Origin of the sequence: Hymenobacter negativus (genome assembly GCF_016056375.1) — a bacterium.
Classification (GTDB): Bacteria; Bacteroidota; Bacteroidia; order Cytophagales; family Hymenobacteraceae; genus Hymenobacter; species Hymenobacter negativus_A.
Genome location: NZ_JAEDAE010000004.1, coordinates 1 through 57,671, shown reverse-complemented (window position 1 = coordinate 57,671; position 57,671 = coordinate 1). Strand labels below are relative to the sequence as shown.

At 62.6% G+C, this 57,671-nt stretch carries 40 protein-coding genes and 1 tRNA gene (1 of these 41 running past the window's edge); 17 read left to right on the top strand and 24 right to left on the bottom strand.

Annotation, left to right across the window (positions count from 1 at the left end):
• The 4 genes from I7X13_RS10855 to I7X13_RS10840 form a co-directional block, all read right to left on the bottom strand.
• Window positions 1-1,262 carry the 5' portion of a M56 family metallopeptidase gene (locus I7X13_RS10855; RefSeq protein ID WP_198075510.1) on the bottom strand. Its footprint begins 331 nt before the window's first position, so only the first 1,262 of its 1,593 coding nucleotides appear in the window; its start codon is at window positions 1,260-1,262; the stop codon falls past the left edge of the window.
• Window positions 1,263-1,264: 2 nt separating this feature from the next.
• Window positions 1,265-1,645: a BlaI/MecI/CopY family transcriptional regulator gene (locus tag I7X13_RS10850; RefSeq protein WP_198075509.1), complete on the bottom strand. Its 381-nt coding sequence runs from the start codon at window positions 1,643-1,645 to the stop codon at window positions 1,265-1,267.
• Between the two features lie 153 nt (window positions 1,646-1,798).
• Window positions 1,799-2,227, bottom strand: a complete 429-nt coding sequence (locus tag I7X13_RS10845; protein ID WP_198069267.1) for a hypothetical protein — start codon at window positions 2,225-2,227, stop codon at window positions 1,799-1,801.
• 63 nt (window positions 2,228-2,290) lie between these two features.
• Window positions 2,291-3,547 carry a TCR/Tet family MFS transporter gene (locus I7X13_RS10840; RefSeq protein ID WP_198075508.1) on the bottom strand — a complete coding sequence of 419 codons (1,257 nt, stop codon included), beginning with the start codon at window positions 3,545-3,547 and terminating at the stop codon, window positions 2,291-2,293.
• Between the two features lie 120 nt (window positions 3,548-3,667).
• On the opposite strand from I7X13_RS10840, the gene I7X13_RS10835 reads away from it, so the two are divergent.
• Entirely contained in the window at window positions 3,668-4,768 is a 1,101-nt protein-coding gene (locus I7X13_RS10835) for an acyltransferase family protein (RefSeq protein WP_198075507.1), read from the top strand.
• Window positions 4,769-4,916: 148 nt separating this feature from the next.
• Window positions 4,917-4,989 (top strand) — tRNA-Met (locus I7X13_RS10830).
• Window positions 4,990-5,048: 59 nt separating this feature from the next.
• Here the strand turns inward: I7X13_RS10830 and I7X13_RS10825 are convergent.
• The 4 genes from I7X13_RS10825 to I7X13_RS10810 form a co-directional block, all read right to left on the bottom strand.
• Window positions 5,049-6,725, bottom strand: a complete 1,677-nt coding sequence (locus I7X13_RS10825) for a T9SS type A sorting domain-containing protein (RefSeq protein WP_198075506.1) — start codon at window positions 6,723-6,725, stop codon at window positions 5,049-5,051.
• A gap of 78 nt (window positions 6,726-6,803) precedes the next feature.
• On the bottom strand, window positions 6,804-9,329 hold the full coding sequence (uvrA, locus tag I7X13_RS10820) for an excinuclease ABC subunit UvrA (protein ID WP_198075505.1): 2,526 nt from the start codon (window positions 9,327-9,329) through the stop codon (window positions 6,804-6,806).
• A gap of 215 nt (window positions 9,330-9,544) precedes the next feature.
• Window positions 9,545-11,071, bottom strand: coding sequence for an NCS1 family nucleobase:cation symporter-1 (locus tag I7X13_RS10815; RefSeq protein ID WP_198075504.1), 1,527 nt, complete (start codon window positions 11,069-11,071; stop codon window positions 9,545-9,547).
• A 91-nt stretch (window positions 11,072-11,162) separates the two neighbouring features.
• Window positions 11,163-12,761: a glycerol-3-phosphate dehydrogenase/oxidase gene (locus I7X13_RS10810; protein WP_198075503.1), complete on the bottom strand. Its 1,599-nt coding sequence runs from the start codon at window positions 12,759-12,761 to the stop codon at window positions 11,163-11,165.
• Window positions 12,762-12,977: 216 nt separating this feature from the next.
• Here I7X13_RS10810 and I7X13_RS10805 point away from each other — a divergent pair, with 216 nt between their 5' ends.
• The gene (locus tag I7X13_RS10805) at window positions 12,978-15,530 is read left to right on the top strand and encodes a M1 family aminopeptidase (protein WP_317191562.1); all 2,553 of its coding nucleotides are present in this window, start codon (window positions 12,978-12,980) and stop codon (window positions 15,528-15,530) included.
• Between the two features lie 41 nt (window positions 15,531-15,571).
• Window positions 15,572-16,630, top strand: coding sequence for a ferredoxin--NADP reductase (locus I7X13_RS10800; protein WP_198075501.1), 1,059 nt, complete (start codon window positions 15,572-15,574; stop codon window positions 16,628-16,630).
• Between the two features lie 93 nt (window positions 16,631-16,723).
• Here I7X13_RS10800 and I7X13_RS10795 read toward each other — a convergent pair whose 3' ends face one another.
• The 4 genes from I7X13_RS10795 to I7X13_RS10780 form a co-directional block, all read right to left on the bottom strand.
• A complete protein-coding gene (locus I7X13_RS10795; protein WP_198075500.1) occupies window positions 16,724-17,233 on the bottom strand; it encodes a GNAT family N-acetyltransferase in 510 nt (169 codons plus the stop codon).
• A gap of 32 nt (window positions 17,234-17,265) precedes the next feature.
• Window positions 17,266-18,837, bottom strand: a complete 1,572-nt coding sequence (locus I7X13_RS10790; protein WP_198075499.1) for an ABC transporter permease/substrate-binding protein — start codon at window positions 18,835-18,837, stop codon at window positions 17,266-17,268.
• The gene (locus I7X13_RS10785) at window positions 18,825-19,766 is read right to left on the bottom strand and encodes an ABC transporter ATP-binding protein (protein ID WP_198075498.1); all 942 of its coding nucleotides are present in this window, start codon (window positions 19,764-19,766) and stop codon (window positions 18,825-18,827) included. The genes I7X13_RS10790 and I7X13_RS10785 overlap by 13 nt, the downstream gene beginning before the upstream one ends.
• A gap of 167 nt (window positions 19,767-19,933) precedes the next feature.
• Window positions 19,934-20,290 carry an ASCH/PUA domain-containing protein gene (locus I7X13_RS10780; protein ID WP_198075497.1) on the bottom strand — a complete coding sequence of 119 codons (357 nt, stop codon included), beginning with the start codon at window positions 20,288-20,290 and terminating at the stop codon, window positions 19,934-19,936.
• 367 nt (window positions 20,291-20,657) lie between these two features.
• Between I7X13_RS10780 and I7X13_RS10775 the strand changes: the two genes are divergently transcribed.
• Window positions 20,658-22,307 (top strand): M28 family peptidase, encoded by a 1,650-nt coding sequence (locus I7X13_RS10775; protein ID WP_198075496.1) that lies wholly within the window; start codon window positions 20,658-20,660, stop codon window positions 22,305-22,307.
• A gap of 91 nt (window positions 22,308-22,398) precedes the next feature.
• Here I7X13_RS10775 and I7X13_RS10770 read toward each other — a convergent pair whose 3' ends face one another.
• Window positions 22,399-26,385 carry a PKD domain-containing protein gene (locus I7X13_RS10770; protein ID WP_198075495.1) on the bottom strand — a complete coding sequence of 1,329 codons (3,987 nt, stop codon included), beginning with the start codon at window positions 26,383-26,385 and terminating at the stop codon, window positions 22,399-22,401.
• A 234-nt stretch (window positions 26,386-26,619) separates the two neighbouring features.
• Here I7X13_RS10770 and I7X13_RS10765 point away from each other — a divergent pair, with 234 nt between their 5' ends.
• Window positions 26,620-27,042, top strand: coding sequence for a BrxA/BrxB family bacilliredoxin (locus tag I7X13_RS10765; protein ID WP_198069252.1), 423 nt, complete (start codon window positions 26,620-26,622; stop codon window positions 27,040-27,042).
• Window positions 27,043-27,116: 74 nt separating this feature from the next.
• On the opposite strand, the gene I7X13_RS10760 is transcribed toward I7X13_RS10765, so the two are convergent.
• Entirely contained in the window at window positions 27,117-28,265 is a 1,149-nt protein-coding gene (locus tag I7X13_RS10760; RefSeq protein ID WP_198075494.1) for a PepSY-associated TM helix domain-containing protein, read from the bottom strand.
• Between the two features lie 163 nt (window positions 28,266-28,428).
• Window positions 28,429-30,867 carry a TonB-dependent receptor gene (locus I7X13_RS10755; protein ID WP_233454759.1) on the bottom strand — a complete coding sequence of 813 codons (2,439 nt, stop codon included), beginning with the start codon at window positions 30,865-30,867 and terminating at the stop codon, window positions 28,429-28,431.
• A gap of 284 nt (window positions 30,868-31,151) precedes the next feature.
• Between I7X13_RS10755 and I7X13_RS10750 the strand changes: the two genes are divergently transcribed.
• Window positions 31,152-31,475: a hypothetical protein gene (locus I7X13_RS10750; protein ID WP_198069249.1), complete on the top strand. Its 324-nt coding sequence runs from the start codon at window positions 31,152-31,154 to the stop codon at window positions 31,473-31,475.
• Between the two features lie 36 nt (window positions 31,476-31,511).
• On the opposite strand, the gene I7X13_RS10745 is transcribed toward I7X13_RS10750, so the two are convergent.
• A complete protein-coding gene (locus I7X13_RS10745) occupies window positions 31,512-32,015 on the bottom strand; it encodes an EamA family transporter (RefSeq protein ID WP_198069248.1) in 504 nt (167 codons plus the stop codon).
• A 166-nt stretch (window positions 32,016-32,181) separates the two neighbouring features.
• On the bottom strand, window positions 32,182-34,386 hold the full coding sequence (gene recQ, locus I7X13_RS10740; protein ID WP_198075492.1) for a DNA helicase RecQ: 2,205 nt from the start codon (window positions 34,384-34,386) through the stop codon (window positions 32,182-32,184).
• 392 nt (window positions 34,387-34,778) lie between these two features.
• Here recQ and I7X13_RS10735 point away from each other — a divergent pair, with 392 nt between their 5' ends.
• Both I7X13_RS10735 and I7X13_RS10730 read left to right on the top strand, forming a co-directional pair.
• The gene (locus tag I7X13_RS10735; RefSeq protein WP_317191569.1) at window positions 34,779-35,753 is read left to right on the top strand and encodes a KpsF/GutQ family sugar-phosphate isomerase; all 975 of its coding nucleotides are present in this window, start codon (window positions 34,779-34,781) and stop codon (window positions 35,751-35,753) included.
• Between the two features lie 92 nt (window positions 35,754-35,845).
• Window positions 35,846-36,928, top strand: coding sequence for a mannose-1-phosphate guanylyltransferase (locus tag I7X13_RS10730; protein ID WP_198069245.1), 1,083 nt, complete (start codon window positions 35,846-35,848; stop codon window positions 36,926-36,928).
• Window positions 36,929-37,097: 169 nt separating this feature from the next.
• Here the strand turns inward: I7X13_RS10730 and rlmB are convergent, their stop codons facing one another.
• The 5 genes from rlmB to I7X13_RS10705 all read right to left on the bottom strand — a co-directional run bounded on the left by rlmB (window position 37,098) and on the right by I7X13_RS10705 (window position 44,438).
• Entirely contained in the window at window positions 37,098-38,168 is a 1,071-nt protein-coding gene (rlmB, locus tag I7X13_RS10725; RefSeq protein WP_233454758.1) for a 23S rRNA (guanosine(2251)-2'-O)-methyltransferase RlmB, read from the bottom strand.
• Window positions 38,105-39,376, bottom strand: a complete 1,272-nt coding sequence (locus I7X13_RS10720; RefSeq protein WP_198075490.1) for a GWxTD domain-containing protein — start codon at window positions 39,374-39,376, stop codon at window positions 38,105-38,107. Before I7X13_RS10720 ends, rlmB begins: the two co-directional genes overlap by 64 nt.
• Window positions 39,377-39,568: 192 nt before the next feature.
• Window positions 39,569-42,580: a glycosyltransferase family 117 protein gene (locus tag I7X13_RS10715; RefSeq protein WP_198075489.1), complete on the bottom strand. Its 3,012-nt coding sequence runs from the start codon at window positions 42,578-42,580 to the stop codon at window positions 39,569-39,571.
• Between the two features lie 198 nt (window positions 42,581-42,778).
• Window positions 42,779-43,420 (bottom strand): T9SS type A sorting domain-containing protein, encoded by a 642-nt coding sequence (locus I7X13_RS10710; RefSeq protein ID WP_198075488.1) that lies wholly within the window; start codon window positions 43,418-43,420, stop codon window positions 42,779-42,781.
• A 259-nt stretch (window positions 43,421-43,679) separates the two neighbouring features.
• Window positions 43,680-44,438 (bottom strand): biotin--[acetyl-CoA-carboxylase] ligase, encoded by a 759-nt coding sequence (locus I7X13_RS10705; RefSeq protein WP_198075487.1) that lies wholly within the window; start codon window positions 44,436-44,438, stop codon window positions 43,680-43,682.
• A 67-nt stretch (window positions 44,439-44,505) separates the two neighbouring features.
• On the opposite strand from I7X13_RS10705, the gene rsfS reads away from it, so the two are divergent.
• From rsfS to I7X13_RS10670, 7 genes are all read left to right on the top strand, one after another.
• On the top strand, window positions 44,506-44,886 hold the full coding sequence (gene rsfS / locus I7X13_RS10700) for a ribosome silencing factor (RefSeq protein WP_198069240.1): 381 nt from the start codon (window positions 44,506-44,508) through the stop codon (window positions 44,884-44,886).
• A gap of 239 nt (window positions 44,887-45,125) precedes the next feature.
• The gene (gene ftsH / locus I7X13_RS10695) at window positions 45,126-47,246 is read left to right on the top strand and encodes an ATP-dependent zinc metalloprotease FtsH (protein ID WP_198069239.1); all 2,121 of its coding nucleotides are present in this window, start codon (window positions 45,126-45,128) and stop codon (window positions 47,244-47,246) included.
• Between the two features lie 124 nt (window positions 47,247-47,370).
• Window positions 47,371-48,033 (top strand): LutC/YkgG family protein, encoded by a 663-nt coding sequence (locus I7X13_RS10690; protein WP_198075486.1) that lies wholly within the window; start codon window positions 47,371-47,373, stop codon window positions 48,031-48,033.
• The gene (locus I7X13_RS10685) at window positions 48,030-48,812 is read left to right on the top strand and encodes a UDP-2,3-diacylglucosamine diphosphatase (protein ID WP_198069237.1); all 783 of its coding nucleotides are present in this window, start codon (window positions 48,030-48,032) and stop codon (window positions 48,810-48,812) included. Before I7X13_RS10690 ends, I7X13_RS10685 begins: the two co-directional genes overlap by 4 nt.
• A gap of 55 nt (window positions 48,813-48,867) precedes the next feature.
• Entirely contained in the window at window positions 48,868-49,761 is an 894-nt protein-coding gene (locus tag I7X13_RS10680; protein ID WP_198075485.1) for a hypothetical protein, read from the top strand.
• A gap of 114 nt (window positions 49,762-49,875) precedes the next feature.
• A complete protein-coding gene (locus I7X13_RS10675) occupies window positions 49,876-51,042 on the top strand; it encodes a zinc-dependent alcohol dehydrogenase (RefSeq protein WP_198075484.1) in 1,167 nt (388 codons plus the stop codon).
• Window positions 51,043-51,274: 232 nt separating this feature from the next.
• Window positions 51,275-53,845 (top strand): S8 family peptidase, encoded by a 2,571-nt coding sequence (locus tag I7X13_RS10670; protein ID WP_198075483.1) that lies wholly within the window; start codon window positions 51,275-51,277, stop codon window positions 53,843-53,845.
• A gap of 85 nt (window positions 53,846-53,930) precedes the next feature.
• On the opposite strand, the gene I7X13_RS10665 is transcribed toward I7X13_RS10670, so the two are convergent.
• Window positions 53,931-54,695: a M57 family metalloprotease gene (locus tag I7X13_RS10665; protein ID WP_233454757.1), complete on the bottom strand. Its 765-nt coding sequence runs from the start codon at window positions 54,693-54,695 to the stop codon at window positions 53,931-53,933.
• A gap of 201 nt (window positions 54,696-54,896) precedes the next feature.
• The gene (locus I7X13_RS10660; protein ID WP_198069232.1) at window positions 54,897-55,703 is read right to left on the bottom strand and encodes a M57 family metalloprotease; all 807 of its coding nucleotides are present in this window, start codon (window positions 55,701-55,703) and stop codon (window positions 54,897-54,899) included.
• Window positions 55,704-56,182: 479 nt separating this feature from the next.
• Between I7X13_RS10660 and ricT the strand changes: the two genes are divergently transcribed.
• Window positions 56,183-57,671: regulatory iron-sulfur-containing complex subunit RicT (gene ricT, locus I7X13_RS21745; protein ID WP_198075481.1), on the top strand; the 1,489-nt coding region annotated here is incomplete at its 3' end.

The following is a 57,671-nucleotide window of genomic DNA, read 5'->3' as shown; positions in this document are numbered from 1 at the left end:
TAGCGCGGTGCGGCCGTGCCGGCTTTAGCATCGGGGCCAATGAAATTTACCTTGGCGTTGGGGTAGGTCTTTTGCAGATAATCCTGGGCAGCGGCAATGGCGGCTTTTTGCTCAGGCGTGGCCGGCATCAGAGGGGCTACCTTATCCACTTTCTTCTTGAGTGCCAGCACCGCGGCCGAGTTCTGGTTCGCGGTAGTGACAACGATGGCCACCGCCCCACTGGCCGTGCCAAACACCTGGCGGGCCTGCTTTTCGTTCAGCATGTTGATGTAGGCAATGCTTTTGGAGTCTAGAGCATCCACCGTCGCCTTATCGCTCAGCTTGCCATCGAGGTAGTACACGGCCGGGCCGGGCGCGGCCAAGGTTGAGGGCGCAGCAGCAGCGGGCGACAGCGCCGCGCCCACGCCCAGTGCCAGGCCCAATGCCAGCGGTAGGGCCAGCAAATAGCGCCCGGTCTGGGCCAATGCGGAAGCAGGGGAGTTCATCATGATAACACGGTTTTTGAGGGTTGGAAATGTGAAAGAGGTAACAAGGGAAGGGGCTGCAGCGGCATGGCTAAGGCGCAGCAAACTGTACTGGTAGGCTCGGCGGTCGACGAGGCCGGTTTCGAGCACGGCCTCGTCGGCCAGGTATTCGAGGTTGTCGAGCAGGGCGCGGCGCAGCAGCCACGCGGCCGGGTTGCACCAGGCCGCCGCCTGTGCCAGGTGGGCCAGCAGCACGTCCAGGGTGTGCCACTGGCGCACGTGCACCTGCTCGTGGCGCAGCACGGCGGCCAGCTCGAGCGTGGCGTGCTGCTCCGGGTTCAGGTAAATGGTTTGCCAGAAGGAAAACGGGCTAATTGGCTCATCCAAAACCCGCACCGGTAGGCCCTGCACTACTGCCGGCCGCGCCCGCCGCCGCAGCCGCGCCAGTGCCAGCAGCTGCACCAGCAGCCGGGCCAGAAGCGCTGCTGCCCCTGCCGCGTACAAGGCCACTCCCACGGCGGCCCAATCTATCGCTGGGGCCACGGGCACCGCCGGAGCGGCACCGGGAGCGGCCCCCGTAGCTTCGACCATCGCAAAGACTACGGTGGGAGTGGCCTCGGCCGGCAGCAGCGCCGGCATCGGCAGGGCCGGGTACACCGCCGCAAACAGCAGCGCAAACACCAGGTAAGCCCGGTTCAGGGTGAAAAATGTGAGCCGGCGCAGCAGCCCGAAATACGCCGCCGCAAACAGCAGCAGCGCCACGTTAGCCTTCAGCAGATAGAGGAGAATCGGCAGCATGGCTAGTCCTCCTTCTTGCTTTCGATGAGCTTGATAATCTCCTGCAAATCGGCGGCGCTGACCTTGTTTTCCTGCGCGAAAAACGACACCAGGTCCTTGTAGGAGTTCTGGAAATGCTGCTTCACCAGCGTGCCCAGCGAGCGGCGCTGGTAGTCGTCGGCCGTCACCAGTGGCACAAAGCGGTAGGAGTTGCCCAGCTTTTCAGCGCGCACGTAGCCCTTGCGCTCCAGGTTGCGCAGGGTGCTGGCCAGCGTGGTGTAGGGCGGGGGCGGGGCCGGCAGGCCGTCGAGCACATCCTTGACAAAGCCGCCGGCGGGCAGCGGCCAAAGCACGCGCAGGGCGTCTTCTTCGGGTTGGGTGAGGCGTTCGAGCGAGGTGGTCATAAATAGAATTACGATTGTGTCGTAAATCTACGATGTTTTCGTAATAATGGTGCAGTCCGGTTTGAAATAATTTTGTTCGAAAGCAAAAAAGGCCGTTTCCGATGAGAAAACAGCCTTTTGAGAAAGTAAAAAAATGGCAGTGTCCCCCAGGGTTCAGTGCACCTTATCGGTCTGCTGAATTTGCAGCCACCGGATGGCCGCCCCCTCATCGCCAAAAAACGAGATGGCGAAGGGCTTGTCGTCATAGGCTTCGGCCGAGATGTAATTGGGCTGCTGCACGATGGTTTCGTGCAGCGCCGGCCCCACCAAGTAGGCAATGAATAACCGCCCTCCCAGCCGCCGGGCCATGCGCGGAAAGAAGTCGTTGAGCAGCCACTGGGTGGTGTGCGGGTCGTTGAGTGTGCGGCGGCGAATGTCCTGGAGCCAGAACCGGCAGTTTTCCTCCAATGCCACCGCCTCCACGTGCTGGTACACTGCCGGGAGTTCTTGTGGCACAGGCTGATGCGCCCAGCGCCCAACCAGAATATCCAAATCGGGCCGGTGGGCTAGCTGAAGCAAGGACTGCGGAGTTTCAGACGTCATACGCAAAGAAATTGAGCGGCAAAGTAAGGCCCGGGCGGCCGTTGCCGCCGGGCTGCTGCGCCGCTAGTGCGCCGGCACCGCCTCGGCCGGAGCCGTGCTGAGGGCCACGGGCGGGTGCTTGCGGAGCGAGCGCACGGCCAGCGCCACGCTGCCCAAGGCCAGCACCGCCCCCAGAATAAAGGGCGCGCCGGGAAAGTATATCGGAGCGCCTTTGCGGGTGAATTCGCCAAATAAATAGCTCATCATCAGCGGCCCCGCCACGCCCGTCACGCTGATGAGGCTGGTGAGCGCGCCCTGCAGCTCGCCCTGTTCGGTGGGCGGCACCTGCCCCGAAATGGTGCTTTGCAGCGCCGGACCCGAAATGCCGCCCAAGCAGTAGGGCGCCAGGAAAGCCAGCATCAGCCAGCCGTTGGGGGCGAAGGCGAACAGCACAAAGCCCACCGTGTAGCACAGCAGCCCGATGACGATGGCGCGGGCCGCCCCCAGCTTCGGAATGGCCACCCGCACCAGCCCGCCCTGCACCAGCCCCGTGAATAAACCAATGACGGCCAGTGAAATGCCCACCAGCTTTTCGGTCCAGCCAAACTTGAGCATGGTGTAAAACGTCCAGACCGACTGCGTGGCCGAGCCCGCCAGGTACAGCAGCACCAGCGCCGCCACCAGCCCCGACACGGCCGGGTACTTGCCCAGGCGCAGCAATGAGGCCACGGGGTTGGCCCGTCGCCATTCAAACGGCCGGCGTTTGTCGGGGGCCAGCGACTCGGGTAGCACGAAATAGCCGTAGAGTACGTTGCACAGGCTCAGCCCGGCCGCCACCATAAATGGCACGCGCGGGCCAAAATGCGCCAGCAGTCCGCCCAGCGCCGGCCCCACAATAAAGCCAATGCCAAAGGCCGCGCCCACCAGGCCGAAGTTCTGGGCCCGCTTTTCGGGCGTGCTGATGTCGGCAATGTAGGCCGTGGCCGTGGTGAAGCTGGCGCCCGCCACCCCCGCGATTATGCGGCCCACAAACAGCCAGGCCAGCGTGGGGGCAAAGCTCACAAACACATAATCGAGCCCCAGGCCCAGCAGCGAAGTGAGCAGCACCGGCCGCCGCCCCAGCTTGTCGCTGAGGCCGCCCATCACCGGCGCAAAGCAAAACTGCGCGCTGGCATAGGCAAACGTGAGCCAGCCCGAATAAATAGCGGCCCGGCTCAGGCCCTCTCCCGTGAGCTGCTCGATAAGCTTGGGCACCACCGGAATGATGATGCCCAGCCCGATAACATCAATCAGGATGGTGACGAAAATGAAGCCAAGGGCAGGGGAGCGTTTCTCAGACATAAGCAAACGGGCGAATAAGCCGCCGGGCGGCCGCGTGGGAGGGCAAAGGTCCGCACAAAGCCGATTACCCGGTTCCGGCCGGCCCGCTGCCGCGTAATTTCGCGGGCCTTTTATTCGAGAATGTCCACCGCACCGCCTTCCACGCCCCTTGCTTTTCGCCCCGAGCTAAACGGCCTACGCGCCGTGGCCGTGGGCGTAGTGGTGCTGCAGCACTGGGTGCACCCGCCGTTTCCGTTTGGCGAGATGGGCCGGGCACTGTTTTTCGTGCTCAGTGGCTACCTCGTGTCGGGCATTATCTGGAAGTATGGCGCCTACGTGGGCGCGCCGGGCGGCTGGGGCCCGCAGCTGCGCACGTTTTTTATCCGGCGGGTGCTGCGCATCATTCCGCCCTATTACCTGGCCCTGGCCGGCTGCTACCTGCTGCCCCTCGAAACCGTGCAACAGCACCTGAGCTGGTTTCTGCTGCCGGGCGCCAACCTACTGTTCTATAAGATGCGCGGCTGGGGCGACGGCTGCGGCCATTATTGGACCCAGGCCGTGGACGAGCAGTTCTACCTGCTTTGGCCGTTGGTGCTGGGGCTAGTAGGCCGGCGGGTGTGGCCGCTGCTGGGATTAGCAGCGGTGGCGTGGGCGTTCCGGCTGTTCTGGCTGGTGCAGGTGGGTTCGGGCATGATGCACCTGCTGCTGCCCTCCAGCCTCGACCTGTTTGCGCTGGGCACGCTGCTGCGGCTGGGCCAGCGCCAGGCCTGGCTGGCGCGGTGGCGCAGCGGCTGGCTGGTGCTGCTGGCCTGGGGCGCTTGGGCCGTGGGCGTGCGGGCGTTCGATGGCAGCCCGTGGGCACTGGCCTGGCACGGCAGCTTCGGAACGTGCATTGCCGGGGCAGCTTTTCTCACCATCAACTGGCTGCTGGGCAGCCCCAGCGCCGCCCGCCGCCTGGGCCTGCTGCAGCCCGTGGCACAGTGGATGGGTCGGCGCAGCTACGGCTTCTACCTCTATCACCTGCCGCTGTTTGTGTTCTGGCAGCGGCTGGTGTATCATTTTGTGCCCGATGCCGTCGGGCGTACCACTTGGATGGGGCCACTGCCCACGCTGCTGGTGCTAGGCCCAGTGCTGGCCGCAATGGCCGCTGCCTCCTGGCATTTCGTGGAAGAACCGCTTGACCGTTTCAAAAACCGCTTTCAATACCAAAAAGAGAGCGTTACGGTGGCCGAAACGGCATAGACGCCAAAGCGTGCATTACCTGTGTGTTACGCTCATAAATGTTGGCTAACTACAGCTTGTGTTAGAAAAAATGCGAGTCAAAAGGGCGAAATAATAACGGAAAGCTTGTTTTGCCGGAAAGTTTGCTTACCTTTGCAGAACCAAACAGTGCGGGGTGGAGCAGTTGGTAGCTCGTTGGGCTCATAACCCAAAGGTCACTGGTTCGAGTCCAGTCCCCGCTACCTAAAAGGCCGTTTCCAATGTGGAAACGGCCTTTTCTTTTGTGCCAAATTTCGATTAGTTATTCCACGGACACTTTGCCAGCCAGCGTCTGGCCTTGAACGTCAGTCGCGCGCAGGGTGTAGAGGCCAGGTGCCAAGCCCTGCACCGATATGCTGGCATCGGCAGCCACCGGAGTTTCGCGGGCCACGCGGCCCAGGGCATCAAACAGCTGGACGCGGGTGCCCACGGCCAGGGCCGGCAGCTGTAGCCAAGTGGTAGCAGGGTTGGGGTAGGCGGCCAGCTGAGCTAAGGCGGCCGCCCGGGTAGCCAGCCCCACGCTGCCCAGCCGGGCCACGTAGGCTTCGAACGGAGCAGTGGTGCTAAGCACCTGCGCGCCGAAGGGACAGGTGCCACCGAAGCGGCCCCGCACCACCAGGTTCTCATAAGGGTCGAGAGCGAGGTAGGTGCCGATGTCGTTGGCCGGACCTCCGGCCTGCTGCTGCCAGCGGAGCTGTCCCTGAGGAGTGTACGAAGCCACCACCACATCGCCCAGGCCGGCGCTGGTCAGGGCCGCACCGCCAAACTGTGCTGTGCCATTGAAGTTGCCGGTAGTGTACACATTGCCGGCGGCGTCCAGCAGCACGTCATACAGGCCGTCGGAATCGCTGCCGCCCACGGCCTTCACCCACAGCTGGGTGCCCTGGGGCGAGTATTTTACCAGGCAGCCATCAAAGCTGCCAAAGCCAGCCAGGGTGCTGCTGCCAAACGTGGCCGGCCCGCTGAAATAGCCCGCCACGTAAATGTTGCCGGCCGCATCCACGGTGCCGTTGACGGCGCGCTCGATACCGGTGCCGCCAAACTGCTGCGCCCACTCGGGCGTGCCGGTGGTACCGAAACGCGCCACCAGCACGTCGGTGAGACCTCGGCTGCTGAAGCTGCCTACGCCAGCCACGTTGAGGGCCTGCGAAAACTGGGTCAGCAGGTAGAGCTGGCCGGCGGGGGCTACTATCAGTTGCGGGAAATAGTAAGTAGTGGTGCCCCCCGTAGTAGGCGCGTATTCGAGGCCCAGGGTGAGTTGCTGCAGGGCCCCGGTACCCGCCGAAAAGCGGCCAAGAAAGGTGCCCTCCGCATTGCTGGCCGAAGTGGAGACGGTGCTGCTGCCGATGGTGAGGGTGCGGTACATCAGGCCCCCCACGCACACATTGCCGGCGGCATCGAGGCCCACCCCGCTCATCGTGCTGCTGCTGACCACGCTGGGGCTGCTTTGCTGGGCCCACACGGGGGTGCCCTGGGGCGAAAAGCGCACCAGAAAGCCCTTGCTGGAGCCGCCAGTGGTGCCGGCATCAAGCTGCAGGGTACTGCCGTTGCCCAAGGCAATGGTGCCCGTGAACGAACCCACCAGGTAGGCATTACCGCTGGCGTCGACGGCGACTTCAAATGCTGAATCGTAGCCGGCGGAGCCGATTTGGCGCACCCACAGCAACGCCCCACTGGGCGAGAACTTGGCCAGGTACCCATCGGTGCTGCCCTGGCTGGTGAGCGTGACTCCGTCGAGGGTGATGTTGGTGTTGAAGCTGCCGGCTTCGTAGGTATTGCCGGCGGCATCGATGGCCGCCCCGCCCGCGAATTGCGAGCCCGTGCCCAGGCTGCGGGCACTGGTCCAGGCCGGGGCTGGCATCGTCTGGGCCGAAGCCGTCAGCGCGGTGCCGACGGCCAGCCCGGCCAGCGCGGCGCGCAAGCGTAGCATGAATTTCATGGAAATCAGGAAAGGAATTGAGAACTGAGGCGCAATCTAGCACAGTTATCAGCTTTGTACTCAGAATTGTAGTTGGGCTTAGTTACCCAGAAATGCCCTTAAATACGGTGCGGTGCGGCTGGCTTTGGCCTGCGCCACCTCGGCTGGGGGGCCGGCGGCCACTACGCGCCCGCCGTCTTCGCCCGCGCCGGGGCCGACGTCAATAACCCAGTCGGAACCGGCCACTACGCGCATGTCATGTTCCACCACGATGACAGTGTTGCCGGCGGCTACCAGGCCTTCGAGCTGAAGCATCAGCTTCTCGATGTCGGAGGGGTGGAGGCCGGTGGTGGGCTCGTCGAGCACGTAGAGCGTATTACCCCGGCCAATGCGCTGCAGCTCAGTGGCGAGCTTGATGCGCTGGGCCTCGCCGCCCGAAAGCTCGGTGGCGGGCTGGCCGAGGCGCAGGTAGCCCAGGCCCACCTCGCGTAGCACGGTGAGGGCGCGGAAGATGGCGGGCTCGTCGGCGAAGAATTCCCAGGCGTCGTCCACGGTCAGGCCCAGCACTTCGGCGATGTTGCGGCCCTGGTACTGCACTTCGAGGGTTTTGGCGTTGTAGCGCGCGCCGTGGCACACCGGGCAGGGCGCGTACACGCTGGGCAGAAACAGTAACTCGACCATCACAAAGCCCTCGCCCGAGCAGTTTTCGCAGCGCCCCTTGGCTACATTGAAGGAGAAGCGGCCGGCGTCGTAGCGGCGCTTGCGGGCTTCGGGCGTGGCGGCGAACAGCTTGCGCACATGGTCGAACAGGCCGGTATAGGTGGCCATGTTGGAGCGCGGCGTGCGGCCGATGGGCTTCTGGTCGACGCGCACCAGGCGCTTGATTTTGTCCAGTCCGGCGGTGATGTGGCCGCCCAGTGTAGCTGGCGCGGGCGGGGCCAGCGGGTCGGTTTCCTCTTCTTCGGCCTCAATGGCCTGGCCCAGGCTTTCGGCCACCAATTCCACCAGTACCTGGCTCACGAGACTTGATTTGCCCGAGCCCGACACGCCCGTGACCGTGGTGAACACGCCCAATGGAAATTCCACGGACAGATTTTCGAGGTTGTTGCGCGTCACGCCGGCCAGCTTTAGCCAGCCGGTGGGCGTGCGGGGCGGCGTGTCGGGCAGGGCGGGCGCATCGAAGAGAAACTGGCGCGTCTGCGATTCGAGCACGAGGCGCAAGCCCTCCGGCGGGCCGCTGTAGAGGATTTCGCCGCCCTTTTCGCCGGCGGCCGGGCCCACGTCCACCAGCCAGTCGGCCTGGCGAATTACGTCCAAATCGTGCTCCACAACAAACAACGAATTGCCGGCGCTTTTCAGGCCGGCCAGCGCGTCGAGCAGCGCCTCGGTATCGGCCGGGTGCAGGCCGGCGCTGGGCTCATCAAGCACGTACACCACGCCGAATAGGTTGGAATAGAGCTGGGTAGCCAGTCGCAGGCGTTGCAGCTCGCCGGGCGAGAGCGTGGGCGTGCCGCGCTCCAGCGACAAATACCCCAAACCCAAATCGAGCAGCACGGTAAGTCGGGCCGCCAAATCCTCGGCAATGCGCCTCGCCACAATGGCTTGTTCCGGGTGTTCCTTATCGTGCTTCTGCTTCCCAGCCTTGCCCTCCGCAAACGGCGCCAACAGCGCCGCCAGCCGCTTCAGGGGCAGGCGCGACATCTCGGCAATGTCCAGCCCGGCAAATTTCACGCTCAATGACTCGCGGCGCAGGCGCTTGCCGTGGCAGGTGGGGCAGTCAGAGCCCAGCATGTACTGGGCCACGCGCTTCTTCATCAGCGCGCTCTGGGTGGTGGCGAAGGTGTGCAGCACGTACTTCTTCACGCCCATGAAGGTGCCCATATAGTTCGGCGGCTCGCGGCGCTTGATGGCGCGCTGCGTCTGCTCAGGCGAATAGCCGGGGTACACCGGCAGCACGGGCTGCTCCTCGGTGAACAGTATCCAGTCCCGGTCCTTCTGGGGCAAATCTTTCCACGGAGTATCTACATCGTAGCCCATACTCACCAGAATGTCGCGCTGGTTCTGGCCGCCCCAGGCCTGGGGCCAGGCCGCAATGGCCCGCTCCCGAATGGTGAGCGTGGGGTCGGGCACCATGCTTTGCTCCGTCACCTCGTACACGCGTCCCAGGCCGTGGCAGGTGGGGCAGGCCCCCTCGGCGGTGTTGGGCGAAAAGGCCTCGGCGTAGATGATGCCCTGCCCGGCCGGGTAGTCGCCGGCCCGAGAGTACAGCATCCGCAACAGGTTGGAGAGCGTCGTGACCGAGCCCACCGACGAGCGGGTGCTGGGCGCGCCGCGCTGCTGCTGCAAAGCCACGGCCGGCGGCAGTCCGTCGATGGCCGTCACTTCGGGCACGGCCATCTGGTGAAACAGCCGCCGGGCGTAGGGCGACACCGATTCCAGGTACCGGCGCTGAGCCTCGGCGTAGAGCGTGCCAAACGCCAGGCTCGACTTGCCCGAGCCCGATACACCGGTGAATACCACCAGCGCATCGCGCGGAATGTCGACGTCGATGTTTTTGAGGTTGTGCTCGCGGGCGCCGCGCACGCGCACGAAGCCGGAATGGGGGTTAGAGGCCGATTTGTTCATTTTCAGAAGCGGGTTGTACCAGCCGTCATACGGTGATTCGGGCGGCGGTAGCACAAAGTCCATCCATCAGCATTGGTGCATGCTGAACCGTATTCAAACTGCCCCCTTGAAATAGAAAAGCTTACCAGTGCAGTGGCTGCAGCAGGCCGACGGCGGCTTAATGATGCTTTGTTGCGCTGCGCTGGCCTTCCCCACAAGAATGCGGAACTTAGAAACTATTGGGCCAGCGAAGGCATGGTGGCCGCCGAGGCTACCGAAGCCGCCGAAGCAGGCTGAGTGGCCGTTTGCCCACGCATCAGCAGCAAGTAAACCAGCCCCGATACCGCAAAACCCACAAACCAGGCATAGTTATAAACGGCCACCAGGGCCGGCCACACCGTGCCTTTTTCCAGCACGCCGATGGCCGTGAGGAAACCCGGCACGTTGGGCAGCACCCCGATGATGAGGGCAATAATGGCGGCCGGGTTGAAGCCGCCCCGATAAGCGTAGCGGCCGTGGAACTGATACAAATCAGGCACGTCGAGCTGCTGGCGGCGAATGAGGTAGTAGTCCACAATCATGATGCCGCCGATGGGGCCGAGCAGCCCCGAATAGCCCACCAGCCAAGTGAAAATGTAGCCCGACGGGTCGGCAATCAGCTTCCAGGGGAATATCAGCACGCCCAGCACGCCGGTGAGGTAGCCGCCGGTTTTGAAGCTGATGCGCTCGGGCGCGAAGTTGGCAAAGTCGTTGGCCGGGCTCATGATGTTGGCCGCGATGTTGGTGGCCAGCGTGCTCAGGGCCACGGCAATCATGGCGAAGCTCACCAGCAGCTTGCTGTCGAAGCGACCGGCCAGCACCACCGGGTCCCAGATGGTTTTGCCGTAGATGATGAACGTGGCCGAGGTCACGACCACGCCCACAAACGAGAACAGCGTCATGGACGCGGGCAGCGCCAGCGCCTGGCCCAGCTGCTGCGCCCGCTGGCTCACGGCGTAGCGCGTGAAGTCCGGAATATTGAGCGAAAGCGTGGCCCAGAAGCCCACCATGCCCGTGAGTGAGGGGAAGAAAAACGCCCAGAATGCCGCGCTATCCGCGAATTTGCTCGGCTGCGCCAGAATCGGCCCCAGCCCGTGCCCAGCTGATATGGCCCACCACAGCAGCGCCAGCGCCGCCAGCGGCAGGAAAAAAGCCTTGAACACCAGTAGCTTTCGAATGCTGTCGACCCCGAGGTACACCACGTACATATTCAAGGCCCAAAACAGGAGAAACACCAGCGCCGGCCCCGTGGCCAGCGCCCAGCTGGCCGGAAAAATGGCCGGCAGCGTGCCCAGCGAAGGCACCCACAGCACGGCCATTTGATAAAGCGCGTAGCCGCCAATCCAGGTCTGGATGCCGAACCAGCCGCAGGCGATGATGGCCCGCAGCAGGGCCGGCACGTTGGCCCCGCGCACCCCGAAGCTGGCGCGGGCCAGCACCGGAAACGGAATGCCATAGCGCGCCCCGGCCCGGCCATTGAGCAGCATGGGGGCCAGCACAATGGTGTTGCCGAGGAAAATGGTGAGCAGCGCCTGCCGCCAGTTCATGCCGCCCTCGATGAGCGAACTGGCCAGCATGTAGGTCGGGATGCACAGGCTCATGCTAATCCAGAGCGCGGCGTAGTGGCCCGTGCCCCAGGTGCGCTCGGCAAAAGGCACTGGGGCCAAATCGAAGCTGGTAAGCCCGGGAGCGGGCGTGGTGGAAGTTTCCGTAGAGGTGCTCATGCGATTATCCGTAAAAAGGCCGGGCTAATGTAATCACCTAAGCCATAAGTACGTCATGCCGGGCGCAGCCGAGACGTGACGTTCTTTATTCTCAGACTCCTTGACTGTCCACCAACTGGTAGCCCCGCGCCAGCTCCGCAAACAGAGCCACCTGCCGCACCTGCCAGGCGGCACCGTGGCCCAACTCGCGGGCCAGCAGGGCGGCCACGGTAGGAGCCGCGCGCACGGCCGCCGCCGCATCCAGAAACAGCAGGCGCACGCGCCGGGCCAGCACGTCCTCCACGGTGCGGGCCAGCTCGTGGCGGGCGGCCCACACCACTTCGGCTTGCAGGAAATCGAATTGCGCATCCAGCTTTGCGCCCAGAGCTGGCATTTCGGCAATGAGCTGCAAAATAGCCGGCTGGTCGCTGCCGTAAGCGGCCAGATGCGTCGGGGAAGCAGTTTTTTCGGCCAGGGCGCCAGCGCCGTGAATGGCCAGATGTTCTGTTTGGCTGGCGGCGGCCGGCAACTGGCCCAGCTTTATGGCCTGGTCGATGGTGTCCTGGCCCATGCGGCGGTAGGTGGTCCACTTGCCGCCGGTGATGGTGATAAGCCCGCTGGCCGAAGCTACAATTTTGTGGCGGCGCGAAATCTCCTGCGTTTTGGTCGAGCCGGCCGTGGCCGCCGCCAACGGGCGCAGGCCCACGAAAATGCTGCGCACGTCGGCGCGGGTGGGGGCGCGGGTGAGGTACTGGGCCGCGGTGCGCAGCAAAAAGTCGATTTCGGCTTCCTGCGCGCGGGGCTCCAGGCAGGCGGTGGGCACGGGGGTATCGGTGGTGCCCAGCACCACGCGGCCCAGCCACGGCACGGCAAACAACACGCGGCCGTCGTCGGTGTGCGGAATCATCAGGGCCGCCGCGCCGGGCAGAAACGACTGGTCCAGCACCAGGTGCACGCCCTGGCTGGGCTGCACCAGCGGCGCGGCGGCTGGCTCATCAAGCTGCCGGATTTCATCAACAAAAATGCCGGTGGCATTCACCACGGTTTTCGCCTTTAGCTCGTAGTCCCGGCCGGTTTCCTGGTCGGTGGCGCGCACGCCGGCCACGCGGCCCGTGGCATCTTTCAGCAGGCCGCGCACCGGGAAATAGTTGAGCACCGTGCCGCCGCCTTCGATGCAGGTCTGGGCCAGGTTCACGGCCAGGCGGGCGTCGTCGAACTGGCCGTCGTGGTAGAGCACGCCGCCGCGCAGGCCGGCCGGGCGCAGGCCGGGCAGCTGGCGCACTGTTTCGGCCCGGCTGAGGTGGGTGGAGGCGCCCAGGCTGAGGCGGCCGGCCAGCAGGTCGTACATCTTCAGGCCGAGGGTGTAGAACGGGCCGCCCCACCAGGTGTAATTGGGGATGATAAACGCCTGATTGTGGCACAAATGCGGGGCGTTGCGCAACAGTAAGCCGCGCTCGTGCAAGGCCTCGCGCACCAGGCCGACGTCGCCCTGCGCGAGGTAGCGCACGCCGCCGTGCACCAGCTTGGTGCTGCGGCTGCTGGTGCCCTTGGCAAAATCGGCCTGTTCCAGTAGCAGCGTTTTGTAGCCCCGGCTGAGGCCATCCAGCGCTACGCCCAGCCCCGTAGCGCCCCCGCCGATGACGATGAGGTCCCAGGCTGGGGTGGCGGCGAGCTGCCGGAGCAGGGTTTCGCGGTGGAAGGAGGTGGGCATTACTGAGGGATTATGCAGGGTGATGGCAGAGGCGCTTACCGGTGGATGCGGCGCACAGCAGCTGGGCGGTACTCACGGGGCGGCGGTTACTTTTGGAGCTCTCAGCACTGGCCCATTCCGATGACATTTCGCTTTCGTAAATATGGCAGGGCCGGGGCGGTTCTGCTGGTATTCTTATCGGTCGCCTGCCATCGGGCGCCCGTCTTCAATACCCCCGTGACGACTGCCCCACAGCCCGAGGGAATGGCCACCTCCGGCCCGCCCGTGACCACCGGCGTGTCCGAAGCGCTGGCCGTGGCGCGCAAAGCCACCGTCCACCGGGTGGGGTATGAGCTGGGGCTGGTGATACCGGCCCGCAAAACGCAACCTATTGAGGGCGTAGAATCGGTGTTCTTCCTGCTGAGCGACAACCGTCTGCCGGTGCAACTCGACTTTAAAGTCCCGACCGGTAACCTGCGCAGCCTCAGCGTCAACGGACAATCTGCAGCTATCGACCATCGCAACGAGCACATTGTGCTGCCCGTCGCCGCGCTGCATCAGGGCCAGAACGAGGTGAAAATTTCCTTCATTGCCGGCGAGCTGTCGCTAAACCGGAACGATGATTACCTCTATACGTTGCTTGTGCCTGACCGCGCCCGCACCGTCTTCCCGGTCTTCGACCAGCCCGATTTGAAAGCCACATTTAAGCTAAAACTTATTGTGCCCCAGGATTGGCAGGCTGTGGCCAATGCGCCGTTGCGCGATTCCATATTTGCCGACACCAGTGCGACACTTGCTAGGACTAAGCGCTACACCTTCGCCACTTCCGACAGCATCAGCACCTACCTGTTTTCCTTTGCGGCGGGCAAGTTCACGCGGGTAAACCGAACGATGAACGGCCGGCCCATGACTTTCCTGCACCGCGAAACCGACCCCGCGAAGCTGCGCCTCAGCCTCGGCCCCATTTTCCAGCTGCACGCCGATGCGCTGGCCTTCATGGAGCAATACACTGGCTTGCCGTACCCGTTCCAGAAGTTTGATTTTGTGGCGATTCCCGATTTCCAGTATGGCGGCATGGAGCATGTGGGGGCCATTGATTATAAGGCCTCGACGCTGTTTCTGGATGAGGGCGCGACCCAGGACCAGGTGCTGGCCCGCTCCAACCTCGTGTCGCACGAAACGGCGCACATGTGGTTCGGCGACCTCGTGACCATGCAGTGGTTCAACGACGTGTGGATGAAGGAGGTATTCGCCAATTTCATGGCTGATAAAATCACGCAGGTGGCCGTTAAAAACGCGAATTACGACCTCAAATTCGTCATCGACCACTACCCCGCCGCCTACGGCATCGACCGCACGGCCGGGGCCAACCCCATCCGCCAGCCGCTGGCCAACCTGCAGGACGCGGGTTCGCTCTACGGCAACATCATCTACCACAAAGCGCCCATCATGATGCGCCAGCTGGAGCGCCTGATGGGCCCCGAAGCCTTCCGCGACGGCCTGCGCGAGTACCTCAAAACCTATGCCCACGGCAACGCCACCTGGCCCGACCTCATCAAAATCCTCGACGCCCGCACGCCCGCCGACCTGCAAGCCTGGAACCAGGTGTGGGTGAACGAGCCCGGCCGGCCGGTCTTCACCTACCGCAGCCTCGGAAATGAGAAAAGTGACCGGTTCAAGCCTCAGTTGCACATTCATCAGCAGGCCGAAGATGGCTCGCAACGGCTCTGGCCCCAGCAATTTGAAGTACTGATTGAGTATTACAGAGCCAAAACTGAGCATCGGCTCATCCGCATGAGCAGCGCCGACACGCTGCTGTGGCTGCCCGCAACGCCCCGCCGCATTGTATTCAACTCCGATGGCCTGGGCTACGGCGTGTTTCCTGTAGCCGAAGGCTTGGCCGGGCAGGTGTCTGCGCTGGAAAATCCGGTGTCCCGCGCCGCGGCTTACGTCAACCTCTACGAAAACATGCTTCGGGGTGAAGAAAACACGCCACTGGAATTGCTCACCGCCTACCGCCAGTCCCTCGCCTCGGAGCCCGAGGAACTGAACCTGAAACTGCTCACGGGCCAGGCCAGCGCCATTTTCTGGGAGTTTCTCACGCCTGCCCAGCGGCTGGCCGTGGGCCCGGGGCTGGAGCAGGACCTGTGGACTGCGTTGCAGAAAAACCCTTCGCCCAACTCCCAGAAGCAGCTTTTCAAAACCTACCAGTCCATCGCCCTCACCCGGCCGGCACAGGCGCGCCTGTACCAAATCTGGCAAACCCAACAGGCCCCTGCCAAGGTGAAGCTGACCGAAGACGACTACACCGCCTTGGCCCTGGCGCTGGCCGTGCGCGACTACGCGGCCCCCGCGCCCATTCTGCCCGCCCAGCTCGCCCGCATCACCAACGCCGACCGCCGCCAGCGGCTACAGTTTCTCATGCAGGCGCTGGCGGCGGACGTGGCCACCCGAGACGCCTTTTTTGCCAGCCTGAAAGACAAAGCCGGCCGCGCCAAAGAAGCCTGGGTGACGGCCGCGCTCGGCTACCTGCACCACCCGCTGCGCCAGGTCACTTCCGAAAAATACCTGCCCGCCAGCCTCAATTTATTGCAGGAAATTCAGCTTACCGGCGATATTTTCTTCCCGTATTCCTGGCTGCAGGCCACGCTGGGCAGCTATCAGTCGCCCACGGCGGCCGCTACCGTGCGCAGCTTCTTGGCCGCGCACCCCGACTACAACCCGCAGCTCCGCGCCAAGCTACTGCAGGCCGCTGATGACCTGTTTCGGGCCGAAAAACTTGCTCATTAGGCAAGGTGTAAATTTTCCGTCTTGCTACTTCGTGCGAAGCCATGTCAACCCCCTATCAGCAGCTCACGATTGTCGAAATCCGCCAGCACGGCCCCACGGCCCGCACGCTGGTGCTGCAGCCGCTGCCCGGCGAAACCCTTGCGTATCAGGCTGGCCAATACCTGACGCTGGTGCGCGAGGTGTACGGGACCGAGGTGCGGCGCTCGTACTCGTTCAGCTCGGCCCCGGCGCTGGATGCGCGGCCCGCCATCACCATTCGCCGCGTCGATAACGGCCTGTTTTCGCGCTGGCTGGTCGATGAGGTGCGGGTGGGCGATGTGCTGCGCACCAGCGGCGTGGGCGGGTTTTTCACCCTGCCGCCCGATGCAGCCGCTTACCAGCAGCTCGTGCTCGTGGCCGCCGGCAGCGGCATCACGCCGCTTTTTTCTTTGCTGAAAACGACGCTGATGCAGCGCCCAAACCTGGCCGTGCTACTGCTCTACAGCAACCGCACGGCTACCGATTCGCTGTTTCTGGACGAGCTGCGGGCGCTGGCCCGGGCGTTTCCGGCGCGGTTGCAACTGGAGTTGTTTTTCAGCAACGACCCCGTTCTCTACCGTGCTCACCTGCACAAGGAGCTGCTGCAGGCCCTCGTGACGCAACTCGTGCCCGGCTTCCCGGCACGCACCCTGGCCTACCTCTGCGGGCCTATCAATTTCATGCGCATGGCCACCTACGGCCTGCACGAAGCCGGCCTGCCGCTCGACCGCATCCGGCGCGAGCTGTTCTTTACCAGTGCCGTGGCCCCGGTGCCCGCCGTGCCGCCCGATGCCGCGCCGCACGACGTAACGTTGCTCATGCGCGGCCAGCCGCACCGGCTACGGGTGCAGTTCCCCATCACCATTCTGCAAGCGGCCCGGCGGTACGGCCTCCGCCTGCCCTATAGTTGCGAGGTGGGCCAGTGCGGCAACTGCGCCGTGCGCTGCACCCAGGGCCAGGTCTGGATGAGCGCCAACGAAGTCCTCACCGACCGCGAGCTGGCCCGCGGGCTGGTTCTTACCTGCACGGGTTACCCCGTAGGCGGCGATGTGCAGCTGGATTTCGACCAGAAAGCGGGTTGAGTAACCGGGCTGTAGAGACGCAATACTTTCTGTCTCCACATTCGCACTGCGTGGAGAATACCGTTCAACGGCGAGGCTCCAACTATTGCGTTTCTACAGCGCCTTTTCCAGCACCAGCAGCACCAGCGGCTGCTTCGGAATGCCGAAGCGCGGGTCCGTTGGGAAGGGCTCGGTGGCCCCGGTGAGGCGGTAGCCGCGCCGCTCGTAGTAGGCAATCAGCTCGGTGCGGACGGAAATAACGGTCATGCGGCTGGTGGTGCAGCCGTGCTGACGACCGTAGCCCTCAGCGGCATTCAGCAGGAACTTGCCCACACCCTGGGCCTGGCCGGTGGGGTTCACGGCCAACATGGAGAGGTAAAGCAAGTCGCCTGTGGCCTGTGCGTGAAAGCTGCCTAGCAGCTCCCCGCTTTCGTCCTGGCAGAGCAGAATGGCGGTACCGGGCCGGGCCAGCATCTCCAGCATTCCTTCTTTGTCGATGCGCTGGCCGTCGAGCAGGTCGGCTTCGGTGGTCCAGCCCTGGCGGGCAGTGTCGCCCCGGTAGGCGGCATTCACGAACTGGGTGAGGCGCGCAGCGTCGGCGGGCGTGGCGGTGGCGAGAATCATAGGGCAAAAGTAGCGCGGACCAAAAGCCCGTGCTACCTGCGCAGATACCCGCCCAAATCTGACACACTCATTATGCCTAACTCCCGGGCCTGCCGGCCGCGCATAAGCAGAGCGTAAGTGTTGTTGAAGCCCAGCGGCTGCAGCCACTCCAGCCCGAAGCGCCGCCGGAACTCGGCCCGCACGTAGCCCAGCACCGCGGCCGGGCGGCCCCCCAGCGAATCGACCACCGCCGGGCGGGGCTGCAGCAGCACCAGCAGCCCCGTGCCGGTGTATTCGGGGTACATATCGATGGCCCCACTCCGCAAAGCTTCGAAACAGATGGTGGTGCCGCCCAGACCGGTTTTGGTTTCCACGGCCAGGTCGGTATTGCCCCGGATGAGGGCCGCGTACATTTCGGCCAGGATGTATTGCTCGGCAAAAATCTTCGAGCCCAGCTTCACTACTGGCGCACCGGCCACGGCCGCCCGCGCCGCCTGCCACAGCCCGCGCCGCCGCAGGAAATATTCGGCAATGGCCTTGGGGTCCTGGTGCAGGTAGTCGGCCCGGTAGTTCAAATCCGTCATCACCGAATCCGAAATCTGATTATTGAGCTTAGCCAGCACCTCTGCCAGCTCCGGGTGCTCACGCAGCAGGGCCGGCCGCACCACGGGCACGGCGTAGTAGGGCGGAAACACGCGGCGGTCGTCGCGCAGCACGCGCAGGCCGTAGGCCCGGATGCGGCCGTCGGTGCTATAGCCGTCAATCACGTCCACGTCGGCGTGACGGGCGGCCTCATACACCAGGGCGGGAGCCAGCACCACGCTGGGCAGGTGCGTGAGGCCGTAGGCGGTGGTGAGGCCCGGCAGGCCATCGGCCCGGCCCACAAACTCGGGGCTGAACCCGGCCCGCAGCCGGCCCGTGGCCTGGGGCAGCAGGTACAGCCCGCCCAGCAGCGGCAGCGCCGCCAGCAGCGCCACGCCCACCCGGGCCAGGCGCCCGGTGCTCAGCCGCTGCACGCCGCCCAGCAGCGCATCAAACGCCAGCGCCAGCGCGGCGGCGGGCAGCGTTCCGGCCAATATCATCACGGGGTTGTTTAGGGCAATGCCACCGAAGATGAACTCGCCCAGCCCGCCCGCCGCCACGTAGGCCGCCAGCGTGGCCACGCCCACGTTTATCACCGTGGCCGTGCGAATGCCGGCCATGAGCACCGGCAGGGCCAGCGGCAGCTCTACCCGCCGCAGCACCTGCCCATCGGTGAGGCCCAGGCCGCGTGCGGCCTCCACCACGGCCGGCGGCACGCCCCGAATGCCCTCGAACGTGTTGCGGATGATGGGCAGCAGCGAATACAGAAACAGCGCGAAAATGGCCGGCTTCGGCCCAATTCCCAGCAGCGGAATCAGAAAGCCCAGCAGGGCAATGCTCGGCACCGTCTGTAACACGCCAGCCACTCCCAGCACGGCCGGCGCCCAGCGTGGCCGCCGCGACAAAAACAGTCCCAGCGGCATGCCCAGCAGCACCCCCAGCAGCAACGAGCCCGCCGTGAGGCCAATGTGCTGCACCGTTTGCTCGCCCAGCTTGCCGGCCTGCTCGCGCCAGAAGAGGAAAAGTGCGCTTACCGTTTCCATCCGTCCTCCTCCCGTTGCAGCGCTTCGCCGAAGGCCGCCATCAATTGAGCTACTGTGAACGGGAAAGCCGCCGCGTTGCCGCTGGTCAGGGTTTCCAAGGCTTCGTGCACGGTGATGTTGGCTGCGAAAGAAGCCGCCGAGTCGTCGGTTGTACTATCCCGAAAAATGTCATTCAGCGTGAGGGTGCGTAGCTGCAACGCCAACCGCTCGGCCGCGAAGAAGTCCCGCACAAAGCCATTGGCGGGCCGAAACAGCAGCTCGCGGGGCGGGCCCAGCTGCTGAATCCGGCCGCCGTCGAGCAGCATAATCCGGTCGGCCAGTTCGAAGGCTTCGGTTACGTCGTGCGTCACGAGCACCACGGTTTTGGTTTTCAGTTCTTCCAACTCCCGAAACTCGCGCCGGATGCTGGCCCGCGTCACCGGGTCGAGGGCCCCGAACGGCTCATCGAGCAAGACGATGGGCGGGTCGGCGGCCAGGGCGCGGGCCAGCCCCACCCGCTGCTGCTGCCCGCCCGAAAGCTGGTGCGGCAGCTGCCCGGCGTAGCGCGCCGGCGGCAGGTGCAGCCGCGTGAGCAGCGCCTCGGTGCGAGCCGCAATGGCGGCCGGGGCGTGGCCCAGCAGGCGCGGCACCACCGCAATGTTCTCGGCCACGGTGTAGTGCGGCAGCAGTCCCACCTGCTGAATGACGTAGCCCATGCCGCGACGCAACGCCTCGGGGCGCTGGCTCAGCACGTTTTCACCGTTGATTTCCACGGTGCCGCCGTCCGGCTCAATCAGGCGGTTGAGCAGTTTGAGGAGCGTGGTTTTGCCGCAGCCGCTGGGGCCGAGCAACACCAGCGTCTCACCGGCCGCCACCTCAAACGACACGTCCCGCACCACGGCGTGCGCGCCAAACGACTTGCGCAAACCAGTGGCGCGGATAACAGGCATGGATGGGAGTTTGGAGGAATGAGTTTTTAACCGTCTGTCATCCTGAGCATAGCGAAGGACCTTATCACCGCCGAGCGGTTTGCAGTGAAATCAACCGGCGCAAGCGCGATGAGGTCCTTCGCTGCGCTCAGGATGACAGACGACTTAACCCATAACTCTTCTTTCGGTTACCAAAGCCGGATATCAGTTAGGCCCGTGGGGATGGGGGCCAGCTGGCTAAAGCCCAGCACGCACCAGCCGGGCTGCACGCCAAACAGGCCGCCTTCCAGCACGTAGCTCACCCAGCGCGTGATGGTGCGGCCGGTGTACTGCTCACTATCGGGTTCGAACTCGCGGAGTAGGAGCAGGTCGCCCACCTGGAAATTTTCTTCGTTCCGGCGCACGTCGAAGGGTTTGTTGCCGGCTTTCACAGCCGCGAAACAGGCGGGCCAGGTCTTCAGGTCGTGGGTTGGCCGATGCGTGGGGTCAGTGATTTGAAACTGGGGGGTAATGGCATCGGAATAGGTAGGCAGGGAAGTAGTCATGGCGATAGTTATTTAGCAAAGGAGCCGGCCGACTGGCCAACCGGGCGGGCGTGGGTAGTCTCAAAAAGCGCGGCCACGCGGCCGGGGCTCGCCCGCCAAATGACGGGCTTATATCCTCAAGATAGTTAATAAAATAGGGACAAGGGCTAATAACGCGAAGCTACTCAGTATAGTTCGTCCTGATTATTGCAATGCGCTGGCCCGTGCAGCCGGCCCGACCGGAGCGCGGCGAAGTCGTTTTTAGCGGATAGGCCCCGGCAAAAACGATTGTGACGGGTGTCGTTTTCCATCGTCGGCCGGCCACCGCCGGACGTTACGCGCAGGTTATATTTTACCCTGATGCTCGCCTCCGACGTTTCTTTACGGCATGAGACTTTCCCTTTCGACCCTGTTGGTCGCGCTGTTTTCGGGCGCCACCTCCTCCGCGCAGGCCCCGCTTGCCGTGCCCAAGCCCGTGGCTGCAGCCCTGGAGCAGGTGCAGCCCGCCGCCATCAAAGCCCACATCGCCTACCTGGCCGATGACCGCCTGCTGGGCCGCAAGGCCGGCACCCCCGGCTACCAGATGGCCGTCGACTACGTGACGCAGCAGCTCAAAACCCTGGGCGTGCAGCCCGCCGGCGAGGGCGGCACCTTCATCCAGAAAGTGCGCCTGCGGCGTGCCTTCCTGCAGCCCGGGGCCACCTTCGTGGCCCGCGATGCGCAAGGGGCCGCCCTGCCCCTCGCCGCCGGCCAGGACTACGCAGTGTACCCCAGCCCCGAGCTGCCCGCCACCCGCGTGCAGGATGCGCCGCTGGCCTTCGCCGGTTTCGGCATCAGCGCCCCCGAGCTGGGCTACGACGACTACGCCGGCCTCGACGTGAAAGGCAAGGTGGTGATGATTGTGCGCGGCGCGCCCCGCACCTTCGCCTCCACCGTGGCCTCGGCCAGCCAGGATTTGGCCGGACTGCTGAAGGCGGCCATCAACCACGGCGCGGTAGGATTTATCCTGGCCTCGGCCCACGCCGGCGCCCTGCCCGACCTCAAGGCCGGCACCTATAGCGTGCTTGGGGCCGATGGCAAAGTGGCGGTGTCGCGCACGTTTGCGGCCGGCAGCCAGCAGCAGTTCTACGGGGCGGTGAATGCTGCCACGCTCCAGCGCCTGCTGCAAACCTCGGGGCTCGATACTACGCAGGCGTTTGCGGCCATTCGGAGCGGCAAGCCGGCCTCGGCGGGGCTGAAAGCTACGATTAGCGCCAGCGCGCAGTCCCGGTATCAGGATATTGAGAGCTACAACGTGGTGGGCAAGTTTGTGGGCTCCGATGCGAAGCTGCGCGACGAGTACGTGGTACACTCGGCCCACCTCGACCACCTGGGCGTGACCGCCCCGGTGAAAGGCGACTCCATCAACAATGGCGCGCACGACAACGCCTCGGGGGTGGCCTGTGTGCTCGAAATCGCTAAAATCTACTATCGTCTAAAGGACAAGCCGAAGCGCACCATGCTTTTCGCCTTCATGACCGGCGAGGAGCTGGGCCTGCTGGGCTCGTCGGCCTTCGCGGCCAACCCGACCGTGCCCAAGGCCAAAATTGTGGCTGATATCAACATGGACATGCCCACCCTCATTGCCCCGCTGCTGAGCGTGGTGGCGCTGGGAGCCCCGCATTCCACGCTCATCGAGCCCGTGAAAAAGGCCTGCGCCTACATGGCTATCGACTTGGAGCAGGACCCCGAGCCCGAGCAGAACCGCTTCATCCGCAGCGACCAGTACAGCTTCGTGACGGCTGGCATTCCGGCCCTGCACATCAAATACGGCAACAAAACTGCCGACGGACGCAACAACCTCAGCGAGGAGGTGCAGAAATGGCGTGCCGTTACCTACCACAAGCCGCAGGACGACATCAACGGCCGCTTCGACTTCGAAGCCGGCCGCAAGTACGTGCAGCTGTGCTTCCTCATCGGTTACCAAGTGGCGCAGGACCCCGCCCGGCCTACCTGGAATAAGGGCGATTTTTTCGGCCAGCGCTACGGCCGTAGGTAAGGGCATTATCAAGTCCCTTTCCGGGTACAGCAGCGAACAAAAAAGGCCGGGCGATAGTCGCCCGGCCTTTTTTCTTGAAAACCGATTGCTGCTATTCCACCACGAGATGGCGGGCAGCGGGTGTACCCCCGGCCGGCGTATAGAGCAGGTCGTAGAGGCCGGGGGCCAGGCCGGTGCGCAGGGTGCGCTCGAGGGGCGCGCCGGTTTGCTGCACCGCTTCCTGCCACACCACGCGGCCCAGGGCATCAATCAGCCGCAGGCTCACCTTGCCGGTGAAAGCGGGCAGGCGCAGGTTGAGGGCCGCGCCGCTGGGCGTGGGGTTGGGCCAGGCTTCGAAACCGACGGTGTTAGCCGCCGAAGTCAGCGACAGCACGCCGTCGTTCACCTGCACATTGTCGAGGTACAGGTTGTTGCCGTACTGGTTGCGGCCGATGAAGCGCAGGACCACGCTGTGCCCGCGGTAGGGCGTGAGGTCCACGGTTTCGCGGCGCCAGTCGCTGGCGGCACTGGGCGTGAAGGTGGGCAGGCTGCCCCCGGTGGGCAGGTTGGTGAGGGCGCTTTTGGCGTAGGGGCGGCCCAGCACCTGGCCGGTGCAGGCATCGGCCACCTGCACACTGAGCGAGTCGTCATCCGGCGTGATGGCGCCGGCCACGCTGGCGTAGGGGCGGTAAGCCACGTCGAACCGCAGAGTGGGCGCAGCGGCCCCGGTGCGCGTCAGGTTGAGGGCCGGGGAGTACACCGCAATGCGTTCGCCCCGGTTGGGGTCGCTGGCAAACGGCACCATCAGGGCGCGGGTGGCCGTGCCCGTGCTCCCGGTAATATTGCCAACCACCGACCACGGGTAAGCAGGGGTGGGCGTCACGAGCGTCCAGCCGCGCGGCAGGGCCGCGGAGGCGTTGAAATTCTCGGCAAATGGCGTCGCCTGCTGGCCGTCCACGTCCACGATGAGCGTGGTCGTGGTGCTGCCGTAGGGGTTGGTGGCAATGAGCGTAGCGGTGTAGTTGCCGGCCGTAGCGTAGGTAACCGCGCCGGGGTTGGCGCTGGTGGAGGTGGCCGGCGTGCCGCCCGGGAAGCTCCAGGCATACGTGCCGGGGCAGTTGAGCGTGGTGCTGCCAAACGTGACCACACCCCCACGGCAAATGCTGGGGTTGGTGCTGGTGATGGTGGGCGTTGGAGCCTTGCCGCCCACTTCCACCACCACCGAGCTGGTGCTGCTGCCATAGGCATTGCTCACGGTGAGCGTCACGGTGTAGTTGCCGGCCGTGGCGAAGCTCACGCCGCGCGGGGTAGCCGTGGTCGAAGTAGACGGCGAGCCGCCCGGGATGGTCCAGGCGTAGGTGCTGGGGCAATTGATGGCTGTACTGCCGAACGTCACAACCTCGCCGGGGCAAATGACAAGGCTGGTATTGGTGATGGTGGCTACCGGGGCGCGGCCGGATATTACCACCACGCCGGTATCGGTGCGGGCCACGGTGCCGGCGGCGTTGCTCACGCTCAGGGTCACGCTGTGGCGGCCGGGCGTGTTGTAAGTCACGTTGGGGTTGCGCAGGGTAGAGGTGGCCGGCGTGCCGCCCGCAAACGTCCAGGCCCAGGAAGTGGGGCGGAATAGCGACGAGTCGGTGTACTGCACCTGCAGGCTGGGGCAGCCGGCGGTGGGCTGGGTATAGGTATAAAGTGGCACGGCTGCGGGCGTGCGGCTGCCCACCACAATGTCATCAAAAGCGCGGCCGCTGCCGGCGGTAGCCGTAGCGCCACCCCGGCCGTATTGCTGAAACTTGATGCGGATATCGTTGCCCAGCGTGAGGCTATTGGCGGTAGCGAAGGCCGTCAGGTCCACGGTTTTGGTTTGGAACGTGGTAGTGGCATTGGTACCGGTGAGGTCGAAAATGCGGTACCAGTTGGTGCCGCCGTCCACGCTCAGGGCCACGCCGTCGGTGTTGCTGCGGCCCGTAAACTGTGCGGGCATCAGCTCATCGGTTTCGGCCGAGAACTTGCGCTCGCGGAACGTCAGCTGCAAATTGCTGGCCGTGGCGCCCTGCAAAAACAAGGTAGCCTCGTTCAGCGAAAATACCGAGTTGATGCCCGGCTGCGCATCCAGCACCAGGCTCTGCACGCCCGAGGCCGGGGCCAGCGTCAGCACCTGCGGGCGGGCCGCGCCGTAGCCGTTCACGTTCCAGCTCACTGGCAAGGCCCCTTTTTCAAGGTCTTCGGCCACGGGCGGTGTGGCGGCCACCACGGGGCCATACAGGGTGGTGAAGGCGTCAATCAGGCCGGGGCCGGTGAGTGCATCGGTGGCCGAAGCGCCCAGGAGGCGGGCACTGCCCACCATCCGGCTATATACCTGAGCGGGCGTGAGGGCGGGCTCCGACGAGCGCAGCAGCGCGGCTACGGCCGCCGCGTGCGGGGCCGCCGCCGAGGTGCCGAAGAAGTTCGGGAAGCCGTCGTTTTCGTAGTCGCTGCCGAAGAACGTGGTGTTTGTGCCGTCTACGGCGGCGGCGTTGGGCTTTTGGCGCACCACGGCGGTGCTCAGGGCCACGCCCGTGGGCGAGAACAAATAGGTTATCGGGCCGGCTTTCGAAGTGAAGCTTTCGGGCACGCGCTGGTTATAGTAGGGCACGGCGGCCACGGCAAACGCCTCAGCAGCCGAAGAGTGGCCGTAGGAAGTGTGGCTGCCGGTGAGCCACTCCGAAGGGCTGGCGCTGCCGCGGTTCACGTACTTCAGGCGGGCCGGCTGAATGCCGCCTTTCCACACGATTACCAAGTCGAAGGTGGTGGTGCCGGTAGCGGCGGAGTTAGTAAAGAAAATGGGCTCCATGGGCACTTGCGTGAGCACGTTGCGCGCATTGCTCCGGAATACAGTGTCCACCACGCCGGTGCTTCTTACCCCCAGGATGAACATGTCGAGGTCCGTCCGCACACCGCTGGTGGTGTAAAACGGGTCGGACCATTGCAGCACCGGGTAGAAAGTGCCCCCGCTGGGTATCGTGATGCGCTGCGTGAGGTCGGTGGTAGCGCCCGATACATCGAAGTTGAGGCAGCGCACGCCGTTGGCGTTGGCCACAAACTGCGGGGCCGTGGTTTCGTAGCTCTTATCGGCGTAGTTGCCGGCCGACGCGAAGTACGATACGTTCGAATTAGTGACCACATCGGTAACGGCCTGGGCAATAACCCCATCCTGGAAGTACGGCTCGGTGAAGTAGCGCACGTCGTCCACAATCACCTTGCAGGCGCCGCCCGCCGTGCTGGCCAAGTCGCGGATGTGCTGGGCAAAGGTGCCCTCGCCGCCGTTGGCCGTGCTAAACACCTGCGCCGCGCCGGGCGCCAGGTCATAAATGAGCTGGCTCATGCCGCGGCCCTCGTCGGTGTTGCCGCTCTCGACCAGCACGCGCACGCCGGCGGCCGGCAGGTCGCCCGAGGCCACGTCCGTAGCCGCCCCGCCCAGGTAGTTAAACGAGTCGCTGAGCACGCCAATGGTCACGCCCGCCCCCGTCACCTGCTTGGGGCGGGTGGCGCGGGCGCGGGCCGCTTCCAGCACGTAGTCGCCTTGGCTCGTCACCAAGCCGCCGTCGGTTTCGGGCTCGAAGGAAGCCGCGATACCCAGCAAACCAATACCAACTAAGGCATCAGCGTTGGCTAGCTGGCTGATGGGCAGCATGCCTTCCACAAAATGCAGCTTCGGGTAGGAGGCGGTCACTTCAAATCCGCGGCTTTGCAGGCTAGGCAGCAACGTCGCCACGTCCTTGGCCGTGATGTGGACCAGCACCGTGGCCTGGCCCGCCTGCTGGCCAAAGCGCAAATGCGGGTGGCTGGCTCGTAGCTGGCTGGCCGTGAGTGCTTCCGTGTGGCCGGTGCCACTGGCCTGCACCAGCAGGCGCTGCAGCTCGGCATCGAGGTGCGGGCTGGCTTTGGCGGGGGCTTTGACAATGGGCGTGGCCACCGATTTGCGCCCGGCGCGCAATAACTCCGAGGTGGGGCGCGGCTGCACCTGGGCCGATGCCGGGAAGCCCAGGCTGGCCCAGGCCGTCAGGCCCAGCAGCACGTGCAGACCCAAACGAGGGGATGGTAGAAAAAACTTCATAAGCCTGTATTTTATTAAAAAGTGTAGAGTGGGTTGGATTGGTGAAAGATAATAGTGTTGAGTCGAATTGCAGATGAATAGTTGTGATTCCTAAAGATTAGCCGGCTCCCGATTGCGCTGGCCACTAACCACGACCATTGCCCGAACCTTTTGGGGGGCTGCGGACTTATGCCAAACACTCCCGTACTTTTGTAACCCCACGCGGCCACGCCGCTTTTTTAATTATTTACGACAATGGCAGTTTATCCCGAATACATGGTGGCCCCCATCCGCCAGGACCTTACCGAAGTTGGTTTCGAGCAGCTCATGACCCCCGAGGAGGTTGAATCCGCCCTCGCCTCAAATGAAGGCACCGTGCTGGTGGCCGTGAACTCGGTGTGCGGCTGCGCCGCCGCCAAAGCCCGCCCCGCCCTGAAAATGGCCCTTGCCAGCGCCGACAAAAAGCCCGGCAAACTCGTGACCGTTTTCGCCGGCATGGAAACCGATGCCGTGGCCAAAATGCGCGAGCACCTGCTCCCGTACCCGCCCTCGTCCCCCTGCATCGCCCTGTTCAAAGACGGCGAACTGGTGCACATGATTGAGCGCTACCACATCGAAGGCTCCGACGCCATGCGTATCGTGAACAACCTGCAAGGCGCGTTCGAGGAATATTGCTAGTCAATATTCAAGTCCAAATAAAAAAGGCCCGTCGTTCAACGAAGGGCCTTTTTTATGGGAGCTGGTTATGCTGGTTAGGCGCTGATTGGGGCCGAGGCCCGTGCTTTAGGCTTGGCCTTTTTATTGCGGCGGCCCCACCAGAGCAGCGTGCCCGTCACGGGTAGGCTGGCCGAAATCAGGCTGGCTAGGAAAGCCACAATTTTGCCGCCCAGGCCCAGAATCTGGCCGGTGTGCAGGTCGTAGTTCATGTCGGAGAGCTTGCCGCCGTTGCTCCGGCCGGCGTGGAAGCGCGCCTGCAGAACCTGCCCCGACACGGGGTGAAACGCGTATTCATCGCGGTGGTAGTAGTGCAGCGCCCGCTGGTAGGCCCAGCAATAGGCTGGGTCTTTGCCATTGCCGGCCGGCCCGATGAGCACCATCTCGGCCCCCCGCGAGTGGCGCTGCACCGTGCGATAGATAACGTCGGGCAGTGGCAGGGCGGCGGCCGTCACGGCTTGTAGGGTATCTACTTGGGCCACTGATTTTTCCTGCGGATAGGTCCGGCCTCCGTTGGCCACCAGCATGGCTGAATCAAGCAATCCAGGGAAAACCATGAACAAGCCTGTAAGGGCCAGCACCACCGCAATGCTGGCGGCATAGAAGCCCAGCACATTGTGCAGGTCGTAGTTGATGCGCCGCCAGCGGGCTCCCCACTTAATGGTAAGGCGCTGCCTGCGTTCCTGTCGGCGCTTGGGCCACCATAGTACCAGGCCAGTGCCCAGCATTACCATAAAGATGATGACACTGCCGCCCACCACCCATTTAGCCACCGCTTCAGGCAGTAGCAGCGTCATGTGGATGGCCTGCACGATGCTGAAGAAGTGCCGGCGCAGGTCCTGTTCGTACAGCACCCGGCCGGAGCAGGGGTTGAGGTACACCTGCGTGGGCACGCCGGCCGGGTCGGTGAAATACACCGTGGCCGAGCGCCCGGGGCCGTAATAAGTCACCCAGGTCGTGGCCGCTTTCACGCCCGGGTGCTGCTCCAGCGCGGCGGCCTGCAGCCGCGAGGGCAGCAGCAGGGGCGCAGTAGCTGGCATTTCCACTTTGCGCCAGGGCTCGGTCAGGTCCCGGATTTCGTCCTGAAACGTGAAGATGGCCCCCGTCAGGCTCACGATGAGCACCACCAGCCCGGAGCCCAGGCCCAGCCAGAGATGCAGTTTGCCGATGGCTTTTTTGAAGGTCATGCGTAGAAATTCTAACTAAAAAACCAGAGGCGTAGTACTGAGCGCCACCCAAGTAACCCCGCCGCTTCGTTGCAGCGAACCGGGAGCACTCACTCTTTCCACTCCCGTGGCAGAGCTGCCTGGGCAACAACCGGACGAACCGTGCGGCGTGGTTTGCGCTTACTTAAAACTTGTAGGCCACGCTGCCGATAATGCTGCGCAGCTTCTGCGCGTTCATCGTGGTATAGCCAATCCAGTACTGCTTATCGGTCAGGTTATCCACCTTAGCCGAGAGGCGAAACTTGGGCTGGTCGTAAAAAAGACTAGCGTTGAGCACCGTGTAATTAGGCAGTGTGAAGACCCCCTGCGACACGCTGTTCACGATTTTGTTGTCGCTGGCGTAGTTGCCACCAAAGCCCGCGCCCAGCCCTTTGAGCGCGCCGGCGGGCTGGCGGTAGCTCACCCAGGCATTGGCCAAGTAGGGTGCCGAGGCGGTAGCGGGACGGTAGCCGTTCACATTATCATCGGTTTTCACGAAGGTGGAGTAGTTGTAAGCGAAACCACCCACCACGTTCAGGCCCGGCAGCGGGTTGGCTGTCAGGTTCAGCTCGGCCCCGCGGCTCCACTGGGTGCCATCCTGCACACCGATGGCCACAAACGCGGAGGTGTAGCCAATGGTGCGCAGAATGTTCTGCACCCGAATATCGTAGTAGCTCGCCGTGAGGCTCACGCGGCCGCCGGCCGCGTCGAGCTTCACGCCGCCTTCCAGCTGGTTGGCTCGCTCGGGCTTGGTCACGTGCGTATTGCCATCCTGGTCCAGAAAGCTGGTGTTCAGGTTGGTAAAGCTGTTCTGGTAGTTGGCGAAGATGGCTACTCGGTCCTTTACGGGCTGATAAACTAGGCCAAACTTCGGTGAGAGGGCCGTTTGATTGTAGGCCGCCACCGGGGTGTAATAAATGCCGCCCTTGTTGGCGTAGCGGTCGAGGCGCAGGGCTGCTAGCAGACTCAGCTGGTCGGTCAGATTCAGCACATCCGAGGCAAAAGCGCTGTAAGTGTTTGCTTTGGTTGTAACCAGGTAGTGCGCAAGCGCGGAGTTTGCCGCATACGCCGCATCCACGGCCTGGCCGTTAAACGCGCGGTAGGCATTGTTGCCCAGCCCCAGCCGCACTTGGTCAATGCTGCCCCCGAAGTAATCGAGGTTGGAATTAATGCTCAGGAAATCAAGTCCCAACACCACGCGGTTGCGCAGGCGGCCCAGCTGGAAGTCGCCGTTGAAAAGCTGCTGCACCTCATACGTGTCGCTGTGGCTGTTCGTCGATTGGTCGGCCCGGTACAGGCTATGGACGCCGGGCGTGCGTGCCAGGCCGGCAGCCGGAGCCGTTTTGCCCAGTGCCGCCAATGAGTCCAGCGCATACACCGTGTTCGATATCAGGTAGAAGTAAGGCCCTTTGCCCTGCGAGTAGCTGCGGCTCGACGAGAGGTAGGTGGTCGATGTAAAGCTGGGCGAAATGCGGTAGCGTACCTGCCCAAACAGGTTGGTGCTGCGCGAATCCTGCGTCAGGCCCGGGCCCTGGTACGACTGGCGGTAGTCGAGTGGGGCCTGGTCGGCCCGCGAAAAGCCCAGGTTTTTGACTTGCTCGCGGTGGTCAAAATAGATAATCTGCTTGCCGATGTTGCTGCCCCGATAAATCTCCGCGTCCAGGTTGATGGTCAGCCGGTCGGTGGGGGTAAACTGCAGGCTGGGGGCCAGGGCTAGGTTCTTGGTGTAGCCCGCGTAGCCCGCATTCTGCCAACTGTCTTCGTAGTTATAAGCCGCATTGAGGCGGAGCGCCAGCGTTTTGGTCGCATTGAGCGGCGTGTTCACGTCGGCGCTCACGCGGTGGAAGCCGTAGCTGCCGCCCGATACGGCCACCTCGCCGCCAAACGTCTCAAACGGCTTCTTGGTCACGCGGTTCAGCAGGCCGCCGTAGGAAGTCAACGCGCTGCCATACAGCGTGGCCGACGGCCCTTTGATGGATTCGAGCTTCTCCAGGTTGACGGCATCTACGGTGCTGGTTACGCTGCCGGCCACGCCGTTGCGCAGCTGGCTCGATACCACGAAGCCCCGGCTGGCGTAAAACGAGCCGCCGTCGCCGCCGCGCCCCGTGGGCTCCCACATGCGCTGCAGGCCGGGCACGTTGCGCGTCGCATCATCCACCGAAAATACTAGCTGCTCAGTCAGCAATTCCTTGCCCACGGTGGCGTACACCTGCGGATTTTCCAGGTTGCTGAGTGGCATTTTGGCCACGTCCACGCTATTGGAGCGGTTAAACTTGTTGGTGCGCGTGCCTTGCACCACCACTTCCTGGAGCTGGGCCGTGCTCTCGGCCAGGCGGAAATCGGCCATGGCGCGCTGGCCCGCCACTACAGTCACCTGCTGCTGCGCGGGCTTCAGGCCCACAAAGGAAACCACAATGGTATAGGTGCCCGCCGGCACCGCGCCGATGCGGTAGCGGCCCTCGCTGTCGGTAATACCGCCCAATGGCTGGCCCTGAATACCCACGCTCACGGACTCGGCCGCGTTGCCATCGGTGGTCATAACGCGGCCGGCAATGGTGCCCGTCTGCTGTGCCCAGGCAGGCAAAGTGCAGAATGCTAGTAGGAAAAACAGGTAACGGAAGCGCAAAGGTAGTAGCATAGCTTATTTAGACAGATTCTATTTAAGGGCAAAAGTAGTGGATGAATTCACCGAAATAAAAATTATTTAGAATAATTCTAAATAAGATTGCGCCTCGAATTTCTGACAATACCTTTGCCGTCACCCGTCACTGCCTCGGCCAGTGCTTGCCGCGTAGGTGGGCCTTCCACTGCCCCGCTGGCGTGCGCCCCGCTGCTGCGTCCGTCACTCCCGCTTTTCCTTTCCTTGCTATGTGCCGTTCACTGCATCACAACGACTTAGGCTGCATTTCGCGCTGTCCTCAGGGCTGCTGCCTGCACATCTACTTCGGCAACGTGGCCCTGTGCCTGAAGCGCGCCGAACTACCCGAATGGCGGGCCACAATTCACAGCCTGTACGAGCAACATGCCCACCAACTGCCCGACCCCCAGGTGCGTTGCCTGGTGCTACCCGGCGCGACGGCCCATCAAAAATTCGTCTTTACCCTCGAAGAACTGTTCTTACTCTACGATTTGCTGATGTGCGCCTCGTTGCTACTGGAGGCAGAAGCCCTGCTGTTACCCTCAGCAACTTAGCCAATGCCTGCCTGGTAGCCTATTATTCGGCCCGGATTAAGCCGCTGGCTTCGATTCGTAAATGGTTGTTCCGCTGTCAGAACCGCCATTTTGGTTGCTGACTGTCTCTTTTTTTGCCGCAGGCTTTGTTGTGGCGATGAGGATGGCCCCGGCCGCCATGAGCGCCGCGCCTAGCATCACCTGCCAGGTCAGCTTTTCCCGGAGGAAGACGGCCGCCAGCGTCACCGAAAACACCAGCGAAATATTGGTGAGCGGCGACACCCGCGAGGCATCGCCCAGCGAAAGCGCCCGAAATACCAGCAGCGACGAGGTGGCCGTGAGCACGCCCGCCACCACCAGCACCAGCCAGGTTTTGCGCTCAATCTTGGCGATGTCCGGCAGCAAATCCTGAAACAGCACCGTGCCCCACGACACCCCTAAAATCAGCACCGCTTCGATGGCAAACACCAAACTGGGCGGCACGTCCTTAATCGCGGCTTTCGATAGCGTGACCACCGAGGCCGAAGCCAGCGCGGCCAGCAAAGCGAAGACAATCCACATATTAAGAAGCTAAAAGCACCTGCCAAGCTGTGCGCTAAGGGCTTCTGCCAATACGCGGCCAGCGAAGCAGGGTTTGTAATTAGAATGCCTGAAAGCGCACCGGAAACCAAAAAAGCCGCTCCATCTGGAGCGGCTTTTTTAGTTTGACAATTAACTCAAAGCTGTTCTAATTGGCTACCTCGCTCAGGAATTTCACGCGCACCAGGCGCAGCTCTTCTTCAGTAAAGTCATCGCCCAGTTCCTTCATCGCCACGGCAATATTGTCGGTGCTGGCCGCCATGAAATAGTCGTAAATCTCGTCCTGCACTTCCTCTTCTACCATTTCCTCCAGGTAATAGTCGATGTTGAGACGGGTGCCGGAGTAGCAGATGTGCTCAATTTCCTCCATCAGCTCGGCCATCGTGATGCCTTTGGACGAGGCGATGTCCTCCAGCATCATCTTCTTGTCAATCTGCTGAATGACGTAGATTTTGATTTTGGAGCGGTTCACGGCCGACTTCACCACCACGTCCTCGGCGGTTTCGATGTCGTTGTCTTCCACGTACTTTTTGATGGCCGCCACGAACGGCGCTCCAAACTTCTGGGCCTTGCCCTGGCCCACACCCGACACGTGCGTGAGGTCGTGCAGCGAAGTGGGGTAAGTGGTAGCCATCTCCTTCAGGCTCGGGTCCTGGAACAGGACGTAGGGCGGCAGATTCTTCTGCTTGGCCACCTGCTTGCGCAGCTCCTTGAGCTGGACAAACAGGGCTTCATCGTGGCCGGCAGCGTGCTGCACTTCCTCCTTTTCCTCGTCGGCCTTCTGCTCCTCGTCGAAATTGTGGTCTTTAGTGAGCGTGATGGAATGCGGGTTCTCGATAAAGTCGATGCCCTTATCGGTGATGCGCACCAGCCCAAGGCTGTCGATGTCCTTCTCCAAAAGGCCGTTCAGCAGGCACTGACGCAGCACCGAGTGCCAGAACTGTGCGTCGCCCAGCTCCTTGCCCTGGCCGTACACCGGCAGCGCGTTGTGCGCGTAGCTCTCGATGTGCGGATTGTTCAGACCCAGCAACACCTGGCCAATGTGGTTGAGGTTAAAGCGTGCCTCTGTTTGCACCACGGCCCGCAGGGCCAGGCCCACGGCCGCTTCGCCCTCAAACCGTTCCTTGGGGTGCTTGCAGTTGTCGCAGAAGCCGCAGTCCTTGTCCAGCTGCTCGCCGAAGTAGTGCAGCAACTGCCGGCGGCGGCACACCGACGACTCGGCGTAGTTGGTCATCTCGGCCAGCAACTGGTGGGCGTTGTCGCGCTCGGTCACCGGCTTGTCCTTGCTGAACTTTTCCAGCTTGAGAATGTCGTCGTAGCTGTAGAACATCAGGCAGTTGCCTTCCAGTCCGTCGCGGCCGCCGCGGCCGGTTTCCTGGTAGTAGCCCTCAATGGATTTTGGGGCGTCGTAGTGCACCACGAAGCGCACATCGGGCTTGTCGATGCCCATGCCGAAGGCGATGGTGGCCACAATCACGTCGCACTCTTCGTTTAGGAAGGCATCCTGGTTTTCGATGCGGGTGTGTTGGTCGAGGCCGGCGTGGTAGGGGCGGGCGCGCACGTCGTTTACGCGCAGCAGCTCGGCAATTTCCTCCACCTTCTTGCGGCTCAGGCAATAAATGATGCCGGCCTTGCCCTTGTGCTGCTTCACGTACTGAATCAGCTGTTTTTTGGTGTTGTGCTTGGCACGCACCTCGTAGTAGAGGTTGGTGCGGTTGAAGCTGGTTTTGAACACCGAAGCATCATCCATGTGCAGGTTTTTCTGGATGTCCAGCTGCACTTTGGGCGTGGCCGTGGCCGTGAGGGCAATGATGGGCACGTTGCCGCCTAGGTTGTCGATGATGCCGCGAATCTTGCGGTACTCGGGCCGGAAGTCGTGGCCCCACTCCGAAATGCAGTGGGCCTCGTCAATCGCCACAAAGCTGATGGTCGACTTCAGTAGAAACTCGATGGTGTCGTCTTTGGTCAGGCTTTCGGGGGCCACGTAGAGCAGGCGCACCTCGCCACTCATCACGTCTTTTTGCACCCGTTTCATCTCGGTTTTGGTCAGGGTCGAATTGTACACCTGCGCATTAACGCCGAAGGCCCCGAGCTGGTCGACCTGGTTTTTCATCAGGGCGATAAGGGGCGAAATCACGATGGCCGTGCCCGGCACTACTAAGGCCGGCAACTGGTAGCACAGGCTTTTGCCCGCGCCGGTGGGCATAATCACAAACGTGTTGTGCCCAGCAAGTACATTTTGAATAACAGCCTCTTGTGTGCCCCGAAACTGGCCGTAGCCGAATACTTCTTTAAGTGTATGTTTCAAATCGGCCGTGAGGACCGGGGCTTCTTGGAGGGCAACTGATGACATAGGACGAAAGCACTAATGAAATGCATACCGACTTGCGGTTCATAACGAAGATAATCAATAGCCACAGTTTTTAGCATGAAAAATGGTGTTTTTCATGAATTGTGGAAAACAATTTATTCATATTGCTGCCTCTTCCGCAACGCGAAGAAGCTGCCTGGAAACTTCGTGGTTTCGAGCCTGTCTATCTACTCAAAGCAGCTGTTTCTAAAGTAGCGAGTGCCTCAATTTGATGTAATTGAGCAGGTGAGTCGAGGTAAATTATCCATTAGCCTTGGTAAGCTGGTTTTAGCCCATGGGGGCCGGCTAAGCTTCTTTCCCCCAATTTTGCAATAACATTTTGTGTCTAGCCCATGCCCGTGACCCTTCATTCTGAGAACGCCACACCCGGCACCATTCCGGCTGCGGCCAACGTGCTGGCCATTGCCCGCCAGGTACTGCACGAAGAGGCCGATGCCGTGCGCGCCGTGGCCGATGCCCTGGCTGCCACACCCGATTTCGGGGCCTGCGTGCAAGCCATCCTGCAGCTGAAAGGCCGGGTAGTCGTCACCGGCATTGGCAAAAGCGCCCACATCGCGGGCAAAATCGTGGCCACGCTCAACAGCACCGGCACGCCGGCCCTGTTCATGCACGCTGCCGATGCCATCCACGGCGACCTGGGCATGATTCAGCCCGAGGACTTCGTCATTGCCATCAGCAAGAGCGGCGACACGCCCGAAATTAAGGTATTGGTGCCGCTGCTGCGCCGCAAAGGGGTGCCCTTGGCCGCCCTGGTGAGCAACGCCGACTCTTACTTGGCCCAGCAGGCCACCTACGTGCTGCACGCCCCCGTAACCAAAGAAGCCTGCCCCAACAACCTCGCGCCCACCACCAGCACCACGGCCGCCCTCGCTCTGGGCGATGCCCTGGCCGTGTGCCTGCTCGAAAGCCGCCAGTTCACCGCCGCCGACTTTGCCCGCCTGCACCCCGGTGGCACCCTCGGCAAGCGCCTCTACCTGAAAGTGGGCGACCTCAGCCGCCAGAACCAGCGCCCACAAGTGCCAGAAGACGCGCCGCTAAAGGATGTACTGCTCGAAATTTCCGGCAAGCGCCTCGGTGCCACCGCCGTGCTCGACGCGGCCGGTCATCTTGCCGGCATCATCACCGATGGCGACCTGCGCCGCATGTTGGGCAGCTTCTCGGACCTGGAAAAGCTCAAGGCCCGCGACATTCTCACGCCCCGACCCGCTACCATTGACGTGGAAGACTTTGCCGCCGAAGCCTTGGCGCGGATGCAGAGCCGCAACATCACGCAGCTGGTGGTAACCGAGGATGGCCGGTTTGCCGGTTTCATCCACCTGCATGATTTACTGCGCGAAGGGCTGGTTTGATTATATTTTTTATTTAATATATAATATTTATTGAGTAAATAGCAGCCTTCCAAGCCGCACGCTGTACTGCGTTCTCCTTTACATTTGCCCACATGAATTCCACTTACATCGTCGTCATGGCTGGCGGTATTGGCAGCCGGTTCTGGCCGTTCAGCCGCACCAACCACCCCAAGCAGTTTCACGACGTGCTGGGCACGGGCCGCTCCATGCTCCAGCTCACCGTGGACCGTTTCAAGGGCATTTGCCCGCCCGAGAACGTGTTTGTGGTGACCAACCGCGACTACGTGGACCTGGTGCAGGAGCACCTGCCCCAGCTGCCGGCCGACCAGATTTTGGGCGAGCCCATTGGCCGCAACACCGCGCCGTGCATTGCTTACGCCAGCTACCGCATCGCGCAGCGCGACCCGCACGCCACCATCATCGTGACGCCCGCCGACCACGCCGTGCTGCGCGAAGACGAGTTCCGCCGCCTCATCGGCATTGCCGTGGCTGCCGCCCGGGCCAGCGACGTGCTCATCACCCTCGGCATCCAGCCCTCGCGCCCCGATACTGGCTACGGCTACATCCAGTACATGGACGACCAGAGCCTGCCCGGCGGCCAGCTGCACAAGGTGAAAACCTTCACCGAAAAGCCCAATCTGGAGCTGGCCCGCATGTTTGTGGACAGCGGCGACTTCCTCTGGAATTCCGGCCTGTTTGTATGGCGCGCCGAGGTCATCATCAATGCCTTCCACCACTACTTGAGCGACATCGCCGAAGTATTCGATGAAGGTGCCGACCAGTTGGGTACGCCCGAGGAAGAGGAATTCATCAGCCGGGCCTACTCGCGCTGCCGCAACATCAGCATCGACTACGGCGTGATGGAAAAGGCGGACAACGTGTACGTGCTGCCGGCCGACTTCGGCTGGAGCGACGTGGGTACTTGGGATTCGCTGCACCGCATCGGCCACCACGACGAAAACAACAACATGATAAGCGGCGACGTGCTGCTTTACGACACGACCGGTTGCGTCATCAAAACCCCCGCCGACCGCCTCGTGGTAGTACAGGGCCTGGAAGATTACATCGTGGCCGAGTACGACAACGTGCTGCTCATCTGCAAGCGCAGCGAGGAGCAGCGCGTGAAGGATTTCGTGGCCGATGTGAAGGCGAAGAAGGGCGGGGGGTATAATTAGCGGCCCGTCGAAAACCAGACATTCCTTATTACCAGAAAGCCCCGGCACTGTGCAGTGCCGGGGCTTTTTATTCTGTTTGTCATCCTGAGCAGAGCGAAGGACCTAATCACGCTTAAACAAATAAGTGCTGACGTGATAAGGTCCTTCGCTCTGCTCAGGATGACAGTTTCTACTCTGCCTGCGCCACCCGCTGCCGGGCCACCTCAAACAGCATGATGCCGGCGGCCACGCCTACATTGAGCGACTGAATCTGGCCGGTCATGGGCACTTTCAGCTTCACGTCGGCTAGGTTCAGGAGGTCGGGCGAGATGCCGTCTTCTTCCGAGCCCATGAGCACGGCTACGGGGCCGCTGAAATCGATGTTGGCCGTGCCCACGGCTTCCTCGGCTTTCTCGGTACAGGCTACCACGGTGATGCCCGACTGCTGCAGGAAGCGGATGGTTTCGTGCAGGCTCACCTCGCGGCACACCGGCAGGATGTTGAGCGCGCCGGCGCTGGTTTTCAGCGCGTCGCCGTTGATTTGAGCAGCGCCGCGGCTGGGTACCACAATGGCCTGCACTCCCAGGCACTCGGCCGTGCGGGCAATGGCTCCGAAGTTGCGCACGTCGGTGATGCGGTCGAGCAGCAGCAGGAAGGGTACTTTGCCTTCCTCAAACAGCCCGGATACAATGTTATCCAGCGGCGCGTAATCAATCGGCGACACGAAGGCTACCGCGCCCTGGTGGTTTTTGCGGGTCAGGTTGTCGAGCTTCTCCACGGGCACCATCTGCACCTGGATGCCGGCTTCGCGGGCGGCGGTGGAGATGTCCGTGACAAGGCTGTTTTTGGTGCCGCGCAGCAGGAAGATTTTTTCCAGCGTGCGGCCGGCGCTCAGCGCTTCCAGAATGGGGCGCAGGCCAAACAGCATGTCGATGCTGGAGGCCTGGGCGGGGCGGTTTTCGTAGCGTGGGCGGTCGGAGCCGCCGCGCTCGCCGCCTTCGCGGTTGCGGAAGGGCGGGCGCGACTCGCCCCGGTCCGAGCGGCCGGTGCGGCTGTCGGGCGCGTCGTCGCGGTTGTCTGAGCCGCCGCGGCCACGGGGGCGGGCGGGGCGGTCATCGAACTCAGAACCGCCACGGTCGGGGCGAAACTGTTTCGGGGTGACGGGGCGGTTGGCGCCATCGTAGAAGCGGCGGCCGGCTACCGGGCGGGCAGGTCGCTGGGGACGTTCGGGCCGGTCAGGGCGGTCAGTGGGGTTCTCCATTTTTCAACGGCGGCATACCAGAGCAGTTCGTACTCGGGCCGGCGCACCAATTCGTAGTAATCAGGGGCAAAGGTACTCGGCCGGGGCCGGAAGGTGTAGGTGATGGGCCCGCCGCCCAGCCCGCCCTCGGAATAAAACCACCGTTCCTCGCCGTTGAACAGCCGCCGCACGCTCGGCGGCGGCCCCAGCACCACGTATAGCAAGCCCCTATCGGTGAGCCAGCCGGCCTTGTGGGCCGCGAAAAGGCGGTTGGCCGCCGTGACGCGGCCGTAGAATTGCCGAATCAACTCCTTGCCCTGCCGCTGGTTGCCTTTGGCGATGTCGAGCCAGAATTTATCCACCGCACGCTTGGGGTCGGGCGCATCAATCAGGCGCTGGCGCTCCTGGCTGGTGGTGAGGTAGCGCAGCGGCTCAATGAGTTCCGAGGCGGTGGTGAGGGCAGGGTAGTGGTTGGCCCCCACCAGCACGGCCAGCGTGCGGGTGGGCAGGCCGCCCGCGCCGCCCACCTTCAGCGCATACAGGCCGGCCTCGCGGAAGCGCAGTGGCTCGCCGGGCGCGGCCGTAGCCGAGTCGAGCACGGGCAGCAGGCGCGGGCCGGCGGGCATGGCGGAGGGGCTGGTCATGGGCGGCAGGGCGGGGGTAGGCGTCACGGCGTAGCGCTTCCAGCGCACGGGCTGCATCAGGCCATAGCTGTCCACACCGAAGGTTTCGCCGGCCCGCACGTAGCGGCGCATCAAGGGCAGCCCGGCCGAGTCGGTGAGCACGAAGGGCCGCGTTAGCACGGCTTCGGTCAGGCGCAGCCAGGCGGTGGTGCTGGGTTCCTGGTAGTCGTCTTTGGCATCGGCGGGGACGGTGCTGAGCTGCAGAATGGCCCCGGCCGGCACGCGGGCCGCGGCAATGCAGAAGCTGAGGCGCACGCTACCATCGGCCTCGGGGCGGGGGTGCTGCCGGCGGCGCCCAATGCTGTCCTGCCATAGCGGCAGCTTGGCCTCGTAGCTGGGCCAGGCGGTGAGGCGCAGCGGGTGGCCCGGCCCCAGGCGGGCTGGGGCGGGCAGGCGCAGGTAGAGGCGCAGGCTGTCGTCCTCGCGGCGGGTGTCCACGTCCAGGTGCGGGGCGTCGCGGTAGAGGCCGGCGTAGTCGGGGCGCGGGGCCAAGGGCGCGAAAGCTGTGAGCACAAATACAACCAACAGAAGCAAGCGAACCAGCATAGTCTAAAGCTACGGGAAAACGGACAGGAGGGCTAACGAAGAACAGGGCCGAAGTGAGACATTTTGTGCCTAATGCGCCGGCGGACCGCCTTCGCTTTTGCCACATCGTTTCTAAGTCTAATGCATCGTAAATGAGTAAAGGCCGGCCCGCGCACTGCGGACCGGCCTTTACTCATTTACTCACTTACCCATTTACCTGGGGTAGTACTGGTTCATCAGGCCCAGGGCCTTTTCGCTGCGGGGCTTGTCGCCGGCCTGCTCGGCGGCGCGGTACACGCTTTGCAGGCCCAGCAGGTAGCCGCGCTGGTCGTCCTCAAACAGGCTGCCGTCGGGCTTGGTGGCGTAGTAGGCCAGCATCTGCTCCGAGCGCTGGGTCATGGTGTCGAGTATCTGGTTGGCTTTGGCTTTCTCGCCGCCCGCTACCAGGGCGGGCACCAGCTGGGGCGAGTAGTAGTCGTAAGGAATCGTGTTGTCGGGCATCAGCTCCATGGCCTTGTCGGCCACTTCCTTGGCCTTGGCCACGTTGTTTTCGGCGAGGTAGGCGTTGGCCAGGCGGGCAAATTTGTCGCGGTAGTTGGCCGGGAAGCGCAGGTTGTTCTCGTCGTAGAAAATGTGCGGGTTTTGCAGGCCACGGTAGCTGAAATCCTTCAGCAGGCGCTGGTAGGTGAGGTCTTTCTCCACAAAGCCGTCGTCGCCGGAGCGGGGGTCGTAGTTCGGGTCCTTCAGGGGCAGCAGGCGGTAGGCCATGCCCTCCAGCTGGAAGTAGGGCTGCAGGTTCATGTAGTCGCTGGGCGCCACGGTGCTGCTAAAGTAGATGGGCCGCTGCCAGTTGTTGGTGGCAATCATGTCCAGAATCACCAGGTTTTTCTTTTCGATGGCGCGCTTGCCCATGCTCCATTCCATCTTGCTCACGAGCTGCTTCTCGCGGTCTTTGGGAATGATGCCGAGCTTTTTCACGGCCATCGTATCGATGGGCAGGAAGAAGTTGGGCGTGGGGAAGCTCATCATGCTGGGGCCGTTTTCCTGGTACTGCACCTGCAGCAGGGGGTTATTGTTCTTCACCAGCTCAATGAATTCCTTGAGGTTCACGCTGGGCACGGCCGGGTTGGCGGCGAAGGGCAGCATGTCGTTGGTGCCCTGGGCGTAGGCGGCGGCGGGCATCGAGATGGGGAATCCCTGCGAAAGGTAGGAGCGGCGCTTCATCTGGGCGATGTACCAGTCGGTGTTCAGGTACGAGAGCACGGCCACGCGCACGTCGGTGCGGAAGCCCTCCACCTCCTGGGCGTACCAGAGCGGGAAGGTGTCGTTGTCGCCGTTGGTGAACAGGATGGCGTTCGGGGCGCAGGAGTTGAGCAGGTTCTTGGCCGAGTCCACCGAGTTGTAGCGGTCGGAGCGGTTGTGGTCGTCCCAGCCCTGGGCCGCCATGATGCCCGGAATCAGCAGGCCGGCCGCCAGCGCCAGGCCGGCGCGCAGGCCGTCGGCCTTCACCACTTTGCCGAACAATTCGGCCAGCCCCAGCACGCCCAACCCTATCCAGATGGCAAAGGCGAAGGTGGCCCCGGTGAAGGTATAGTCGCGCTCGCGCGGCTCGCGCGGCGGCTGATTGAGGTAGATGACGATGGCCAGGCCGGTCATCAGGAACAGCAGGCCGGTCACCCAGGCGTCCTTGCTGTCGCGCCGGCTCTGGAGCCACAGGCCGATGAGGCCCAGAATGAGCGGCAGGGCCAGGAAGTTGTTATGGGCCGGGCTCTCGCCGATGCGGGGCGGGAGGCTCTTAGCGCTGGGGCTAAACGGCGTGACCACGCCCGCCTGCTGCACGTCGGACTCGCGGCCCACGAAGTTCCACATGAAGTAGCGCCAGAACATGTGGCCCATCTGGTAGCGGAACAGGAAGCCCAGGTTCTGACCCATGGTGGGCTTCACGCCGTCCTGAATATCCACCCACTTCTTGTAGTTGGCAATCTGGTCGGGCTCGTAGCTGTAGATGCGGGGCAGCAGCATCTTGTCCTCGTCGCGGTACACTGGTTCCTGCTGGCGCGGCAGAATCTCCTTGTACGTACCGGTCTTGAGGTCGCGGGCGTAGCGGGGGGCACCCTCGGCGTAGTCCACCGGCTGGGCGTTGAACTGCGGGCCGTAGAGCAGCGGGCGCGAGCCGTACTGCTCGCGCTTGAGGTAGCTCACAAAGCTCAGCACATCCTCGGGGTCATTCTCGTTGATGGTGGGCTGGAAGGAGCTACGGATGGGCACAATCAGGTAAGAAGAATACCCAATCAGAATGAACACGAAGCACAGCATGGCTGTGTTCAGCAGCTGGCTGCGGCGCTGGTAGGAGAGGCGGAAGCCAAACCAAATCAGCCCGATGAACACAATCAGGAAGATGAACAGGCCCGAGTTGAAGGGCAGGCCCACGGTGTTGATGAAGAACACCTCGAAGCCCCCGGCCAGCGTGGGCAGCCCGGGGATGATGCCCACCAGAATGGAACCCACGATAATCATGCTCACCACCATCACGATGATGCCGCCTTTCAGCGACGGGTTGGCAGTGCGGCGGTAGTAGTAGATGAAGCCCAGGGCCGGCAGTGTGAGCAGGTTCAGCAAGTGCACCCCGATGCTGAGGCCGATAACGTAGGCAATCAGAATGAGCCACCGGTCCGAATCGGCCTCGTTGGAATGGGCTTCCCACTTCAGCATAATCCAGACCACGGCCGCCGTGCACAGCGCCGACATGGCGTACACCTCGCCCTCCACGGCGTTGAACCAGAACGAGTCGGAGAAGGCAAAGGCCAGCGCCCCCACCACGCCCGCGCTCAGAATGAGCAGGCTTTGCGCACCGCTGGGCTCAATGGCTTCGGCTGCCAGGCCGCTGTTGCCAACGGCGTCGCGCAGCACCAGCTTGCGGGCCATGCGCGTGATAATCCAGAATAGAAACAGGACGGTGAAGGCGCTGCTCAGGCCCGAGAGGGCGTTGATGAGCACGGCTACCTTGGTCACGTCGCCAAACGAAAACAGCGAGAACAAGCGGCCCAGCAGCAGGAACGTGGGCGCCCCCGGAGGGTGCGGCACCAGCAGCTTGTAGGAGCAGGCAATGAACTCGCCGCAGTCCCAGAACGAAGCGGTAGGCTCCAGGGTGAGCAGGTAGGTGACGGCGGCAATGGCAAACACGAGCCAGCCGACGAGGTTGTTCAGGCTTTTAAATGAGCGCATAGAAACGAATGAGACACAAGACACCGGCACATGCGCAAGCCGCACACTACCGGAAGAAGCAACGAGCAAATCGGTGAAAAGGCAAAAGTAGGCAATGCACCGTTGCACTGATGCTTGCGCGAAACCAATTCGGGCTAGAAACACAAAAAGCAGCCCGGGGCTGCTTTTTGGTCAAACGATTTAGACGAAGCGGGTAGCTCAGTTCTGCAGCACGAGGCGCTTGGTGCTGGCCACCTTGCCATCTACCACCAGGCTGTAGAAATACACGCCGGTGCGCAGGTCGCTCAGGTCCAGCGGCAGGCCGGCGGTGGTCAGCTCAGGCTTGAGGGCGATGGTGCGCACTTCTTGGCCGATGATGTTGCTCAGACGCAGCTGGTAGGCCCCCGCGCCGATTTTCTGGTTGAGCTGCACCGTCACCTGGCCGTGGCTGGGGTTGGGGTACACATTCACGTCGATACCGGCCGCCTTGGCATCCAGTGTAGCCGTGGTGGTGCGCTGGGTCACATTGATTAAACCATTCATGCCCTGGCCCAGCGGCTGGCCTGGTGCGCCATGCGCCAGGCAGTAGTACGGAATAGCTCCCGCCGTATTGAAGGTGATATCCCGGGTGGGGCTGGCCGAGCTGAGGGTGAACAGCGGAATGGACGTATTATCTTCCGATACCGTGGGGTGCTGGCCGCTCTGCAACACAAAATGCACCACATCGCCGGTCTGGATATTGACCGTCAGGGGCGAGTAGAAATTGCTGCCAATCGTGACCGTTACCGTTGTGGCAAAGGCCGAGGCCAGCGGCAGCAGCAAAGCCACCAAGAGCACTAAACAGCGAGTAGAGAGTTTCATAACTGACGCAGAAAAAATGAAGGCGAAATTTAAAAAGGCTGTGGATAAGGCTTTGACAAGCACTGTGCCGAATTCCCTTGCCCTCAAATTAACACCCTGAAAATTATTTCAGTTTGATGGACCGGTGAAAAAGGCAGCCGTTTAAGCCAACGCTACTGACAACTCGGCGGAAGCTGGGAATTAGTTGCCTGAAAAGAATTATTTTTTTCACTGCTCCCAAACTTTACCAGCCTGATGCCGAAATAGGACGCCAGGGTTGCTAGCCGTGCCGAATTTCCTGCAAGCCAAACCGCCGCAGCTCATTGCCAATGGCCACGGCCAGCCGGCCATCATCCTCCACCCCGACAATCTGGCCGCTCACTGGTTGCCCGTCGATAATGAACGGATGGATTTCCTGGTAGCGGTAGAGCGCCTGCAAATAGTCGCGCCGTAGTGCCCCCACCTGTCCGGCCCGCAGCTGCAGGTAGCGCCGCTCCAGGCACTCCAGCAGGCGGGCGGCCAAGGCGGCGCGGTCGTAGGCGCGGCCGGTGAGTTGGGCAAACGACGTGGCCGTGGGTAGCTCAAAGGCCTGCTGGTTGACATTCAGGCCAATGCCAATGATGCTATATTGAATTTTTGGGCCGTTCAGGCTGTTCTCAATCAGTATTCCGCCTAGCTTTTGACTGCCGTAATACAGGTCGTTGGGCCATTTCAGTTTCAGCTTGGGGTCGGGCCCGAGCAGACCGGTGGCCCAGTCGTGCACGCCCAGCACCACGGCTTGGCTGAGGCGGAACTGCTCGGTGGCGGCCAGAAACGTGGGCTGCCACACCACCGACAGCATCAGGTTTTCGGCGGGGGCGGCCACCCACTGGTTGCCGCGCTGGCCCCGGCCGGCGGTCTGAAAGTCCGTTATGACGGTGCAGCCTTCGCTGGCCCGGTTTTGGACAATCAAATTCTGAGCCTCCGAATTGGTGGAGGGGCAGGCCGGCAGCCACACTAATTGCTGGCCCGTGAACAGGGTTTTTGGGGTGACAACCACGGCCTTCTTTCGCGTATCGTTAACTTCGTAGACTTTCGGCTGTAAAGCTCACACCTAACAAGACAATATGAAAAGCACGTTGGTCCGTCAGGATTCAGACACATTGGCAGATTTGGTCGTTCGCGGCATGCAAGACAAGAAGGCATCCGACATCGTGGTGCTGAACTTGAAGGAATTAAAAAATGCCGTTGCCGACTATTTCATCATCTGCTCGGCTAATTCTGATACCCAGCTTGAAGCCATTGCCCGCTCGGTAGAAGAAGAAATTGAAAAAGTAACCGGCGAAAGCCCCTGGCAAACCGAAGGCCGCACCAACCGCGAGTGGGTGCTGCTAGATTACGTGGATGTGGTGGTGCACGTGTTCCTGCGCGACCGCCGCCAGTTCTACGCCCTCGAAGAGCTGTGGGGCGATGCCGACATCAGCTACATCGAATCGGAGCCGGCGTAAGGAGGTTGGTCTAAAACTGTCATCCTGAGCGCAGCGAAGGACCTTATCACGCTCGAACGGTTTGTAATAATGCCAAACGGCACAGGCGCGATAAGGTCCTTCGCTGCGCTCAGGATGACAGAAAAAAGGCGTTCTAATTAAAATAAAACCGCCCGCTCCGCGTCTGCCTTTTTGCCGAACATTTGTTTTCGGCGTGGTGTTTTGCTCCTACCTATCCTCGGTTTTAAGTAGCTATTTTCATGTCGGATAAAAATCTGAATAACAATAAAAAGAAGAAGCCCCTGACCCCGGTGCCCAACCCGCGCCCGGGCTTGCAGCTGTGGGTGCTGGCGGGGCTGCTGGTGTTTCTGTTTGGGGTGATGTGGGTGAATAACCTCAACTCGCCCGCCAAAATCAACCAGCAGCGCTTCGAGAGCATGCTGGCGGCCGGCGATGTGCAGGCCGTCACCATCGTGAGCAACCAGAAAGTGGTGGAAGTGACCCTGAAGGAGGCGGCGCAGGCCAAGTACCGGCAGGAACTCACGCGTCGCACGCCGTTTGGCGCGTCGGGCGTGGGCTCGCAATTCTACTTCCCGGTGGTGGATGCCAAGCTGTTCCAGGAAAACCTGGACGCGCTGCAAAAGGATGTGCCCGCCGCTCAGCGCCTGCCCCTCAACATTGAGGAACGGTCGAGCCCCGGCGACTACATCGGCACCTACGGTTTCATTGTGTTGATGATTGTCGGCTTCTGGTTCCTCATGCGCCGCATGGGCAGCGCCGGCGGCCCCGGCGGCCAGATTTTCAGCATTGGCAAAAGCAAAGCGGCGCTGTTTGAAGGCGGCGACAAGGTAAAAATTACCTTCAAAGACGTAGCCGGCCTCGAAGAAGCCAAGGAGGAAGTGCAGGAGATTGTGGAGTTCCTCAAGAATCCCAGCAAGTTCACCATCCTCGGCGGCAAGATTCCGAAAGGTGCGCTGCTGGTAGGCCCTCCCGGCACCGGCAAAACGCTGCTGGCGAAGGCCGTAGCCGGCGAGGCCGATGTGCCGTTCTTCTCGCTCTCGGGCTCCGACTTTGTGGAGATGTTCGTGGGCGTGGGCGCGGCCCGCGTGCGGGACTTGTTCAAGCAGGCCAAGGCTAAGGCGCCGTGCATCATCTTCATCGACGAGATTGACGCCGTGGGCCGCTCGCGCAGCAAGGGCTCGATGCCCGGCGGCAACGACGAGCGCGAAAACACCCTGAACTCGCTGCTGGTGGAAATGGACGGCTTCGGCACCGACTCCGGCGTTATCATCCTGGCTGCCACCAACCGGCCCGATACCTTGGATTCGGCCCTGCTGCGTCCCGGCCGTTTCGACCGCCAAATCAGCATCGACAAGCCGGACATCAACGGCCGCACCCAGATTTTCAACGTGCACCTGAAGCCGCTGACGCTGGGCCCCGACGTGGACGCCAAGCGTCTCTCGGCCCAAACCCCGGGCTTTGCCGGTGCTGAAATTGCCAATGTCTGCAACGAGGCCGCACTCATTGCCGCCCGCCGCGACAAGAAGTTCATCACCGACCAGGACTTCACCGATGCCATCGACCGTGTAATTGGTGGCCTGGAGAAGAAGAACAAAATCATCTCGCCCGGCGAAAAGCGCATCGTGGCTTACCACGAAGCTGGCCACGCCATTGCGGGCTGGTTCCTTGAGCACGTCGACCCGCTGGTGAAGGTGAGCATTGTACCGCGTGGCGTGGCCGCACTGGGCTACGCGCAGTATCTGCCCAAAGAGCAGTTCCTCTACAACACCGAGCAGCTGACGGACGAGATGTGCATGGCCTTGGGCGGCCGCGCCGCCGAGGAACTGGTGTTCGGCAAAATCTCGACCGGCGCGCTGAGCGACCTGGAGCGCATCACCAAGATGGCCTATTCCATCGTGACGATGTATGGTATGAACGGTAAGCTCGGCAACGTCTCGTTCTACGACTCGAAAGGGCAGAATGAGTACGGTTTCTCAAAGCCTTATTCGGAGGCCACGTCGCAGATGATTGACGAGGAAGTGCGCACCATCATCGAAAACGCCTACACCCGCACCAAAGACCTGCTGACGGAGCGCCGCCATGAATTGGAGGTGATTGCCAAGGAATTGCTGGAGAAAGAGGTACTGCAACAGGAAGACCTGACCCGCCTCGTGGGCCCGCGCCCCTTCGAAACCCAGACCAACTACCAGGCCCATATGGCTGGCACCGACCGCAGCGAAACCGCCTCGGAAGTGAAAGGCGAACAGGCCGCCGGCGGCAAGCTGGGCAACGACCTACCCGACCTGCACCTGCCGGGCGTAGACGACAACCGCAACAACGAAGCTTCGGCTCCGAACAACAACGCGGTAGCCGGCGTGTAGTCCGGCTCGACCCGAAGGCAATGAAAAAGCCCGCTTCTGTTTAGGAGGCGGGCTTTTTTGTGAGGCAGGTACGGTTATCAGGCAACGGTTACCTTTGGCAGCTTCAACCCGCAACTCTCTCGTCATGGCTGATTCTTCCCGCGATGCCGTTTTAGCCCGCATCCGCCAGGGGCTGGCGGTGGGCCCCGCACTACTGCCGCCGCGCCCCGATTTTGCGGCCCCCGTGCACCCGCCCTTGAGCAATGCCGATGCCGTGGTGGCCTTTGCCGAAAGCTTCCAGCGCGTAGGTGGCGAGTTTTACTACTGCGAGTCGCTGCCGCACCTGGCGGCACAGGTGGCGGGCTTCCGGCAGCGGCAGCAGGTAGGTGCGCCCTACGTGTGGGAACCCGAAGTGCAGGCACTGCTGTATCAGGCGGGCATCGCTTTTCAGGCCGATGAAACTGATTTTATTTCTAAGGCTGATTTGAGCCTGACTTCCTGCGAGGCGCTGGTGGCCCGCACGGGCAGCGTGCTGGTATCGGCCGCCACGGCCAGCGGACGGCGGCTGAGTATCTACCCCGACCAACACTTGGTGCTGGCCCGCCCCAGTCAGGTGGTGCACGAGATAGGGGAGGCCCTGCGCGTAATCCAGAGCCGCTACGGTTCGTCCCTGCCTTCCATGGTGTCGCTCACCACCGGCCCCAGCCGCACCGCCGACATTGAAAAAACCCTCGTGCTCGGAGCCCACGGCCCGCGCCGCATCGCGTTGTTTTTGTTGGAAGACGACGCCGAAAACTCACCCGAATGAAGTCCCCTCATTTACTTTCTGACCTTGCTCTGCCGCCCGGCAAGCGGGTTTATTTTGCTTCCGATTTCCACCTGGGCGCACCCAATGCGGCGGCCTCGCTGGCGCGGGAGAAGCGCATTGTGCGCTGGCTGGATGAGGCGGCAAAGGACGCGGCGGCCATCTACCTGCTAGGCGACTTATTTGATTTCTGGTTTGAGTACAAGCATGCCATTCCGCGCGGGTTCAGCCGCTTGCAGGGGAAGCTGGCGGAGCTGACGGATGGCGGCCTGCCCATTACCATCTTCACGGGCAACCACGATATGTGGATGTTCGGCTACTTCACGCAGGAAATGGGCATTCCGGTGCTGCGGCAGGAGGTGTCGCAACGGATTGGGGATAAGCTATTCCACATCGGGCACGGCGATGGGCTGGGGCCGAAGGATTACAGCTACAAAGCCCTGAAGCAGGTGTTCACCTCCGGCGTGGCGCAGTGGCTGTTTGCGCGGCTGCATCCCAATTTCGGCATCGGCATGGCCAACAAATGGAGCCGCCGCAGCCGCATGCAGGCCGGCAAGGACGACACCGTGTATTTCGGCGACGAGGAGTGGTTGCTGCAATACTGCCGTGAGCTCGAAACGCGTTTGCACCACGACTACTACGTTTTTGGCCACCGCCACTTGCCGCTGGACGTGGAAGTGCGCCCGGGCAGCCGCTACGTGAACCTGGGCGAATGGGTCAATTATTGCAGCTACGGCGTGTATGATGGCAACGAGCTGGCCTTGCGGCATTTTGAGCAGTAGTGTGGACGACATTTCGCGCAGTGTCGCGCAGTGTTTGAAAACGCAGTGTTTCGCAGTGCTTTTACTGTCGGGTATTGCTGCCCACGCCCAAACCACCGTTCCGTCTGCCGCCTCTACTGCGCCGGCTTCCAAACAAACCGTGGCCCCCATGCAGCCGGCCCCCGCGCCCGCGCTCGATGCCAGCACCGCGCCTACCGTGGCCGCCTGGAAGCTGTTGCGCCTCATCAAGCTACCTAACCCGGGCGCGGCCTCGCTCGACCGGCGCGGCGCGCTTTACGTAGCCGATGCCGACAACAACCTGCGCCAGTACGGCCCCGAAGGCCTGCCCCTGAACACTTACGCGCCCGCTCAGCCCGGCCACGTGGCCCAGGTAGAAGCCTGGAACGTGACCAGTACGCTCGTGTTCAACGACGACCGGCAGCAGCTGGTGCTGCTCGATAGATTTCTGGCGCTCATCAGCGAGGTGCGGCTGGCCGACTACCTCGACGGCACGGTGCGCGTGGCCACGCTGGCTCCCGACAACTTCATCTGGCTGCTCGATGAGAGCAACCTCGTGCTGCGCGAGTTCGACCCCAATACCCTGCGCCTGGTGCAGAACACGCCCCTGGACCTGCTCATCGGCCGCTCGCGGCCTGATTTTCGGTTTATCCGGCAGTACCAGAACAACACTTACCTGGTAGACCGCAGCACGGGCGTGTACGTGTTCGATAATCTTGGCAACTACCGGAAAAAGCTGCCTTTCCCAGGCCTGAGCACGGTGGGCTTCCGGGGCGATGAGCTGTACTTTCTGGAGGCCGGGGCCATCCACTTCTTCCATCTCTACAGCCAGAACGAGCGGCGCGTGGCCCTGCCCGCTGGCCTGGACCCCGGTGCGGTGCGGCAGGTGCTGGTAGGCGAAACCTACGCCTATATTTTCACGGCGGCGGGCGTGGCTGTGTATCAGATGTAAGGCTAGCGGCTACGGTAGAGGCTATTCGCCGCCGAGGCTCAACCGTAGCAACCCGTCCAAAAAGCAGGCCGTTAGGAAGGAAGGTTCTTCTGTATCATTTCTAACCCCCGCTATATGAAAGCTCTCCGCATTCACGGTGCCAAAGACGTCCGCGTTGATAACGTGGACGACCCCGAAATCAAGGAATCCCGCGACGTGATTCTGCGCGTGACCAGCACGGCCATCTGCGGCTCCGACCTGCACATCTACAACGGCAGCATTCCGCAGCCCAAGCCCATGACGCTCGGCCACGAGTTTATGGGCATTGTGGAGGAAGTGGGCAAAGGCATCACCAACCTGCGGCGCGGCGACCGCGTGGTGGTACCCTTCCCGGTGGCCTGCGGCCATTGCCTGTTTTGCAACCACGACCTGCCCGGCCACTGCGAAAACTCCAACCCCGACCACTACGGCCCCGAAGGCGGCCTGATGACCGAGAAAGGCGGGGCCCTCTTCGGTTATACCGACCTGTACGGCGGCTACGACGGCGGCCAGGCTGAATACGTGCGCGTGCCCTACGCCAACAACGGCCCTCGCAAAGTGCCCGATAACCTCACCGACGAGCAGGTGCTTTTCCTCACCGACATTTTCCCCACGGGCTATACCGGCATCGACTGGGCCAACGTGCGGGGCGGCGAAATTGTGGCCATTTTCGGGGCCGGGCCGGTGGGCATCATGGCCGCCAAATCGGCCTGGCTGCGCGGGGCCAGCCGCGTTATCATCGTCGATACCCAGCAGTACCGCCTGGATAAGGCCCGGCAGGCCGCCCGCGCCGAGGGCATTCTGTGGGAAAGCCACCAGCAGGTAGTGGACGAAATCCGCAGCATGAGCAAGGGCTACGGGGCCGACGTGGTGGTGGAAGCCGTGGGCTTTGAGCCCGACCGCAACGTGCTCGACCGCGCCAAGTCGGTTATCAACCTTGAAAAAGGCTCCGATAAGGTGCTGCTGGCCTGCATGAGCGCCGTGCGCCGGGGCGGGTTCGTGTCGGTGCTGGGCGTGTACTCCTCGCCGTTCGACAACTTCCCCATCCACCAGTTCTTCGACAAGGGCATCACGCTGAAAGGCGGCCAAGCCCCGGCCCACAAGCACATCGACAAGCTGCTGGCCCATGTGGCCAACGGCGACGTGCGCCTCGATGACATCATTTCGCACCGCCTGCCCCTCTCGCAGGCCCCGCACGCCTACGACATCTTCCGCAACAAGAAGGACAACTGTACCAAAGTGGTGCTGAAGCCCGGTGAGTAAGTGTCCATAACTGGTTATTTGTCAAGAAAGGAGCCCATGCAAGTGGGTTCCTTTTTCGTTTTGTGTCAGGCGGGAGTGTGTGATTGTTTTACCTTTGATGAAGACCCCGTGGGTCGCCATTTCTATCTGATAAACCGACTACATGGGGTATTCCCGGCGTGAATTAATATCTGGTTCAAATCCTTCGCGCATTGGCCGGTGGGCGTTGCTGCTGGGGCTGTTGCTGCCGCAGTTGCTTAGGGCCCAAGCACCGGTTGCCCGTTCAGTTTTTGAGAAGCTGGCCCCGGGTCTGCAAGCTGCTGCCGCAACCAATGCGGCCCATCCGCTCCGCGTGCGCGTGGCCGATGGCCCGGCATTCCGGCAATGGGCGCGGCAGCACCAGCCCGCCGCGCAGGTAGCGTCGGCGGGCAATGATGCCCGCACGCTCACCATCATCGGCCTCACGCCGGCCCAGGTGGCCGCCGCGCCGGGCGTAGAATTTGTGGACGTGGCCGACCGCCGCGCCCACGAGGAGCGCCGCCTCGGCAATTCCGATATCTCGGTGAATGCCATTTCGGCGGTGCATGCCCGTTTTCCCGACCTCACCGGACAGGGCCTCACCGCTTCGGTCAAGGAACTGCCCTTTGACCCCGACGACCTTGACCTGAAAGGCCGGGCCGTGAACCCCGCGGCTTTCGCCAAGCCCTATTCCGACCACGCCACGGCCATGGCCACATTGTTGGGCGGGGCCGGCAACTCCGACCCGCTGGGCCGGGGCGCGGCCCGCGCCGTGCGGCTGGCCACGTCCGATTTTGCCCGCCTGCTGCCCGACGATGCCACTCAACTCACTCAGGCCGGCGTGTCGGTGCAAAACCACTCCTACGGCGTAGGCATTGAGAACTACTACGGCCTCGAATCGCAGGCCTACGACCAGCAGACGCAGCAATTGCCACAGCTGCTGCACGTTTTCTCATCGGGCAACGTAGGCTCGTCGGCCAGCGCCAGCGGTACTTATAAAGACATTGCCCGGTTTGCCAACATCAGCGGGCAGTTCAAGATGTCGAAGAATACGCTAACCGTGGGCGCTACCGACCCCAGCGGGCAGGTGGCCGCCCTTAGCTCGCGCGGCCCGGCCTACGACGGACGCCTTAAGCCCGAGCTGGTGGCCTACGGCGAAGGCGGCTCTTCCGAGGCAGCAGCGTTGGTGTCGGGCATCAGCATTCTGCTGCAGCAGCAGTACCGCGACCAGCACGCCGGCACCCTGCCGCCTACTGCTTTGGTGAAAGCCGTACTCCTGAACAGCGCCGACGACCTCGGCACGGCCGAAATCGACTACCTCAGCGGCTTTGGGCAGGCCGATGCGCTGGGGGCCGTGAGTACCATGCGCGCCGGCCGCTTCTTCGGCGGCAGCGCCGGCCAGGGGGCCGACCAGGTATTTCGCATCACCGTGCCCGCCGGCCAGCAGCAGCTGAAAGCTACGCTGGCCTGGAGCGACCCCGCCGCCGCCGCCAACGCCGCCGCGGCCCTCGTCAACGACCTCGACCTGGAGTTGGTAGCCGTGAGCACCGGCCAGCGCTGGTTACCCTGGGCCCTGAGTGCCTACCCCAATGCCGACTCGCTGGCCCGCCCCGCCCGCCGCCGCCCCGACCACCTCAACAACGCTGAGCAAATTACTCTCGCGCTGCCCGCCGCCGGCACCTACGAGCTGCACGTGCGCGGCTATGCCGTGCCGCAGGGTCCGCAAGCCTTTAGCTTGGCCTATGAATACAGCCCGCCCGGCCTGACGTGGACCTACCCCGTGCGCTCCGACAACCTGCGCCCCACCACCACCGCCACCTTGCGCTGGCAGTGGAGCGGCCCGGCTGCCGCCACCGCTCGCCTCGACTACCGCCCCGTGGGCCGCCCCGGCTGGCGCGTGCTGACGCCCAGTGTACCGCTGGCCGACCGTCGCACCACCTGGGCCGTGCCCGATACTGCCACGCTGGCCCAGCTGCGGCTGGTGAGCGGTAGCAGCGAATTTGTGTCCGATACATTTGCCATTGTGCGGGCTCCCGCGCTGCAGGTCGGCTACGCCTGTCCCGAGGAGGCACTGCTGCAATGGGCGCGCATTCCGGGCGTGGCCCGCTATCAGGTGTACCAGCTGGGCGCTACGTATCTGGAACCGCTGGTGCAAACGGCTGATACCGCTTTGGTGCTCAGCCGGGCCCAGGTGCCGGTGCTCTACTACGCCGTGGCCCCCGTGGTGGGCGGCCGCGTGGGCCAGCCGGGCACCACCATCAACTACACCACGCAGGGCACGGCGTGTTACTTCCGCTCCTTTCTGGTCCGGCAGCTGGTCGATGAAACCATCCGCTTCAATGTAATCCTCGGCACGGTATACCACTTGAAGTCGGCCACGCTAGAGCGCGAGCAGCCCGATGGTAGCTTTGCGGCTGTGCAGACGATTAGCCCGGTTGCCAGCACCGCCTTCACCTTCACCGACCAGCCTGCCGCCGCCGGGCGCTACCTCTACCGCGTGCGCCTCGACAATGTGGCCGGCCAGCAATTCTACAGCAGCACCGAAGAAGCTTTCCTGCTGGGTGCCGGCCTGGTTCAGGCCTACCCCAACCCTGTACTTGCCGGCGCTCAACTGACTGTGGTGGCTAACAGCACGGCCCCCGTGACCATTCGCCTCTACGATATGCTGGGCCGGTACCAGCGCACTGCCACCGCCGAAGGTCAAATTAACCAGATAGAAACCACGGGCCTGAAGCCGGGGCTGTACCTGCTGCGGGTGCAACAGGACGACAAGCCTGGGCAAGTCCTGAGAATTGTTATTCAATAAGCCCCCTGGATTTGGCTTCGGCAAAACAGCAAAAAGCCCCGGCTCTATACAGAGCCGGGGCTTTTTGTTGAGTCACCAGCCGAGGCTAGTAGATGTAGTTCAGGGCCGTCAGGTCGTTGGCGGTGAAGGGACGGTCTACGCCGTTGCCCACGCAGGCCAGCATCCAGGAGTTTGGCTCGGCCGTGGAAGGCGTGCCGGGGATGAGGATGGCGCCCACCGTGCTGGCACCTTCGTTGGATTTACGACCTCCGCAGCTGTACTGACGGTTGTAGTAGTCGGTGTGGCGCATGCCGATGCAGTGCCCCATCTCGTGGGCCATGATGGTGGCGATGTAGTTCGTGTTCGTGCTGTTAATCACGCTGGGCACCAGCGTGAAGCCCGGCGCGGGGTTGCCGCCGCTGGGGAAGCCGCCCGACTGGCCCAGCACGCCCGGGCCCAGGTCTGCCGAATATTTCACGGGCAGGTCAGCGGTACCCGTGGTGATGCGGGTGAGGTGCAATTGCAGGTTAGCGTTGTTATAGCGGGCAATGGCTTCGTCGATGGCCGGCCCGTAGGCAGCCGGGAACCCACTCGCCAGGCTTACCGTCAGCGTGCGTGGCAGGCCGGTTACCAGGTTGGTGGTGCGGTACTGCTCCTCACTGCCCACGCGGAGCGTCGAATAGCCAGGGGCGCTGGCCAGCAGTTCCGGGGTCAGCAGCATGTCGCCTTCTACTACGTAGCCACCAGCTACTTTTCTCACATTATCGGTGCTGAAACCCAGGGCTTTGATTTGGCCCATTACTTCCGTATTGGCGGTTTCGGATTGGGGAGTCGACTCTTTTTCTTTCGAGCAGGAGGAAAAAGCGAGCATCGAAGCAAGACACAGGCCGGCGGCAAAAAGATTTTTTGTCATCATAACTATTGGTTGGAAAAGTGAATTAATGATGAAAAGATGAAGGCAATAAGCAATAATTTTTGCAACTACGCTAATAATGCCCAAACAAAATTATGGCAATTAAAAAAGCCTCGACTGTTAACAGTCGAGGCTTTTCCGTTGGATTACCAGCCGAAGCTAGTAGATGTAGTTCAGGGCTGTCAGGTCGTTGGCGGTGAAGGGACGGTTTACGCCGTTGCCCACGCAGGCCAGCATCCAGGAGTTCGACTCAGCCGTGGAGGGCGTGCCGGGGATGAGGATGGCGCCCACCGTGCTGGCACCTTCGTTGGAGGCGCTGCCGCCGCAGCTGATGGCGCGGTTGTAGTAGTCGGTGTGGCGCATGCCGATGCAGTGCCCCATCTCGTGGGCCATGATGGTGGCAATGTAATTAATATTCGAGCTGTTAATCACATTGGGTACCAGCGTGAAGCCGGGGGCAGGGTTGCCGCCGCTGGGGAAGCCGCCCGACTGGCCGAGTACGCCTGTGCCCAGGTTCGACGAATATTTCACCGGCATTTCGGCACCGCTGCTCACGCGGCGGAACGTCACACGCAGGGCGGCAGCGTTGTAGCGACGGATGGCCTCATCGATGGCCGATACATACGTGGAATTGAACGAGCTGCTAATGCTTACCGTGATTACGCGCGGCAGGCCGGTTACTAGGTTGGTGGTGCGGTACTGCTCCTGGTCGCCCACGCGGAGGGTGGAGTAGCCGGGGGCGCTGGCCAGCAGCTCCGGCGTCAGCAGGATGTCGCCTTCTACCACGTAGCCTTCATCAACTTTTTTAACGTCCTGCGTGCTAAAACCCAGGGCTTTGATTTGGGCCATTGCATCCGACGACGCAACCGTAGGAGCCGCAGTGGCTTCTTCTTTTTTGCTGCACGACGAAAGGGATAGAGTTGCGCCGGCCAGCGCGAGGAGGGAGAGAAGTTTGAAATTTTTCATAGAACTTTTTGGTGGTGAGGTTTTGGTGAAGAATGGGCGAATATATGTGGCTGAAATTGCGAATTGCACCATTCAAAAACCATTATGTTAAAAATAGTTTAACAAAAAACCTATTTAAATGCGATTAGGCCACTTTTTACGCTTTTTAATTGTGAAAAATGACAAAATTTTGTAAGTGTCAGTTTAATAAACTATTGTAATAATTACACGCCTAATAAATGGTAACCTGGGCAGTATCCGAGGCGGCAGTAGCGGAGCCAAAGCATCTGCAATCCTGTTATTAGCTCGTCGGAAGCACCCTGTGCTATTTGCGTATCTTTGCTAAGAACCGAATTTTCGCGAAAACCAGCTTTTCGCCCAACTATATAATTGTCTTACTCGTGGCTTGTGCATCATGTTCAACCGGTGGGGGCTGCGGCACCACCAAAGTAGGGGGCTGCGGCTCCAAAGGGGGCTGTAGCTCCGGCGGCTGCACCCGCATGAACGTCTTCGACTGGCTCCAGGACGTAGAAATTCCCGACTCCTTCGCCGGCTTCGACCTCGTAGAGGTGCGCTTTAAGGGCGGCCGCAAGGAGTTTATGCGCAACGACTTACGCCTTCCCCTCGTGACCGGCGATGCCGTGGTGGTAGATGCTGCCGGCTCGGGCTGGCACTTGGGCCACGTCTCGCTTAAAGGCGAATTGGTGCGCCTGCAAATGCGCAAGAAGAAAGTATCCACCGACTCGAAGGAAATCCGCAACATCCTGCGCATTGCCACGCCCGATGACGAGGAGCGGTGGCAGGCCGTGCGCGACCTCGAAACCGGCACCATGTTCCGGGCCCGGGCCATGGTGAGCGAGCTGCGCCTGCGCATGAAGCTCTCGGACGTGGAGTACCAAGCCGACCGCACCCGCGCGCTGTTCTACTACTCGGCCGAGGACCGAGTCGATTTCCGGGAGCTAATCCGCCGCCTGGCCGACGAGTTTCGGGTGCGCGTGGAGATGCGCCAGATTTCGCTGCGGCAGGAAGCCGGCCGCATCGGCGGCCTCGGCATCTGCGGGCGCGAGTTGTGCTGCTCCACCTGGCTTACCGACTTCAAGACCGTGAGCACTACCGCCGCCCGCTACCAGAACCTAAGCCTAAACCCCCAGAAGCTGGCCGGTCAGTGTGGCCGCCTCAAGTGCTGCCTCAACTATGAGCTGGACGCGTACTTGGATGCCCTGAAGGATATTCCGCAAGTGCAGCGCCCGCTGAAAACCAGCAAAGGCGAGGCTTTTTTGCAGAAAACCGACATCTTCCGCCGTCGCATGTGGTTTGCCTTTAAGGGCGATAACAACTGGGTGATGCTCGACACGGCCCGCGTACGCGAGCTGCTGGAAATGAACAAGCGCGGCGAAGTAATAGAAAGCCTGCTGCCGCCCCGCGAAGAAGCGCCCGAGCCCGAAGTATCGGCCATTGTGGAGGGCTCCCTCGACCGCCTCGACGACAAAATCAAGTCGAGTGCCAAGCGCAGCAAGCGCAAAAAAGGGCGCGGCGAAAAAGAGAACAGCGCCGAAACCACCGAAGCCCGCGCTCCGCGTGAAGGCCGCGAGCCCCGTGCGCCCCGTCCCGAACGCGAGCCCCGCGCGGCCCAGGAGCCCGGCACCGAGCCTCGCGAAGGGCGCCCGGCCCGCGAGCCCCGCGAAGGCCGGCCCGCCCGCGATGGCCGCCGCCCCGCTAGCGCAGCCCCCGGTGGCCCGCGCCCGCCCGAGCAAATGACCAGCCCCGGCCCCGGCGATATCGACAACCCGGTACCCGCCCTGGGCGATACGGCCGAGCAGCGCGGCCGCCGTGGTGCGGCGGCCCGGCCCAGCAACCGCCGCGGCGGCCGCAACCGTAGCGACGCGCCTCGCCCCGAGGGCGAAGCCGGTGAAACGCGCCCCGAGGGTGGCCGCAACCGCCGCCCCGACAGCCCCCGCCGTACCGACTCGACCGCCGGAGCCACGCCCC

Bases quoted from the DNA above. Each gene is read 5' to 3' on its own strand.
- uvrA (WP_198075505.1), bottom strand. From the start codon at position 9,329: ATGAACAAATCGGCCTCTAACCCCCATTCCGGCTTCGTGCGCGTGCGC.
- I7X13_RS10730 (WP_198069245.1), top strand. From the start codon at position 35,846: ATGAATTCCACTTACATCGTCGTCATGGCTGGCGGTATTGGCAGCCGG.
- I7X13_RS10760 (WP_198075494.1), bottom strand. From the start codon at position 28,265: ATGACCTTCAAAAAAGCCATCGGCAAACTGCATCTCTGGCTGGGCCTG.
- I7X13_RS10825 (WP_198075506.1), bottom strand. From the start codon at position 6,725: ATGAAATTCATGCTACGCTTGCGCGCCGCGCTGGCCGGGCTGGCCGTC.
- I7X13_RS10660 (WP_198069232.1), bottom strand. From the start codon at position 55,703: ATGAAAAATTTCAAACTTCTCTCCCTCCTCGCGCTGGCCGGCGCAACT.
- I7X13_RS10745 (WP_198069248.1), bottom strand. From the start codon at position 32,015: ATGTGGATTGTCTTCGCTTTGCTGGCCGCGCTGGCTTCGGCCTCGGTG.
- I7X13_RS10685 (WP_198069237.1), top strand. From the start codon at position 48,030: ATGAAGTCCCCTCATTTACTTTCTGACCTTGCTCTGCCGCCCGGCAAG.
- I7X13_RS10710 (WP_198075488.1), bottom strand. From the start codon at position 43,420: ATGAAACTCTCTACTCGCTGTTTAGTGCTCTTGGTGGCTTTGCTGCTG.
- rlmB (WP_233454758.1), bottom strand. From the start codon at position 38,168: ATGGAGAACCCCACTGACCGCCCTGACCGGCCCGAACGTCCCCAGCGA.
- I7X13_RS10785 (WP_198075498.1), bottom strand. From the start codon at position 19,766: ATGCCTGTTATCCGCGCCACTGGTTTGCGCAAGTCGTTTGGCGCGCAC.
- I7X13_RS10840 (WP_198075508.1), bottom strand. From the start codon at position 3,547: ATGTCTGAGAAACGCTCCCCTGCCCTTGGCTTCATTTTCGTCACCATC.
- I7X13_RS10715 (WP_198075489.1), bottom strand. From the start codon at position 42,580: ATGCGCTCATTTAAAAGCCTGAACAACCTCGTCGGCTGGCTCGTGTTT.
- I7X13_RS10835 (WP_198075507.1), top strand. From the start codon at position 3,668: ATGTCCACCGCACCGCCTTCCACGCCCCTTGCTTTTCGCCCCGAGCTA.
- I7X13_RS10690 (WP_198075486.1), top strand. From the start codon at position 47,371: ATGGCTGATTCTTCCCGCGATGCCGTTTTAGCCCGCATCCGCCAGGGG.
- I7X13_RS10780 (WP_198075497.1), bottom strand. From the start codon at position 20,290: ATGACTACTTCCCTGCCTACCTATTCCGATGCCATTACCCCCCAGTTT.
- ftsH (WP_198069239.1), top strand. From the start codon at position 45,126: ATGTCGGATAAAAATCTGAATAACAATAAAAAGAAGAAGCCCCTGACC.
- I7X13_RS10810 (WP_198075503.1), bottom strand. From the start codon at position 12,761: ATGCCCACCTCCTTCCACCGCGAAACCCTGCTCCGGCAGCTCGCCGCC.
- I7X13_RS10720 (WP_198075490.1), bottom strand. From the start codon at position 39,376: ATGCTGGTTCGCTTGCTTCTGTTGGTTGTATTTGTGCTCACAGCTTTC.
- I7X13_RS10765 (WP_198069252.1), top strand. From the start codon at position 26,620: ATGGCAGTTTATCCCGAATACATGGTGGCCCCCATCCGCCAGGACCTT.
- I7X13_RS10675 (WP_198075484.1), top strand. From the start codon at position 49,876: ATGAAAGCTCTCCGCATTCACGGTGCCAAAGACGTCCGCGTTGATAAC.
- I7X13_RS10850 (WP_198075509.1), bottom strand. From the start codon at position 1,645: ATGACCACCTCGCTCGAACGCCTCACCCAACCCGAAGAAGACGCCCTG.
- I7X13_RS10800 (WP_198075501.1), top strand. From the start codon at position 15,572: ATGTCAACCCCCTATCAGCAGCTCACGATTGTCGAAATCCGCCAGCAC.
- recQ (WP_198075492.1), bottom strand. From the start codon at position 34,386: ATGTCATCAGTTGCCCTCCAAGAAGCCCCGGTCCTCACGGCCGATTTG.
- rsfS (WP_198069240.1), top strand. From the start codon at position 44,506: ATGAAAAGCACGTTGGTCCGTCAGGATTCAGACACATTGGCAGATTTG.
- I7X13_RS10750 (WP_198069249.1), top strand. From the start codon at position 31,152: ATGTGCCGTTCACTGCATCACAACGACTTAGGCTGCATTTCGCGCTGT.
- I7X13_RS10665 (WP_233454757.1), bottom strand. From the start codon at position 54,695: ATGCTCGCTTTTTCCTCCTGCTCGAAAGAAAAAGAGTCGACTCCCCAA.
- I7X13_RS10795 (WP_198075500.1), bottom strand. From the start codon at position 17,233: ATGATTCTCGCCACCGCCACGCCCGCCGACGCTGCGCGCCTCACCCAG.
- I7X13_RS10770 (WP_198075495.1), bottom strand. From the start codon at position 26,385: ATGAAGTTTTTTCTACCATCCCCTCGTTTGGGTCTGCACGTGCTGCTG.
- I7X13_RS10775 (WP_198075496.1), top strand. From the start codon at position 20,658: ATGAGACTTTCCCTTTCGACCCTGTTGGTCGCGCTGTTTTCGGGCGCC.
- I7X13_RS10845 (WP_198069267.1), bottom strand. From the start codon at position 2,227: ATGACGTCTGAAACTCCGCAGTCCTTGCTTCAGCTAGCCCACCGGCCC.
- I7X13_RS10815 (WP_198075504.1), bottom strand. From the start codon at position 11,071: ATGAGCACCTCTACGGAAACTTCCACCACGCCCGCTCCCGGGCTTACC.
- I7X13_RS10790 (WP_198075499.1), bottom strand. From the start codon at position 18,837: ATGGAAACGGTAAGCGCACTTTTCCTCTTCTGGCGCGAGCAGGCCGGC.